54 protein-coding genes (1 of these 54 running past the window's edge) are annotated in these 56,368 nt (G+C 65.7%); 32 read left to right on the top strand and 22 right to left on the bottom strand.

Going from position 1 to position 56,368, the window contains the following annotated elements; translation table 11 throughout:
- The first annotated feature begins 101 nt into the window (after positions 1–101).
- The 3 genes from acnA (at position 102) to RPC_RS01030 (ending at position 4,671) form a co-directional block, all read left to right on the top strand.
- On the top strand, positions 102–2,822 hold the full coding sequence (acnA, locus tag RPC_RS01040; protein ID WP_011470687.1) for an aconitate hydratase AcnA: 2,721 nt from the start codon (positions 102–104) through the stop codon (positions 2,820–2,822).
- 146 nt (positions 2,823–2,968) lie between these two features.
- Entirely contained in the window at positions 2,969–3,724 is a 756-nt protein-coding gene (locus RPC_RS01035) for a DUF1223 domain-containing protein (RefSeq protein ID WP_011470686.1), read from the top strand.
- A 584-nt stretch (positions 3,725–4,308) separates the two neighbouring features.
- The gene (locus RPC_RS01030) at positions 4,309–4,671 is read left to right on the top strand and encodes a DUF2794 domain-containing protein (RefSeq protein WP_041801250.1); all 363 of its coding nucleotides are present in this window, start codon (positions 4,309–4,311) and stop codon (positions 4,669–4,671) included.
- 215 nt (positions 4,672–4,886) lie between these two features.
- Here the strand turns inward: RPC_RS01030 and RPC_RS01025 are convergent, their stop codons facing one another.
- From RPC_RS01025 to RPC_RS01010, 4 genes are all read right to left on the bottom strand, one after another.
- Positions 4,887–5,411, bottom strand: coding sequence for a GNAT family N-acetyltransferase (locus RPC_RS01025; protein ID WP_011470684.1), 525 nt, complete (start codon positions 5,409–5,411; stop codon positions 4,887–4,889).
- Between the two features lie 316 nt (positions 5,412–5,727).
- Complete coding sequence (locus RPC_RS01020; protein ID WP_011470683.1) at positions 5,728–6,543, bottom strand: Bax inhibitor-1/YccA family protein; 816 nt, start codon at positions 6,541–6,543, stop codon at positions 5,728–5,730.
- Positions 6,544–6,845: 302 nt separating this feature from the next.
- The gene (locus RPC_RS01015; protein WP_041802277.1) at positions 6,846–9,422 is read right to left on the bottom strand and encodes an ABC transporter permease; all 2,577 of its coding nucleotides are present in this window, start codon (positions 9,420–9,422) and stop codon (positions 6,846–6,848) included.
- A gap of 4 nt (positions 9,423–9,426) precedes the next feature.
- Positions 9,427–10,182, bottom strand: a complete 756-nt coding sequence (locus RPC_RS01010) for an ABC transporter ATP-binding protein (protein ID WP_011470681.1) — start codon at positions 10,180–10,182, stop codon at positions 9,427–9,429.
- Between RPC_RS01010 and RPC_RS01005 the strand changes: the two genes are divergently transcribed.
- The 16 genes from RPC_RS01005 (at position 10,181) to RPC_RS00930 (ending at position 25,441) form a co-directional block, all read left to right on the top strand.
- Positions 10,181–10,891, top strand: a complete 711-nt coding sequence (locus RPC_RS01005) for an arylesterase (protein WP_041801248.1) — start codon at positions 10,181–10,183, stop codon at positions 10,889–10,891. The genes RPC_RS01010 and RPC_RS01005 overlap by 2 nt on opposite strands.
- A gap of 140 nt (positions 10,892–11,031) precedes the next feature.
- Positions 11,032–11,568, top strand: coding sequence for an RNA 2',3'-cyclic phosphodiesterase (thpR, locus tag RPC_RS01000; protein ID WP_011470679.1), 537 nt, complete (start codon positions 11,032–11,034; stop codon positions 11,566–11,568).
- Between the two features lie 275 nt (positions 11,569–11,843).
- The gene (zapE, locus tag RPC_RS00995) at positions 11,844–13,037 is read left to right on the top strand and encodes a cell division protein ZapE (RefSeq protein WP_011470678.1); all 1,194 of its coding nucleotides are present in this window, start codon (positions 11,844–11,846) and stop codon (positions 13,035–13,037) included.
- Positions 13,038–13,176: 139 nt separating this feature from the next.
- Positions 13,177–14,145 carry a malate dehydrogenase gene (mdh, locus tag RPC_RS00990; protein ID WP_011470677.1) on the top strand — a complete coding sequence of 323 codons (969 nt, stop codon included), beginning with the start codon at positions 13,177–13,179 and terminating at the stop codon, positions 14,143–14,145.
- A 198-nt stretch (positions 14,146–14,343) separates the two neighbouring features.
- Positions 14,344–15,543: an ADP-forming succinate--CoA ligase subunit beta gene (gene sucC / locus RPC_RS00985; RefSeq protein WP_011470676.1), complete on the top strand. Its 1,200-nt coding sequence runs from the start codon at positions 14,344–14,346 to the stop codon at positions 15,541–15,543.
- Complete coding sequence (sucD, locus tag RPC_RS00980; RefSeq protein WP_011470675.1) at positions 15,544–16,428, top strand: succinate--CoA ligase subunit alpha; 885 nt, start codon at positions 15,544–15,546, stop codon at positions 16,426–16,428. It abuts the gene before it with no gap.
- 131 nt (positions 16,429–16,559) lie between these two features.
- On the top strand, positions 16,560–19,535 hold the full coding sequence (locus RPC_RS00975) for a 2-oxoglutarate dehydrogenase E1 component (protein ID WP_011470674.1): 2,976 nt from the start codon (positions 16,560–16,562) through the stop codon (positions 19,533–19,535).
- Between the two features lie 98 nt (positions 19,536–19,633).
- Positions 19,634–20,938 (top strand): 2-oxoglutarate dehydrogenase complex dihydrolipoyllysine-residue succinyltransferase, encoded by a 1,305-nt coding sequence (gene odhB / locus RPC_RS00970; protein WP_011470673.1) that lies wholly within the window; start codon positions 19,634–19,636, stop codon positions 20,936–20,938.
- Between the two features lie 19 nt (positions 20,939–20,957).
- Complete coding sequence (locus RPC_RS00965) at positions 20,958–21,359, top strand: hypothetical protein (protein WP_415914784.1); 402 nt, start codon at positions 20,958–20,960, stop codon at positions 21,357–21,359.
- The gene (locus RPC_RS00960) at positions 21,352–21,651 is read left to right on the top strand and encodes a pentapeptide repeat-containing protein (RefSeq protein ID WP_011470671.1); all 300 of its coding nucleotides are present in this window, start codon (positions 21,352–21,354) and stop codon (positions 21,649–21,651) included. Before RPC_RS00965 ends, RPC_RS00960 begins: the two co-directional genes overlap by 8 nt.
- 23 nt (positions 21,652–21,674) lie before the next feature.
- The gene (locus RPC_RS00955) at positions 21,675–22,079 is read left to right on the top strand and encodes an MAPEG family protein (protein ID WP_011470670.1); all 405 of its coding nucleotides are present in this window, start codon (positions 21,675–21,677) and stop codon (positions 22,077–22,079) included.
- A 60-nt stretch (positions 22,080–22,139) separates the two neighbouring features.
- Positions 22,140–22,886, top strand: coding sequence for an SDR family oxidoreductase (locus tag RPC_RS00950; protein ID WP_011470669.1), 747 nt, complete (start codon positions 22,140–22,142; stop codon positions 22,884–22,886).
- 21 nt (positions 22,887–22,907) lie between these two features.
- Positions 22,908–23,162, top strand: a complete 255-nt coding sequence (locus tag RPC_RS00945; protein WP_011470668.1) for a DUF4160 domain-containing protein — start codon at positions 22,908–22,910, stop codon at positions 23,160–23,162.
- Positions 23,155–23,445: a hypothetical protein gene (locus tag RPC_RS00940; RefSeq protein ID WP_011470667.1), complete on the top strand. Its 291-nt coding sequence runs from the start codon at positions 23,155–23,157 to the stop codon at positions 23,443–23,445. The genes RPC_RS00945 and RPC_RS00940 overlap by 8 nt, the downstream gene beginning before the upstream one ends.
- A gap of 14 nt (positions 23,446–23,459) precedes the next feature.
- On the top strand, positions 23,460–24,863 hold the full coding sequence (gene lpdA / locus RPC_RS00935) for a dihydrolipoyl dehydrogenase (RefSeq protein WP_011470666.1): 1,404 nt from the start codon (positions 23,460–23,462) through the stop codon (positions 24,861–24,863).
- Positions 24,864–24,898: 35 nt separating this feature from the next.
- Entirely contained in the window at positions 24,899–25,441 is a 543-nt protein-coding gene (locus RPC_RS00930) for a hypothetical protein (protein ID WP_011470665.1), read from the top strand.
- Between the two features lie 79 nt (positions 25,442–25,520).
- On the opposite strand, the gene RPC_RS00925 is transcribed toward RPC_RS00930, so the two are convergent.
- Both RPC_RS00925 and RPC_RS00920 read right to left on the bottom strand, forming a co-directional pair.
- The gene (locus tag RPC_RS00925) at positions 25,521–26,111 is read right to left on the bottom strand and encodes a DUF4337 domain-containing protein (RefSeq protein WP_011470664.1); all 591 of its coding nucleotides are present in this window, start codon (positions 26,109–26,111) and stop codon (positions 25,521–25,523) included.
- Between the two features lie 285 nt (positions 26,112–26,396).
- Positions 26,397–27,371: a tyrosine recombinase XerC gene (locus tag RPC_RS00920; RefSeq protein WP_011470663.1), complete on the bottom strand. Its 975-nt coding sequence runs from the start codon at positions 27,369–27,371 to the stop codon at positions 26,397–26,399.
- A 500-nt stretch (positions 27,372–27,871) separates the two neighbouring features.
- Between RPC_RS00920 and RPC_RS00915 the strand changes: the two genes are divergently transcribed.
- Positions 27,872–30,076, top strand: a complete 2,205-nt coding sequence (locus RPC_RS00915) for a primosomal protein N' (RefSeq protein ID WP_011470662.1) — start codon at positions 27,872–27,874, stop codon at positions 30,074–30,076.
- A gap of 309 nt (positions 30,077–30,385) precedes the next feature.
- Here RPC_RS00915 and RPC_RS00910 read toward each other — a convergent pair whose 3' ends face one another.
- Entirely contained in the window at positions 30,386–30,865 is a 480-nt protein-coding gene (locus tag RPC_RS00910; RefSeq protein ID WP_011470661.1) for a septal ring lytic transglycosylase RlpA family protein, read from the bottom strand.
- 630 nt (positions 30,866–31,495) lie between these two features.
- On the opposite strand from RPC_RS00910, the gene RPC_RS00905 reads away from it, so the two are divergent.
- The 7 genes from RPC_RS00905 to hemB all read left to right on the top strand — a co-directional run bounded on the left by RPC_RS00905 (position 31,496) and on the right by hemB (position 38,792).
- Complete coding sequence (locus tag RPC_RS00905) at positions 31,496–32,056, top strand: F0F1 ATP synthase subunit delta (RefSeq protein WP_011470660.1); 561 nt, start codon at positions 31,496–31,498, stop codon at positions 32,054–32,056.
- On the top strand, positions 32,056–33,588 hold the full coding sequence (atpA, locus tag RPC_RS00900) for a F0F1 ATP synthase subunit alpha (protein ID WP_011470659.1): 1,533 nt from the start codon (positions 32,056–32,058) through the stop codon (positions 33,586–33,588). The genes RPC_RS00905 and atpA overlap by 1 nt, the downstream gene beginning before the upstream one ends.
- A 142-nt stretch (positions 33,589–33,730) precedes the next feature.
- Positions 33,731–34,609, top strand: a complete 879-nt coding sequence (locus RPC_RS00895; protein ID WP_011470658.1) for a F0F1 ATP synthase subunit gamma — start codon at positions 33,731–33,733, stop codon at positions 34,607–34,609.
- 62 nt (positions 34,610–34,671) lie between these two features.
- Positions 34,672–36,102, top strand: coding sequence for a F0F1 ATP synthase subunit beta (gene atpD, locus RPC_RS00890; RefSeq protein WP_011470657.1), 1,431 nt, complete (start codon positions 34,672–34,674; stop codon positions 36,100–36,102).
- Between the two features lie 94 nt (positions 36,103–36,196).
- Positions 36,197–36,604, top strand: coding sequence for a F0F1 ATP synthase subunit epsilon (locus RPC_RS00885; protein ID WP_011470656.1), 408 nt, complete (start codon positions 36,197–36,199; stop codon positions 36,602–36,604).
- 108 nt (positions 36,605–36,712) lie between these two features.
- Positions 36,713–37,504, top strand: a complete 792-nt coding sequence (locus tag RPC_RS00880) for an AraC family transcriptional regulator (RefSeq protein WP_011470655.1) — start codon at positions 36,713–36,715, stop codon at positions 37,502–37,504.
- Positions 37,505–37,817: 313 nt separating this feature from the next.
- On the top strand, positions 37,818–38,792 hold the full coding sequence (gene hemB, locus RPC_RS00875; protein ID WP_011470654.1) for a porphobilinogen synthase: 975 nt from the start codon (positions 37,818–37,820) through the stop codon (positions 38,790–38,792).
- Between the two features lie 3 nt (positions 38,793–38,795).
- Here hemB and RPC_RS00870 read toward each other — a convergent pair whose 3' ends face one another.
- A complete protein-coding gene (locus tag RPC_RS00870; RefSeq protein WP_011470653.1) occupies positions 38,796–39,332 on the bottom strand; it encodes an RNA pyrophosphohydrolase in 537 nt (178 codons plus the stop codon).
- 324 nt (positions 39,333–39,656) lie between these two features.
- Between RPC_RS00870 and RPC_RS00865 the strand changes: the two genes are divergently transcribed.
- Positions 39,657–40,778 (top strand): hypothetical protein, encoded by a 1,122-nt coding sequence (locus RPC_RS00865; protein WP_011470652.1) that lies wholly within the window; start codon positions 39,657–39,659, stop codon positions 40,776–40,778.
- Positions 40,779–40,979: 201 nt separating this feature from the next.
- Here the strand turns inward: RPC_RS00865 and RPC_RS00860 are convergent, their stop codons facing one another.
- From RPC_RS00860 to RPC_RS00825, 8 genes are all read right to left on the bottom strand, one after another.
- On the bottom strand, positions 40,980–41,507 hold the full coding sequence (locus RPC_RS00860) for an RNA pyrophosphohydrolase (RefSeq protein ID WP_011470651.1): 528 nt from the start codon (positions 41,505–41,507) through the stop codon (positions 40,980–40,982).
- A 245-nt stretch (positions 41,508–41,752) separates the two neighbouring features.
- The gene (locus RPC_RS00855; RefSeq protein WP_011470650.1) at positions 41,753–42,991 is read right to left on the bottom strand and encodes a divergent polysaccharide deacetylase family protein; all 1,239 of its coding nucleotides are present in this window, start codon (positions 42,989–42,991) and stop codon (positions 41,753–41,755) included.
- Positions 42,992–43,176: 185 nt separating this feature from the next.
- Positions 43,177–44,535 (bottom strand): S41 family peptidase, encoded by a 1,359-nt coding sequence (locus RPC_RS00850; protein ID WP_011470649.1) that lies wholly within the window; start codon positions 44,533–44,535, stop codon positions 43,177–43,179.
- The gene (locus RPC_RS00845) at positions 44,532–45,878 is read right to left on the bottom strand and encodes a murein hydrolase activator EnvC family protein (RefSeq protein WP_011470648.1); all 1,347 of its coding nucleotides are present in this window, start codon (positions 45,876–45,878) and stop codon (positions 44,532–44,534) included. Before RPC_RS00845 ends, RPC_RS00850 begins: the two co-directional genes overlap by 4 nt.
- 19 nt (positions 45,879–45,897) lie before the next feature.
- Complete coding sequence (rlmH, locus tag RPC_RS00840) at positions 45,898–46,380, bottom strand: 23S rRNA (pseudouridine(1915)-N(3))-methyltransferase RlmH (protein WP_011470647.1); 483 nt, start codon at positions 46,378–46,380, stop codon at positions 45,898–45,900.
- Between the two features lie 68 nt (positions 46,381–46,448).
- Positions 46,449–46,844 carry a ribosome silencing factor gene (gene rsfS / locus RPC_RS00835; RefSeq protein WP_080507292.1) on the bottom strand — a complete coding sequence of 132 codons (396 nt, stop codon included), beginning with the start codon at positions 46,842–46,844 and terminating at the stop codon, positions 46,449–46,451.
- Positions 46,845–46,990: 146 nt separating this feature from the next.
- Complete coding sequence (locus RPC_RS00830) at positions 46,991–47,620, bottom strand: nicotinate-nucleotide adenylyltransferase (RefSeq protein ID WP_011470645.1); 630 nt, start codon at positions 47,618–47,620, stop codon at positions 46,991–46,993.
- 31 nt (positions 47,621–47,651) lie between these two features.
- Positions 47,652–48,953: a glutamate-5-semialdehyde dehydrogenase gene (locus tag RPC_RS00825; protein WP_011470644.1), complete on the bottom strand. Its 1,302-nt coding sequence runs from the start codon at positions 48,951–48,953 to the stop codon at positions 47,652–47,654.
- A gap of 158 nt (positions 48,954–49,111) precedes the next feature.
- Here RPC_RS00825 and RPC_RS00820 point away from each other — a divergent pair, with 158 nt between their 5' ends.
- Positions 49,112–49,408 carry a type II toxin-antitoxin system ParD family antitoxin gene (locus RPC_RS00820; RefSeq protein WP_011470643.1) on the top strand — a complete coding sequence of 99 codons (297 nt, stop codon included), beginning with the start codon at positions 49,112–49,114 and terminating at the stop codon, positions 49,406–49,408.
- Complete coding sequence (locus RPC_RS00815; RefSeq protein ID WP_011470642.1) at positions 49,398–49,694, top strand: type II toxin-antitoxin system RelE/ParE family toxin; 297 nt, start codon at positions 49,398–49,400, stop codon at positions 49,692–49,694. The genes RPC_RS00820 and RPC_RS00815 overlap by 11 nt, the downstream gene beginning before the upstream one ends.
- Here RPC_RS00815 and proB read toward each other — a convergent pair.
- Positions 49,691–50,821 carry a glutamate 5-kinase gene (gene proB, locus RPC_RS00810; RefSeq protein ID WP_011470641.1) on the bottom strand — a complete coding sequence of 377 codons (1,131 nt, stop codon included), beginning with the start codon at positions 50,819–50,821 and terminating at the stop codon, positions 49,691–49,693. The genes RPC_RS00815 and proB overlap by 4 nt on opposite strands.
- 251 nt (positions 50,822–51,072) lie before the next feature.
- The gene (gene obgE / locus RPC_RS00805) at positions 51,073–52,122 is read right to left on the bottom strand and encodes a GTPase ObgE (RefSeq protein WP_011470640.1); all 1,050 of its coding nucleotides are present in this window, start codon (positions 52,120–52,122) and stop codon (positions 51,073–51,075) included.
- A 173-nt stretch (positions 52,123–52,295) separates the two neighbouring features.
- Between obgE and RPC_RS00800 the strand changes: the two genes are divergently transcribed.
- Positions 52,296–53,219, top strand: a complete 924-nt coding sequence (locus tag RPC_RS00800; protein WP_011470639.1) for a DMT family transporter — start codon at positions 52,296–52,298, stop codon at positions 53,217–53,219.
- Between the two features lie 4 nt (positions 53,220–53,223).
- Here RPC_RS00800 and RPC_RS25875 read toward each other — a convergent pair whose 3' ends face one another.
- The 4 genes from RPC_RS25875 to rplU form a co-directional block, all read right to left on the bottom strand.
- Positions 53,224–53,394 (bottom strand): hypothetical protein, encoded by a 171-nt coding sequence (locus RPC_RS25875; RefSeq protein WP_157043109.1) that lies wholly within the window; start codon positions 53,392–53,394, stop codon positions 53,224–53,226.
- A gap of 222 nt (positions 53,395–53,616) precedes the next feature.
- Positions 53,617–54,216 carry a GNAT family N-acetyltransferase gene (locus RPC_RS00795; RefSeq protein WP_011470638.1) on the bottom strand — a complete coding sequence of 200 codons (600 nt, stop codon included), beginning with the start codon at positions 54,214–54,216 and terminating at the stop codon, positions 53,617–53,619.
- Positions 54,217–54,345: 129 nt separating this feature from the next.
- Positions 54,346–54,618: a 50S ribosomal protein L27 gene (gene rpmA, locus RPC_RS00790; protein ID WP_011470637.1), complete on the bottom strand. Its 273-nt coding sequence runs from the start codon at positions 54,616–54,618 to the stop codon at positions 54,346–54,348.
- A 62-nt stretch (positions 54,619–54,680) separates the two neighbouring features.
- On the bottom strand, positions 54,681–55,079 hold the full coding sequence (rplU, locus tag RPC_RS00785; protein ID WP_011470636.1) for a 50S ribosomal protein L21: 399 nt from the start codon (positions 55,077–55,079) through the stop codon (positions 54,681–54,683).
- Positions 55,080–55,461: 382 nt separating this feature from the next.
- Between rplU and RPC_RS00780 the strand changes: the two genes are divergently transcribed.
- Positions 55,462–56,368, top strand: partial view of an ROK family protein gene (locus RPC_RS00780; RefSeq protein ID WP_011470635.1) — the 5' portion only. 275 nt of this gene lie beyond the right edge of the window; the window shows 907 of its 1,182 coding nt (coding positions 1–907); it begins with the start codon at positions 55,462–55,464; its stop codon lies off the right edge, out of view.

Genomic DNA, 56,368 nt, shown 5'->3' with positions numbered 1-56,368 from the left:
GATGCAGCACACCATCGGCCCCCGCAAGCCATTCGGCCCGCGTTTCTGCGCGGTGCGTCGATCTTGCGCGCCGGTTGTAAACGATAAATTGGGACCGCCTCATGACCTCTCTCGACAGCTTCAAGTGCCGAAAGACCCTCAAAGTCGGCGCTAAGACCTACGTCTATTACAGCCTGCCCACCGCCGAGAAGAACGGTCTGAAAGGCATTTCCCGCCTGCCCTATTCGATGAAGGTGCTGCTGGAAAACCTATTGCGCAACGAAGACGACCGCACCGTCAAGAAGGCCGACATCGTCGCGGTGGCGAAATGGCTGAAGAAGCGCAAGCTCGAGCATGAAGTCGCGTTCCGCCCGGCCCGGGTGTTGATGCAGGACTTCACCGGCGTGCCGGCGGTGGTCGATCTGGCGGCGATGCGCAACGCCATGCAGGCGCTCGGCGGCTCGCCGGAAAAGATCAACCCGCTGGTGCCGGTCGATCTCGTCATCGATCACTCGGTGATCGTGAACTTCTTCGGTGACAACAAGGCGTTCGGCAAGAACGTGGTCGAGGAATACAAGCAGAACCAGGAGCGCTACGAGTTCCTGAAATGGGGCCAGAAGGCGTTTTCGAACTTTAGCGTGGTGCCGCCCGGCACCGGCATCTGCCACCAGGTCAATCTGGAATACCTCGCGCAGACGGTGTGGACCCGCAAGGAGAAGCTCACCATCGGCAAGAAGAAGGGCACCTTCGAGGTGGCTTATCCCGACACATTGGTCGGCACCGATTCGCACACCACCATGGTCAACGGCCTCGCCGTGCTCGGCTGGGGCGTCGGCGGCATCGAGGCGGAAGCCGCGATGCTCGGCCAGCCTTTGTCGATGCTGCTGCCCGAAGTGGTCGGCTTCAAATTGAAGGGCGCGCTGAAGGAAGGCGTCACCGCCACCGATCTGGTGCTGACCGTGACGCAGATGCTGCGCAAGCAGGGCGTGGTCGGCAAATTCGTCGAATTCTTCGGCCCCGGGCTCGACCATCTGTCGGTCGCCGACAAGGCCACCATCAGCAACATGGCGCCGGAATACGGCGCCACCTGCGGCTTCTTCCCGGTCGATGCCGAAACCATCGATTTCCTCAAGACCTCGGGCCGCAAGGCCGACCGGGTCGCGCTGGTGGCGAAATACGCCAAGGCGCAGGGCCTGTTCCGCACCAGCGTCTCGCCGGACCCGGTGTTCACCGAGAAGCTGATTCTGGATCTCGGCAAGGTCGAGCCGTCGATGGCCGGGCCGAAGCGTCCCGAAGGCCGCATCGCGCTACCGGCGGTGGCCGAGGGTTTTGCCGCGGCACTCGCCGGCGAATACAAGAAGGCCGCCGATCCCGCCGCGCGCTTCCCGGTGGAGGGTCGCAATTTCGACCTCGGCCATGGCGACGTGGTGATCGCCGCGATCACCTCCTGCACCAACACCTCCAATCCGAGCGTGCTGATCGGCGCCGGGCTGCTGGCCCGCAAGGCCGCAGCACTCGGCCTCAAGGCCAAGCCGTGGGTCAAAACCTCGCTGGCGCCGGGCTCGCAGGTCGTTGCCGAATATCTCGCCAATTCCGGGCTGCAGCTCGACCTCGACAAGGTCGGCTTCAATCTGGTCGGCTTCGGCTGCACCACCTGCATCGGCAATTCCGGGCCGCTGCCGGAGGAGATCTCGAAGTCGATCAACGACAACGGCATCATCGGCGCTGCGGTGTTGTCGGGCAACCGCAACTTCGAAGGCCGGGTGTCGCCGGACGTGCAGGCCAACTACTTGGCCTCGCCGCCTTTGGTCGTTGCCTATGCGCTGGCCGGCACCGTGACCAAGAACCTCAATGTCGAGCCGATCGGCGAAGGCAAGGACGGCAAGCCGGTGTACCTGAAGGACATCTGGCCGACCACCAAGGAGATCAACGCCTTCGTCAAGAAGTACGTCACCGCGGCGATCTTCAAGAAGAAATACGCCGACGTGTTCAAGGGCGACACCAACTGGCGCAAGATCAAGACCGTCGACTCTGAGACCTACAAGTGGAACATGAGCTCCACCTATGTGCAGAACCCGCCCTACTTCGAAGGCATGAAGATGCAGCCGGAGCCGATCGTCGACGTGGTCGACGCGCGGATTCTCGCGGTGTTCGGCGACAAGATCACCACCGACCACATCTCGCCCGCGGGCTCGATCAAGCTGACCTCGCCGGCCGGCAAGTATCTGTCCGATCACCAGGTGCGCCCGGCTGATTTCAATCAGTACGGCACAAGGCGCGGCAATCACGAAATCATGATGCGCGGCACCTTTGCCAACATCCGCATCAAGAACTTCATGCTGAAGGGCGCCGACGGCAATATCCCGGAAGGCGGATTGACCAAGCATTGGCCGGACGGCGAGCAGATGTCGATCTTCGACGCCGCGATGAAGTATCAGGCCGAGCAGGTGCCGCTGGTGGTGTTCGCCGGCGCCGAATACGGCAACGGCTCGTCGCGCGACTGGGCCGCCAAGGGAACGCGGCTGTTGGGCGTGCGCGCGGTGATCTGCCAGAGCTTCGAGCGCATCCATCGCTCCAACCTGGTCGGCATGGGCGTGTTGCCGTTGACGTTTGCGGAAGGCGATTCTTGGGCCTCGCTCGGCATCAAGGGCGACGAGAAAGTGTCGATCCGCGGACTGCAGGGCGATCTCAAGCCGCGGCAGCAATTGACCGCGGAAATCACCTCCAGCGACGGCAAGAAACGCGACGTCTCGTTGCTGTGCCGCATCGATACGCTCGACGAGCTGGAATACTACCGCAACGGCGGCATCCTGCATTACGTGCTGCGCAGGCTTGCTGCTTAAGTCGGATAAAGCCTCACTGCGAAGTGAGTGGCGAGTGATCGGAAGGCCGCCTATGACAAGGCGCCTTCCGGTTGCGAAGGCAGGAATTTGGAGGCGGCGCGCGCGGCGTGTCGTGGCTCCGTCTTGCATGATCCGGCGTGACACTGATGATGGCGTGGAGCGGACTTCTCAACGGACCGGGCGCGCTCGCCGCCTGCGCGTTGCTGGCAACGATCTGTCCCGCCGTGGCGCAGCCGCGCGCCGTGGTCGAATTGTTCACCTCGCAGGGCTGCTCGTCGTGCCCGGCCGCCGACAAGATCATCGGCGACCTCGCCAGTGACCCCTCGGTGATCGCGCTCAGCATGCCGATCGACTATTGGGACTATCTCGGCTGGAAGGACACGCTGGCGGACTCCCGCTTCAGCGCCCGGCAGAAGGCCTATTCGGCGCGGCGCGGCGATCGCGACGTCTACACCCCGCAGATGATCGTCAACGGCGCGATGCAGGTGGTCGGCAACGACCGCGCGCGGATCGACGGCGCGATCTCCGACACCGAGAAGACCGCGGGCGTGATGTCGGTGCCGGTCACCGTGACGCTCGACGGCAAGCAGCTCAAGGTCGCGGTCGCGGCGGGCGCCGCCGATGTGGCGCCGAGCCAGGCCGAGGTGTGGATCTGCTCGATCTCCAAGGCGGTGCCGATCGCCATCACCCGCGGGGAAAACCGCGGCCGCGAGGTGACCTATCACAACGTGGTGCGGACCTGGCTGAAGGTCGGCGATTGGACCGGCCAAGCCGATAGCTGGACGGTGCCGATCGAGAACGTCGCCGGCGCCGGCGTCGACGCCGCGGTGGTCTATGTCCAGAGCGGCAGCCGCGAGCAGCCCGGCCCGATGCTCGGCGCGGCGTTGACCGCGCTCGACTGAGCGGCGCTGCCTGAGCTTTCCGCAAATGCCGAATAGCTGATCGGGTACCTCGCCACCACGTCATGCCCGGGCTTGTCCCGGGCATCCACGCCCTCAGGCACGGCTGTCGTGTCTTTCGTGGATGGCCGGGACAAGCCCGGCCAAGACGGAGACAGGTTGCGCAATCCATCAACGTCAACGGCGTCGAGCCGCTTAGCGTCGGGACATGCGCGGCCTCTCCGCGGAGCAAGCGCCCAACTATCAGCTCAAGACACGAATCAATCCCCACAACAAAAAGGACCAACTCGCGTTGGCCCTCAGTGTGGGGATTGATTGTTGCGAACAGGCCCGATCCTGAAGACCCCGGGGGGCTGGGGGCTGAGGAATCCGACGCCGACAAGACCGGGCCAACGCAAGTATCATCTCTCGCAGCCCAGCAGGGCCGCGGCTTGGCGGAAATCGGGCGGCAATATGATTTCACTAACGATCGTGTGACTGATTGTAGCGGGCGCCCGGGCTCTGTTGCCACGCAGACGTGCAGCTCTCGGCCCTTGCGGCGGCGGGCCGTCGGCGCGATCATGTCGCCGCTGTGACAGGAGGTGCTGATGAGTTCGATGTCGGAGGAGGCCGACCCTAGCGGGATACGGCCGGGCGGCGCTGCGGTCGCGCCGCCGAGCTTGGTGACGTTCAATCGCCTCGAGCTCAATCGCATCCTCAACCTTTATGGCCGGATGGTCGCGGCCGGCGAATGGCGCGACTACGCCATCGACTTTCTCAAGGATCGCGCGGTGTTCTCGGTGTTTCGCCGCGCTTCCGAGGTGCCGATCTACCGGATCGAGAAGGACCCTCGGCTCGCCCGCAAGCAAGGCGCCTACAGCGTGATCTCCGCCACCGGATTGATTCTGCGCCGCGGCCACGAGCTCGACCGCGTGCTGTTGGCGATCGACCGCAAGCTCGCGGTGGTGTGAGGGGGCGCCAATAGGATTGCGAAGCATCTATGGGATCACGGTGTCATTCCGGGGCGCGAGGGCGCAAGCCCGAGCGAACCCGGAATCTTGCTCCGAATTTACAGCAGTGGGGGATCAGCGCCGGCATGTGTTGCGAGATTCCGGGTTCGCTCGCAGCAAAGCTGCTCGCGCCCCGGAATGACCTGCCTTGGAGCCGATGACGGAATGCGCCGTCGTTACGGCGTCGTGGCGTCGCCCTCGCCGAGCATCCGCTGCATCAGCACGCTGTCGAGCCAGCGGCCGAATTTGAAGCCGACGCTGGGGTGCACGCCGATCATCTGGAAGCCGGTGCGGCCGTGCAGCGCGATCGAGCCGAGATTATCGGAGCCGCCGATCACCGCGATCATCTGGCGGTAACCCCGCGCCTCGGACTCCGCGATCAGGCGGCCGAGCAAACGCGACCCTACGCCCTGGCGCTGCGCCGCCGGCGCCAAGTAGATCGAATTCTCCACGGTGAAGCGATAGGCCGGCCGCGGCCGATACGGGCCCGCATAGGCATAGCCGAGCAGCTCGCCGGCGCGACGGGCCACCAGATAGGGAAAGCCGCCGCCGGTCAGCGCCGCAAAGCGGCGGGTCATCTCCGCGAGATCCGGCGGGGTCAGTTCGAAAGTGGCGGTGCCGCAGCGCACCGCTTCGGCATAGATCGCGGTGATGGCGGGGAGGTCGGCCAATGAGGTCGGCCGGATTTCAAGCTCGGACATGGCGCGCACCATAGTTTCGCGCCGGCAAATGTGAAGCTGGATTTGGGGAGCAGGGGCGGCCTCATCTGGCATCACCCCGGCTCGTGTCCCGGGCAAGAAGCCGCGCTCTATGCGCGGCTTCGCAGAACCGGGACCGTTACGAAGGCTGCGGTCCGCAATGGCCCCGGCTCGCTGCGTACCGCTGACGCGGTCCGCCGCGTCCGGGGCACGGTGTCTTGGCGCTTGCGACATCCGGGTCCCGAAAAAACCCAACAAAAAAGCCCCGGCCGCAAGGCCGGGGCTCGATGGTTGTCCGATGGATGGACGATGGAAACCGTCAGTCGCGCTGTCCCAGGAGCTGCAGCAGCAGCGTGAACAGGTTGATGAAGTTCAAGTACAGCGACAGCGCTCCGGTGATCGCCGCGCGGTCGGCGACGTCGCCGCCCTGCGAGGCATAGCCGTAGATGTAGTCGTTCTTCAGCCGCTGGGTATCCCAGGCGGTGAGGCCCGCGAACACCAGCACGCCGACCACCGAGACGATGAACTGCAGCATGGTCGAGGCCACGAACAGGTTCACCAGGCTCGCCAGGATGACGCCGAACAGGCCCATCATCAGGAACGAACCCATCCCGGTGAGGTCACGCTTGGTGGTGTAGCCGTACAGGCTCAGCGCACCGAACGAGGCCGCGGTGATGAAGAACACCCGCACGATCGAGGTGTGGGTATAGACCAGGAAGATCGACGACAGCGAAATGCCCATCAGGGCGGCGAACGCCCAGAACAGCATTTGCGCGGTGGCCGGCTTCAGCCGGTTAATGCCGAACGAGATCGCGAACACCATCACCAAGGGGGCGAGGATGAACACCCACTTCAAGGGGCTTGCGAACATCATGTAACCGAACGAGGTCAGGAACTGACCTTCGGCGACCCGGATCGCCGCGCCGCTGGCGCTGCGAACCGCTTCAGCCATATCGCTGGTGACGGCGAACTTGTAGACGCCGAGCGCGGCCGCGCCGGTGATGGCGAGGCCGATCGTCATATAGTTGTAGATGCGCAGCATGTAGGCGCGCAGGCCGGCATCGACGGCAGCGGCGTCGACGCGCCCGGCGGCCCGGCCGAAAGGAGAAGCATAGTTACGGTCGAAGTCCGACATGGTCGAAATCCCGTTGTTGTCTGGCCGCATAAGGGCTGCGGCACGAGTGCGAAACTTTATCTCAGGCGCCGCGGACTGGCTGACATCAATTTGCAGAGGTGATGCAACTTTACGTCATCAGAGTCGGCGTCTGACCCAATCTGATATGTGGGAAACTAACACATTCCACGCAAGCTTCGATGCGCGGCCGAATGTCGCTACGGCATTGAGGTTAAGGAAAGTCTGCTGCTGCGAGGGCGAAAACCCGTCGTTTTCGCAGATTCGCCGCGCCGACCGGGCGGTTGCGTCGGAGTGCCGCAATTTCACAGATTGCGCAACACCGATGCCGGCTTCTGATTCAGCGCCAGCCAGGTGCCGGCGAGGCCGAGCCCGACGGTGACCAGCAGCGCCGCAACCACCACCGCCGCGGCGCTGCCGAGCTGCCAGACGAAGCCGAGCGTCATCAACTTGGAGACGATCAGCCAGGCCGCGACCGAGCCGGCCAGCACCGCGAACACCGCGGTTGCAAGTCCGAGCATCAGATACTCCAGCGCGTAGGCGCCGAGCAGCCGGGCCCGTGTGGCGCCGAGCGTCTTCAGGATCACCGCGTCGTAGACCCGGTGGCGATGGCCGGCGGCCAGCGCGCCGCCGAGCACCAGGATCGCCGAGATCAGCGTCACCGAGCTCGCGCCGCGCACCGCCAGCGCCAGATTGGTCACCACGGTGCCGACGGTTTCCAGCGCCTCGCGGACCCGCACGCTGGTGACCATCGGGAACGCGTCCGCCACCGCCTTGATGATGGCGCCGTCGCCGGCCGCGGTGCCGTTCGGCTCGGTCAGGGTGGCGATATGGGTGTGCGGCGCGCCGGCGAAGGCGTTCGGCGAATACACCACGACGAAATTGATGCCGAGGCTCTGCCAGTCGACGTTGCGCAGATTGGCGATCTTGGCGGAGATGTCGCGGCCGAGCACGTTGACCACCACCTCGTCGCCGATCTTGAGACCCAGCCCGTCGGCGAGTTTCTTTTCGAACGACACCAGCGGCGGGCCGCTATAGCCCGGCTGCCACCATTGGCCTTCGACCACCTTGGAGCCGTGCGGCACCTCGGCGGCGTAGGTCAGGCCGCGGTCGCTCTGCAGCACCCATTCGGCGTCGGTCGATGGTTTGAGATCCTCGGTCTTGATGCCTCGCGCCGAAACGATGCGGCCGCGCAGCATCGGCACGTCCTCGACGCTGGCGCCCGGCGCCTGGTCCTTCAGGAACGCGGCGAAGCGGTCGGTCTCGGTGGAGGGAATGTCGATGAAGAAGAAGGAGGGCGCCTTGTCCGGCAGCGCCGCGGTGAACTGCCGGCGCAGATTGCCGTCGATCTGGGTGACGGTGACCAGCACCGCGAGGCCTAAGCCCAGCGACATCACCACCGAGGGGGTGAGCGCGCCGGGGCGGTGGATATTGCCGATCGCCAGCCGCAGCATGGTCGAGTTGGCGCGCGGCAGTCGGCGCGCCAGTGCCATCAGCGCGCTGGCGATGCCGCGCAGCAGCGCGAACACCACCACGGAGGTTGCGACAAAGGCGGCGGCGACACGCTTGTCGTAGGACAGCCCGATCACCACCGCGACCAGCACGGCGACCACCAGCGCCATCCAAACGAGGTGCTTTGGTCGCGGCCGATGCCGCTCGCTGATCACCGCCTCGCGGAACAGCGCCGCCACCGGCACGTCATGCACCCGCGCCAGCGGCCACATCCCGAACGCCAGTGCGGTTAACAGCCCGTAAACCAAGGACAACGCCAATTCGCCCGGATGCAGCGTCGGCACCACCGGCAGCGGCAACAATTGGCCGAACAGCCCGACGATCGCGTAGGGCAGCGCGGCGCCAAGCGCGAGGCCGATCAAGGAGCCGATCCCGGCCAGCACCATCACCTGGGTGAGATAGATCGCAAACACGTCGCGGCCGGTGGCGCCGAGCGCCTTGAACGCGGCGATGACGTCCTGGCGGCGGTCGATATGGCTCTTCACCGCATTGGCGACGCCGACGCCGCCGACCAACAGCGCTGCGAGCCCGACCAGCGTGAGAAATTGGGTGAAGCGGGTAATGGTGCGCTCGAGCTGCGGCGAGGCGTTGCCGCGGCTGCGGATTTCCCAGCCGGCCTGCGGCAGCGCGGCGCGGGCCTGATCGGCCAGCGCGTTGGCGACGCGGTCGTCGGCCTGATTGTCAGGCAGCAGCAGCCGATAGGTCCAGCGCACCAGGCTGCCGGGCTGCAGCAGTTGGGTGGCGCGCAACGCCTGTTCGCTGACCAGGAAGCGCGGTCCGAAGCCGACGCCGCCGGAGAGCTTGTCCGGCTCGGCGCCGACCACGCTGCGGATTTCGAACGGCGCGTTGCCAACATGGACGCGGTCGCCGACTTTCAGATCGAGCCGCGCTAGCAACGCTGCGTCGGCGGCGGCGCCGAACACGCCGTCGCGCTCGGCCAACAGATCCGGCACCGCGATTTTCGGCTCCAGCGTCAGGGTGCCCAGCATCGGGTAAGTGTCGTCGACCGCCTTCAATTCGACCAGCGCGAGCCGGTCGTCGGCGGTGCGCGCCATGCCGCGCAAGGTCGCCACCACCGAGACCCGGCCGTGGGCGCGCAGAAACGCCAGTTCGTCCGGCGAGGCCTCACGCTGCATCAGCGAAAACGCCACGTCGCCGCCGAGCAGCGCGCGGCCCTCGCGAGCCAGGCCTTCGCTCAGCGAACCGGCCACCGAACCGACGCCTGCGATCGCCAAGACGCCGAGCGCGATGCAGGCGATGAACACGTAGAAGCCGCGCAGCCCGCTGCGCAATTCGCGCACCGCGTAACGCAGCGGCAACGGCAGCGTCGCCGGCCGGCGCTGCGGCATGGGTTCGGAGATCACCGCCATCGCGTTACGCCGTCTGCACGCGGACGCGGTCGGGCGCCGCGACATCGATGCGGCCGGAGCGCAGCCGCACCACGCGGTCGCAGCGCTGCGCCAGCGAGGTGTCGTGGGTGACTAGAACCAGCGTCATGCCGCGTTCGGCGTGGTTGGCGAACAACAGATCGACGATCTGCCGGCCGGTGGCCTCGTCGAGATTGCCGGTCGGCTCGTCGGCGACCAGGATGGTGGGGTCGGGCGCGAGCGCCCGGGCCAAGGCGACGCGTTGCTGCTCGCCGCCGGAGAGCTGCGTCGGATAGTGGTGCAGCCGTTCGCTCAAGCCGACCGCGGCGAGTTCGCGCGCGGCGCGCTCCATGGCGTCGGCGCGGCCGGCCAATTCCAGCGGCACCGCGACGTTTTCCAGCGCCGTCATGGTCGGGATCAGATGGAACGACTGGAACACGATGCCGACATGGCGGCCGCGAAACCGCGCCAGCGCGTCCTCGTCCAAGGCATTGAATGCGGTGCCGTCGACCACCACCTCACCGCTGTCGGGGCGCTCCAGCCCCGCCATCACCATCAGGAGCGTGGATTTCCCCGATCCTGAGGGGCCGATCAGGCCGATTGCCTCGCCGGAGCCGACGCGCAGGCTGATATCCTTCAGGATATGCACGCGCGCCGCGCCCGAGCCGAGCGACAGGTCGACGTTGGAGATGACAATGCTGTCGGGCGCTCGGGTGTCGGGTGCTTGGCCCTGCGGCGAAGAGGCTTTGATGAAACTGTCCATGGCTGCCTCATATGGCGATTGGTTCGGCGCGGTCGAGAGGCCGGCGCGGATGTTTTGCCGCGGCATGATGGCCGCGCTTGTGCTGGGAGGCGTGATGGTCGGACAAAGCAGCGCACAGACCGCGACGGCGGCGCTCACCAAGCCGATCAAGCTCGTGGTGCTGGGCGATTCCTTGAGCGCCGGCTACGGCCTGCCGGCCGCCGCGGCGTTTCCGGCGCGCCTGCAAAAGGCCTTGCAGGACAAGGGCGTGGCCACCGAGATGGTGAATGCCGGCGTGTCCGGCGACACCGCCTCCGGCGGGCTTGCGCGGCTCGACTGGTCGATCCCGAAAGACACCGAGGCGGTGATCGTCGAACTCGGCGCCAACGACGCCTTGCGCGGCACCGATCCCAAGGTCACCCGCGACGCGCTTGACCAGATCGTGAAGAAGCTGAAGGCGCGCAACATCGCGGTATTTTTGTGCGGGATGTACGCGCCGCCGAACTACGGCCCGCAATACGCGGCGCAATTCAACGCGATCTATCCGGAGCTGGCGAAGACCTACCAGGTGCCGCTGTATCCGTTCTTTCTCGAGGGCGTCGCCACCATCGCCAAACTGAACCAGGCCGACGGGCTGCACCCCACCGCGGAAGGGATCGACACCGTGGTTAAGAATATCCTGCCCAGCGTGCAGGCATTTCTCGGCACCGTTGCTGAGCAACGCAGTTGAAAAAACGGCAATCTGCTATCAACATGAGGTATTCACAGGGCTTTCGACCTACCATACTTCGCAGTGTCGCAGTTCTGCGTTACGACTAATTGTCGTTGATTCGTTGTCCTCCTGCCGTGCTCCTGCATCGAGGGTTTGCGATGCCGCGTTTATTCACTGGACTGGAAATTCCGGCCGAGATCGGCCAGACGCTCTCCAATCTGCGCGGCGGGCTGCCCGGCGCACGCTGGATCAACCCGGAAAATTACCACGTCACCCTGCGCTTCATCGGCGACATCGACGGCGTCTCGGCCAACGAGATCGCCTCGATGCTGGTGCGGATCAACCGCAAGCCGTTCGACGTCGCGGTTCAGGGGCTGCAAAGCTTCGGCGGCAAGAAGCCGCGCGCGGTGGTGGCTTCGGTGGTGCCGTCGCGGCCGCTGATCGAGCTCCAGGCCGAATTGGAGCGGCTGATGCAGCGGCTCGGGCTCAACCCTGAGGGGCGCAAATTCACCCCGCACGTCACGCTGGCGCGGCTGCGCGACGCCTCCAACCAGGACGTCGCGGATTATCTGTCGGTGCGCGGCTATTTCCCGACCAGGGTGTTCACCGCCTCGCGCTTCGTGCTGTTCTCGTCGCGGGCCTCCACCGGCGGCGGGCCTTACGTGGTGGAGGATTCTTACGCGCTGAGCGCATAAGTTTGCGCGCTGAGCGCGTGAGGCGCGCTCGTGTCCCGGACGCAGTGCGGCGCGCCGCGTCAGCGGCGTGATGCGCTGCAGATCCGGGACCGTTACGGAGACTGCCTTTGAAACGGTCCCGGCTCACGGCGCAGCGCAGAGCGCTGCACCGCGTCCGGGACACGCGTTGAATCGCAAGAGAAAATAAGGGCTTTAGTGGCCAAACCCGCTCCGCATAGCCGCCGGTACGAATCCCGACTTGCATTTTTCCGCGCGGTAATGACGTAAGTATCGCCATGCTGTCTCCCGATCCCGTCTCGTTCTCCGAGCAATATCAGGCGCTGGTGTCCTCCGGCGCGATCGAGCCCGATCCGGCGCAGGCCGATGCCGTCACGGCGTTCAGCGCGCTGGAAGCCAATCTCGCCGGCTACAAGCCGCCGAAGAAGCAAACCCTGTTCGGCCGGCTGTTCGGCGCCGACAAGGATCAGCCGCCGCCGCGCGGGCTGTACGTCCACGGCGAAGTCGGCCGCGGCAAGACCATGCTGATGGACCTGTTCTTCGACAGCTGCCCGGTGACCTTGAAGCGCCGGGCGCATTTCCATGAATTCATGGCCGAGGTGCACGAGCGGATCTACGCGTTCCGGCAGAACATCAAGCGCGGCGAACTCGGCGACAGCGCCGACGTGGTGGCGCTGACCGCGAATTCGATCTTCGAGGAAGCCTGGCTGTTGTGCTTCGACGAATTCCACGTCACCGACATCGCCGACGCGATGATCCTGAGCCGGCTGTTCTCAAAGCTGTTCGAGCTCGGCACCGTGGTGGTGGCGACCTCCAACGTGGCGCCCGACGATCTGTATAAAGGCGGCCTCAATCGCGCGCTGTTCCTGCCGTTCATCGGGCTGTTGAAGACCCGGATGGAGCTGTTGCGGCTCGACGCGCGCACCGACTACCGGATGGAAAAGCTGACCGGGGTGAAGACCTGGCTGGTGCCGGCCGACGCCGCCGCTACCGCCGCGCTGGACAAGGCCTGGGCCCGGCTGACCCACGGCGCGCCCGGCCATCCGCGCGATATCTCGATCAAGGGCCGCGTCCTGCGCGTGCCGCGCGCCGACCACCATGTCGCCCGTTTCGGATTCGCCGACCTGTGCGAGCAGCCGCTGGCGGCGTCGGATTATCTTCGCCTCGCCCATGATTATCACACCATCATGATCGACCAGATTCCGTTGATGGATCTCGCCGACCGCAACGCCGCCAAGCGTTTCATTACGTTGATCGACACTTTGTACGACAACGCCGTGAAGCTGATGGCCTCGGCGGCGGCCGATCCGACGGCTTTGTACCGCGCCAGCGAAGGCGTCGAGGCGATGGAATTCCAGCGCACCGCGTCGCGGCTGATCGAAATGGGCTCGGAATCCTATCTGGCGCTGCCGCACGGCCGCAGCAGCGACTCCACCGCCAGCGGTTCGTCAACCGGCCTGGTCGAAACCTAAGTCGAACGCCGTTTCGCCGTTATCGAGCCGGCGCGGCGCTATATTGACCGAACCGCGACTTGAACGGTTGCTGCGAACGGGATAACCCACGCCCAGCTTTTCCTCCCCCTTCCCACCCTGCTCAAAGGACAGCTTTCCCATGGCGCGCGACAAGATTGCTTTGATTGGCTCCGGTCAGATCGGCGGAACGTTGGCTCACTTGGTCGGCCTGAAGGAGCTCGGCGACGTGGTGATGTTCGACATCGCCGAAGGCATTCCGCAGGGCAAGTCGCTGGATATCGCCCAGTCCTCCCCGGTCGACGGCTTCGACGCCAAGTTCACCGGCGCCAATTCCTACGAGGCGATCGAAGGCGCCCGGGTGGTGATCGTCACCGCCGGCGTGCCGCGCAAGCCCGGCATGAGCCGCGACGATCTCTTGAGCATCAACCTCAAGGTGATGGAGCAGGTCGGCGCCGGCATCAAGAAATACGCCCCCGACGCCTTCGTGATCTGCATCACCAACCCGCTCGACGCCATGGTCTGGGCGCTGCAGAAGGCCTCCGGGCTGCCGCACCGCAAGGTGGTCGGCATGGCCGGCGTGCTCGACTCCGCCCGGTTCCGCTATTTCCTGGCCGACGAATTCAACGTCTCGGTGGAAGACGTCACCGCCTTCGTGCTGGGCGGCCATGGCGACACCATGGTGCCGCTGGTGAAGTACTCCACCGTGGCCGGCATTCCGCTGCCCGACCTGGTGAAGATGGGCTGGACCTCGCAGGCCCGGCTCGACGAGATCGTCGACCGCACCCGCAACGGCGGCGCCGAGATCGTCAACCTGCTGAAGACCGGCTCGGCGTTCTACGCGCCGGCGGCGTCGGCGATCGCGATGGCCGAGAGCTACCTCAAGGACAAGAAGCGGGTGGTGCCGGTGGCGGCCTATCTGAACGGCGAATACGGCGTCAAGGACATGTATGTCGGCGTGCCGGTGGTGATCGGCGACAAGGGCGTCGAGCGCATCGTCGAGATCGAACTGGCCGGCAAGGACCGTGAGGCGTTCGACAAGTCGGTCGCCGCGGTGCAGGGTTTGGTCGAGGCCTGCAAGAAGATCGCGCCCGAGCTGCTCGGCCACTGAGGCTGAATTTCTGGATAACGGCGGCGCCCGCACCTCTTCGTCGAAGAGTGCGGCGCGCCGCCAGCCGGTCGGGGAAGGTGGCGGACCAACGGTCCGTCCCCCTCGCCCAACTCTCTGCCGAGAACAGAGGGAGCAGGTGGCCGGTGGTGAGACGAGTTGGGTTCATTCGGCTGGACGAATTCTGGCGAGGGGCAATCAATGAATATTCATGAATACCAGGCCAAAGCGGTGCTGCAGCCGTTCGGCGTATCGCTGTCGAAGGGCGTCGCGATCCTCAAGGCCACCGACGCCGAGGCTGCGGCCAAGCAGCTTGGCGGGCCGATCTGGGTGGTGAAGAGCCAGATCCATGCCGGCGGCCGTGGCAAGGGCAAGTTCAAGGAAGCCTCCGCCGGCGACAAGGGCGGCGTGCGGCTCGCCAAGTCGATCGAAGAGGTCAAGCAATACGCCGCCGAGATGCTCGGCGCGACGCTGGTGACGATCCAGACCGGCCCGGCCGGCAAGCAGGTCAACCGGCTCTACATCGAAGACGGCTCCGACATCGAGAAGGAATTCTACCTGTCGCTGCTGGTCGACCGCGTCACCTCGCGGATCTCCTTCGTGGTCTCCACCGAAGGCGGCATGAACATCGAGGACGTCGCCCACGACACGCCTGAGAAGATCATCTCGTTCTCGGTCGACCCGGCCACCGGCATCATGGGCCATCACGGCCGCACCGTCGCCAAGGCGCTCGGGCTCACCGGCGACCTCGCCAAGCAGGCCGAACGGCTGGTGGCGCAGCTCTATGCGGCGTTCATTTCCAAGGACATGGAAATGCTCGAGATCAACCCGTTGGTGGTGACCAAGCAGGGCGAGCTGAAGTGCCTCGACGCCAAGATGTCGTTCGACGGCAATGCGCTGTATCGCCACCCGGATATTTCGGCGCTGCGCGACGAGACCGAAGAAGACGCCAAGGAGATCGAGGCGTCGAAATACGACCTGAATTACGTCACGCTCGACGGCACCATCGGCTGCATGGTCAACGGTGCCGGCCTCGCCATGGCGACCATGGACATCATCAAGCTGTACGGCATGACGCCGGCGAACTTCCTCGATGTCGGCGGCGGCGCCAACAAGGAGAAGGTCACCGCGGCGTTCAAGATCATCACCGCCGATCCCAACGTGAAGGGCATCCTGATCAACATCTTCGGCGGCATCATGAAGTGCGACATCATCGCCGAAGGCGTGGTGGCCGCGGTCAAGGACGTCGGCCTCAAGGTGCCGCTGGTGGTGCGCCTCGAAGGCACCAATGTCGAAGCCGGCAAAAAGATCATCCAGGAATCCGGCCTCAACGTGCTGTCGGCGGACGATCTCGACGACGCCGCGCAAAAGATCGTCAAGGCCGTCAAGGAGGCTGCATAAATGTCGGTTCTGATCGATAGCAACACCAAGGTGATCTGCCAGGGCTTCACCGGCAAGAACGGCACCTTCCATTCCGAGGCCGCGATGGCCTATGGCACCAAGATGGTCGGCGGCACCTCGCCCGGTAAGGGCGGCTCCACCCACCTCGGTCTGCCGGTGTTCGACACCGTGCGCGAGGCGGTCGACAAGACCGGCGCCGACGCCTCGGTGATCTACGTGCCGCCGCCGGGCGCAGCCGACGCGATCTGCGAGGCGATCGACGCCGAGATCCCGCTGATCGTCTGCATCACCGAGGGCATTCCGGTGCTCGACATGGTGCGGGTGCGGCGCTCGCTGATCGGCTCGAAGTCGCGGCTGATCGGGCCGAACTGCCCGGGCGTGATGACCGCCGGCGAATGCAAGATCGGCATCATGCCGGCCAATATCTTCAAGCCCGGCTCGGTCGGCATCGTGTCGCGCTCCGGCACCCTGACCTATGAGGCGGTGTTCCAGACCACCCGCGAGGGGCTCGGCCAGACCACCGCGGTGGGCATCGGCGGCGATCCGGTGAAGGGCACCGAATTCATCGACGTGCTGGAGATGTTCTTGGCCGACCCGAAGACCACCTCGATCATCATGATCGGCGAAATCGGCGGCTCGGCCGAGGAAGACGCCGCCCAGTTCCTGATCGACGAGGCCAAGCGCGGCCGCAGCAAGCCGACGGTGGGCTTCATCGCCGGCGTCACCGCGCCTCCCGGCCGCCGCATGGGTCATGCCGGCGCGATCATCTCCGGCGGCAAGGGCGACGCCGCCTCGAAGACCGCGGCGATGGAAGCGGCAGGCATCGCGGTCTCGCCGTCACCGGCCCGGCTCGGCAAGACGCTTGCCGAAAAATTGAAGTCGTAATTCAGTCCTAGGTTCTTTCGTCGCTTACATTTCCCTTTTTTGGGGGTAAAGGTGCACTATGTTGCTGATCCGGGCCCCCGGGTCAGCGGTCGCACTTGATGGTGCGACGAGAAAATCATCAGGACGGAATCATGTCTCGCCAGGACGCGAATGCCGCTTTTGCCCTTTCGTCATTTCTGGACGGCGCCAATGCCGGTTACATCGACGAGCTATACGCCCGCTACCAATCTGATCCGTCCTCGGTCGACGCCGAGTGGCAGGAGTTCTTCAAGAGCCTGAAAGACCGCCCGGCGGACATTCAGAGCAATGCCGAAGGCCCGTCCTGGGCCAGGACCGACTGGCCGCTCCCCCCGCGCGACGACCTGACCTCCGCGCTCGACGGCAACTGGGCTGAGGTCGAGAAGGCGATCGGCACCAAGATCCAGGCCAAGGAGCAGGCCAAGGCGAAGGCGCAGCCCAAGGGCGCCGAGGCCGTTCCGGCCGACGTCCACCAGGCCACGCGGGATTCCGTCCGCGCCTTGATGCTGATCCGCGCCTACCGGATGCGCGGCCATTTCCACGCCAAGCTCGACCCGCTCGGTCTGGAGCCGGCCAGGGACCACGAAGAACTCGACATCCGCACCTACGGCTTCACCGAGGCCGATCTCGACCGCAAGATCTTCCTCGATCACGTCCTCGGCTTGGAATACGGCTCGTTGCGCGAGATCGTGGCGATCTGCGAACGTACCTATTGCCAGACGCTCGGCGTCGAATTCCTGCATATCTCGAACGGCGCGCAGAAAGCCTGGATCCAGGAACGCATCGAAGGCCCGGACAAGGAAATCTCCTTCACCCGGGAAGGCCGCCGCGCCATCCTGATGAAGCTCGTCGAGTCCGAAGGCTTCGAGAAGTTCTGCGACCTGAAATTCACCGGCACCAAGCGGTTCGGGCTCGACGGCGGCGAATCGCTGATCCCGGCGCTGGAGCAGATCATCAAGCGCGGCGGCAATCTCGGCGTCCGCGAGATCGTGCTCGGCATGCCGCATCGCGGCCGGCTGAATGTGCTGACCCAGGTGATGGGCAAGCCGCATCGCGCGCTGTTCCATGAATTCAAGGGCGGCTCCGCCAACCCCGACGAAGTCGAGGGCTCCGGCGACGTCAAATATCACCTCGGTGCCTCGTCGGACCGCGAGTTCGACCACAACAAGGTGCATCTGTCGCTGACCGCCAACCCGTCGCATCTGGAAATCGTCGATCCGGTGGTGCTCGGCAAGGTCCGCGCCAAGCAGGACCAGCACGGCGACCTGCCGGAAGAACGCGTCTCGGTGCTGCCGCTGCTGATGCACGGCGACGCGGCGTTTGCCGGCCAGGGCGTGGTCGCGGAATGTTTCGGATTGAGCGACCTGAAGGGCTACCGCACCGGCGGTTCGATCCACTTCATCGTCAACAACCAGATCGGCTTCACCACCTATCCGCGCTATTCGCGCTCCTCGCCGTATCCGTCCGACGTCGCCAAGATGATCGACGCGCCGATCTTCCACGTCAACGGCGACGATCCGGAAGCGGTGGTGTTCGCCGCCAAGATCGCGGTCGAGTTCCGGCAGAAATTCCACAAGCCGGTGGTCATCGACATGTTCTGCTATCGCAGGCATGGCCACAACGAAGGCGACGAGCCGGCATTCACCCAGCCGGCGATGTACCGCAAGATCGCGGCGCATCCCTCGACGCTGGAGATCTATTCGAAGCGGCTGGTCGCCGACGGGGTGATCACCGAAGGCGAGATCGAAAAGGCCAAGGCCGATTGGCGCGCCCGGCTCGACGCCGAGCTCGAGGCCGGTACCGGCTATCGGCCCAACAAGGCCGACTGGCTCGACGGCAAATGGGCCGGGTTCAAGACCGCCGACCAGGAAGAAGACCCGCGTCGCGGCATCACCGGCGTCGACGTCGCGGTGCTGAAGGACATCGGCCGCAAGATCACCAAGGTGCCGGACGGCTTCCGGCTGCACCGCACCGTGCAGCGCTACCTGGAAAACCGGGCGCGGGCGATCGACACCGGCGTCGGCATCGATTGGGCGACCGGCGAAGCGTTGGCGTTCTGCACCCTGTTGCAGGAAGGCCACCGGGTCCGGCTGTCCGGCCAGGACTCCGAGCGCGGCACCTTCTCGCAGCGCCATTCGGTGCTGTTCGATCAGGAAGACGAAAACCGCTACACCCCGTTCAATCATCTCGGGCCGGACCAGGGTCATTACGAGGTGATCAATTCGCTATTGTCGGAAGAAGCGGTGCTCGGCTTCGAGTACGGCTACTCGCTGACCGAGCCGAACGCGCTCACCGTCTGGGAAGCCCAGTTCGGCGATTTCGCCAACGGCGCGCAGGTCTTGTTCGACCAGTTCATCTCGTCGGGCGAACGCAAATGGCTGCGGATGTCAGGCCTCGTCTGCATGCTGCCGCACGGCTATGAGGGCCAGGGGCCGGAGCATTCTTCGGCGCGGCTGGAGCGCTTCCTGCAGATGTGCGCGGAAGACAACATGCAGGTGGTGCACGCCACCACGCCGGCGAACTTCTTCCACGTGCTGCGCCGGCAATTGAAGCGCGAGATCAGGAAGCCGTTGATCCTGATGACGCCGAAATCGCTGCTGCGCCACAAGCGCGCGGTGTCGTCGCTCGACGAGCTCGGCGCCGATACCACGTTCCACCGCATCCTCTACGACAGCGCCGAAGTGCTGCCCGACGAGAAGATCAAGCTGACGCCGGACGACAAGATCCGCCGCGTCGTGCTGTGCTCCGGCAAGGTGTATTACGATCTCTACGAGGAGCGCGAGAAGCGCGGCGTCGACGACGTCTATCTGATGCGCGTCGAGCAGCTCTACCCGGTGCCGCTGAAGGCGCTGGTGCAGGAGCTGACCCGGTTCAAGGGCGCGGAATTCGTCTGGTGCCAGGAAGAGCCGCGCAACATGGGCGCCTGGCACTTCATCGAGCCCTATATCGAATGGGTGCTGAACCAGATCGGCGCGACACACCGCCGGCCGCGCTACGCCGGCCGCGCCGCCTCGGCGGCCACCGCCACCGGGCTGATGTCGAAACATCTGGCCCAGCTCAAGGCCCTGCTCGACGAGGCGCTGCATTAGCAGCGCCTTCGCGCCTGCGTTCGAGCATTCCGGATATTTCGAAGACACGAGGCCGATGGCCGGCTTGAAGCCAGCCGCGAGCCGAAAGGGAAGCACCAATGACTGAAATTCGCGTTCCAACGCTCGGCGAATCGGTGACCGAGGCGACCATCGGCCGCTGGTTCAAGAAGGCCGGCGACGCCGTCGCGGTCGACGAGCCGTTGGTCGAACTGGAAACCGACAAGGTCACCATCGAGGTGCCGGCGCCCTCCGCCGGAACGCTCGGCGAGATCGTCGCCAAGGACGGCGAGACCGTCGCGGTCGGCGCCTTGCTCGGCCAGATCACCGACGGCGCCGCGAAGGCCGCGCCGAAGGACGCCGCCAAGGCTTCCGGCGTCGCGCCGGAGACCACCACCGGCCGCCCCGACCTGAAGACCGATGGCACCAAGCCGATCAACGCCGGCCCGGAAGAGCCGCGGCTGCGGCCCGAGGCCAAGGCTGAGGCCAAATCGCTGCCGGCTGACACGCCGCAGGCGCCGTCGGTGCGCAGGCTTTCGGCCGAGAACGGCGTCGACGCCGCTACCGTGCCGGGCTCCGGCAAGGACGGCCGCGTCACCAAGGGCGACATGCTGGCGGCGATCGAGAAGGCGGCCTCCGCGCCGACCCCGGTCGATCAGCCGGCCGCCGCGGTGCAGGTCCGCAGCCCGTCGCCGGCCGACGACGCCGCGCGCGAGGAGCGCGTGAAGATGACGCGGCTGCGCCAGACCATCGCGCGCAGGCTCAAGGAAGTTCAGAACACCGCGGCGATGCTGACGACCTTCAACGAGGTCGACATGAGCCACATCATGGCGCTGCGCGCGCAATACAAGGAGGTGTTCGAGAAGCGCCACCACTCCAAGCTGGGCTTCATGGGCTTCTTCGTCCGCGCCTGCGTGCAGGCGCTGAAGGACATTCCGGCGGCCAACGCCGAGATCGACGGCACCGACCTGATCTACAAGAACTACTACCACATCGGCGTCGCGGTCGGCACCGACAAGGGCCTGGTGGTGCCGGTGGTGCGCGACTGCGACCACAAGTCGATCGCGCAGATCGAAAAGAGCATCGCCGATTTCGGCAAGCGCGCCCGCGACGGCCAGCTCAAGATCGACGAGATGCAGGGCGGCACCTTCACCATCACCAATGGCGGCATCTACGGCTCCTTGATGTCGACCCCGATCCTGAACGCGCCGCAGTCCGGCATCCTCGGCATGCACAAGATCCAGGAACGCCCGGTGGCGATCGCCGGCAAGGTCGAGATCCGGCCGATGATGTACTTGGCGCTCAGCTACGACCACCGCGTGATCGACGGCAAGGACGCCGTGACCTTCCTGGTGCGGGTCAAGGAAAGCCTGGAGGATCCGACGCGGCTGGTGCTGGATCTGTAACTGACAGCACGGATCGCCGGTGGCCGGATGGGTTGCGCTCTCCGAAATTCTGAGAAACGCAGCCCTGACGGTCGCGGCGATTGTCGGGGCCATCCTGGCCTGGCGGCAGCTGTCGCCGGCGGCGATGCAGGCGAGGTCAGCCAGCACCCAAGCCGAACTGGCGAGGCGCACCCACGTCACCGAATTGTTCATCCGGGCCGTGGGCCAGCTGCGCGATCCCAACCTGGAAGTTCGCCTCGCGGCGATCTATGTTCTGCGTGAGGTGGCGAAGGATTTTCCGGACCTCTCAAACCCGGTTTTCGAGCTGCTTCAGGCTTACCTGAGAGAGGCCGATATCGACTACGGCGACGCCGAGCCGCCGATCGATATCCAGGAAATCATGAGCGTGCTGCGAAGCAGACTGGAGCAATCCGATGCCTAGGCCAGCCCATCAGCAACAAGCGCGGACCCTCGACATCAGCGGCGCGTTTGTCAGGCGGACCGATCTCAGCGGCGCATCGCTGCGCGGAGCCAATCTGGCCGGCGCAGACGCGAGCAACGCCAGCTTCCGCAACGCCGATTTCCAAGGGGCCGTTCTCGACGGCACCATCCTCAAGGGCGCGGATCTGAGCGGCGCAAAGAATCTCACCGTTCAACAGCTGTCGCGCGCGATCGTCGATCGCCAGACGATCCTGCCGGCCTACATCGACCATGACTTGCTTCGCAGCAACTAGTCGACAAGATTGAAAGCAAGCTGATGCCGCCGATGCCGACGGAAATCGTAGTGCTCGGATGGAGCGTGGTGCTGCTGATCGTGCAGCTGTTCCTGGCCTCGGTGCCGGTCACGCTGGAGCTCGGCGGCGCCTACCAGGCCGGTCCGCGCGACCAACCGCGCGCCGCCAAAGGGGTATTCGCCGGCCGCGCCGCGCGCGCCTTCCGCAATCTCTTGGAGACCTACCCGGCGTTCGTGGCGCTGGCGCTCGCACTCTCCGTCACCGGCCGCAGCGGCGGCTGGGGCGCACTCGGCGCCGAGATCTGGCTGGCGATGCGCATTCTCTACGTCCCCGCCTATCTGATCCATTTCCCGTTCGCCCGCAGCCTGCTGTGGTTTGCCTCCCTCCTGGCGCTGCTGGCGATGCTGGCGCGGCTGTTGTTGTCTTGAGGTTTGCCGCGCCCACGGCCTGATCGTCGATCAGGCCGCAACCGTCGATCGGAGCCCGCCGTGCAGCATCGCGTCGTCATCGTCACCGGAGGCAGCCGCGGCATCGGCCGCGCCACCGCGCTCGCGGCCGCCGCGCGCGGCTACCGAGTGTGCATCGGCTACGCCAGCAACCGGGCCGCGGCCGAAGAGGTGGTGGCGAAGATCGCGGACAGCGGCGGCCAGGCGATCGCGGTGCAATGCGACGTCGGCTTCGAGGCCGACATCGTCGGGCTGTTCGAGGCCGCCGACGGCTTCGGCAAGCTCGGCGCACTGGTCAACAATGCCGGCATCGTCGGGCCGACCGCGCGGGTCGACGAGATGTCGGCGGAACGGATCCAGCGGATGATGGCGGTCAACGTCACCGGCAGCATGCTGTGCGCCCGCGAGGCGGTGAAGCGGATGTCGACCCGCCATGGCGGCGAGGGCGGGGTGATCGTCAACCTGTCGTCGGTGGCGGCGAAGCTCGGCTCGCCCAATACTTATGTGGACTATGCCGCCTCGAAAGGCGCGATCGATTCCTTCACCATCGGGCTCGGCCACGAGGTCGCCGGCGAAGGCATCCGGGTCGCGGCGATCCGGCCTGGGCTGATCGATACCGAGATCCACGCCTCCGGCGGCGAGCCCGACCGCGCGCACCGGCTCGCGAATCACGTGCCGATGAAGCGGGTCGGCACCGCGGAGGAGATCGCCAACGCGGTGGTCTGGCTGATCTCCGAGGAGGCGTCCTACGTCACCTCGGCGATTCTCGACGTGTCAGGCGGGCGGTAGCGTTGCTGGGCGGAGCAAGCCATGCCGGTGGTCGCGATCGTCGATGCAGTCAAGATCGAGTTCTATCCCGATGAGCACCCGCCGCCGCATTTCCATGCCCGTTACGCCGAATTCATCGCGCAGATCGAAATCCGGACCGGACGGGTGCTGCGCGGCTCGCTGCCTCCCGCGAAACTTCGCCGTGTGTTATTCTGGGCCGATAAGCACTATATCGGCCTCATGAATGCTTGGACCGCGGTCGAAGAATTGCGCAAGCCGGAGAAAATCGATGACTGAGATCATCGCGATGCAGAGCGCCGAACCGGTGATTTTCGGGGTTCTCAAGATCGTCTGGCGCGATGGCTTTGCCGGCGTCGTCGACCTGCGGCCGCTGCTGACCAAGGGTGACATGTTCGCCTTCCTTCGCGCCGACCCCGCGCGCTTCGACACGCTCAAGCTCGAGCTGCACGGTCACAAGATCTTCTGGCTGGACGATCAGGGAGACGAAATCGACTTCGGGTCGGACTCCTTGCGGCAACGCGCCGAGCGACAGGCAGGTCTCCTTCATCTCGCAAGCTGAATAGAAAGCACTCCATGGCCTCTTACGATCTCGTTGTTATCGGCACCGGTCCCGGCGGATATGTCTGCGCGATTCGCGCCGCCCAACTCGGCCTCAAGGTCGCCGTGGTGGAAAAGCGCGACACCTTCGGCGGCACCTGCCTGAACATCGGCTGCATGCCGTCGAAGGCGCTGCTCTACGCCTCGGAGATGTTCGAGGAGGCCGGGCATTCCTTCGCCAAGATGGGCGTCGTCGTGCCGAAGCCATCGCTCGATCTGCCGGCGATGATGACCTTCAAGCAGCAGGGCATCGACGGCAACGTCAAGGGCGTCGAGTTCCTGCTGAAGAAGAACAAGATCGACGCGCTGCGCGGCTCCGGCCGCGTGCTCGGCACCGGCAAGGTCGAAGTGACAAGTGCGGACGGCAAGACGCAGACCGTCGACGCCAAATCGATCGTGATCGCCTCGGGCTCGACCTACACGCCGCTGAAAGGCGTCACCGTCGATGAGAAGCGCATCGTGTCGTCGACCGGCGCGCTGTCGCTCGACAAGGTGCCGGGCAAACTCTTGGTGATCGGCGCCGGGGTGATCGGGCTCGAGCTCGGCTCGGTGTGGCGCCGGCTCGGCGCCGAAGTCACCGTGGTGGAATTCCTCGATCGCATCCTGCCCGGCATGGATGGCGAGGTGGTCAAGCAATTCCAGCGCATCCTGGAAAAGCAGGGCTTCAACTTCAAGCTCGGCAGCAAGGTGACGGCGGTGGATTCGTCGGGCGCGACGCTGAAGGCGACCATCGAGCCGGCCGCCGGCGGCAAGCCGGAAACGCTGGAAGCCGACGTGGTGCTGGTGGCGATCGGACGGATTCCCTACACCAAGGGGCTCGGCCTCGCCGAAGCCGGCATCACGCTCGACGAGCGCGGCCGGATCGCGATCGACGCGCACTTCGCCACGAGCTTAAAGGGCGTTTATGCGATCGGCGACGTCGTCGCCGGTCCGATGCTGGCGCACAAGGCCGAGGACGAGGGCGTCGCGGTCGCCGAAATCATCGCCGGCAAGGCCGGCCATGTGAACTACGACGTGATCCCGGGCGTGGTCTACACCACGCCGGAAGTGTCCTCGGTCGGCAAGACCGAAGAGGAATTGAAGCAGGCCGGCGTGGCCTACACGGCGGGCAAGTTTCCGTTCACCGCCAACGGCCGCTCCAAGGTCAATCAGACCACCGACGGTTTCGTGAAAATTCTCGCCGACGCCAAGACCGACCGCGTGCTCGGCGTGCATATCGTCGGCCGCGAGGCCGGCGAGCTGATCCACGAGGCCGCGGTGCTGATGGAGTTCGGCGGCTCGGCGGAAGACCTGGCGCGCACCTGCCACGCCCATCCGACGCGCTCGGAGGCGGTCAAGGAAGCCGCGCTTGCGGTCGGCAAACGCGCCATCCATATGTGAACCAAGCCGGCGCGGTCCGGGGCACGGATACGCGGATGATGCGCCGGATTTCTCAGTCGCTGTGGTTTCTGCTCGCGGTCGCGTTCCTGATCGAGGCGTGGTGCTGGGATCACCTCGAACCGATCGTGGCGCGCATCGTCGCGCTGATTCCGCTGCGCGAATTCAAGGCGTGGCTGGCGCAGCGCATCGAAGGCCTGTCGCCGGCGATGACGTTGCCGGTGTTTCTGGTGCCGGTGGCGCCCTTGTATCCGCTGAAGCTGTTCGCGCTGGCGCTGATCGCGCAGGGCCATCTGCTGGCGGGGCTCGCGATCTTCCTGTTCCTGCAGGTGGTCGGGCTCGGCGTGGTCGCCTTCATTTTCGACGTCACCAAGCCGAAGCTGTTGCAGATGCGCTGGTTCGCCGCGGCCTATCATTGGCTGATCGCGCTGCGCGCCAAGGCGCACGCGCTGGTGGCACCGAGCATCGCGGCGATCAAGGCGAAGATCGCCGCCGCACTTCGCGGCGACGGCCATGGCTGGGGGGCGCGAACGCTGCGGATGATCGGGCGGCTGCGCCGCCGCGTCCGCGCGGCGCGATAGAGCACTGTCATTCCGGGTTCGCGCAAGCTTTGCTCTCGCGCCCCGGAATGACCGCAGCCTGTGTCGGTGAGCGACCGCGCTACATCAAATGCACGGCGTGCGGGGCGAACAGCCCGATCGCGGTAAAGGCCAATCCAGTCACCGCCAGCGCGCCGGACAGCCAGGCCAGCACGATCATCCCGGTGATGATGGTCGCCGACGCCAGCACGATGCCGATCTGGAACGCGGCGGAGGCGACTTCGTAGTGATGATAGCGCGCCATCGCCAAATCGCGGTCGTGCTCGGCGTGCTTGGCGCGTTCGGCGAGCTGCTCGCTGCCCTCGCCGGTTTCCGGCTCGGAGCGATAGCGCTGCGCGGTCTTCTGCCATTCGTCGATCTGCTTTTGCAGCGCCGCCTTGGCGGTCTCGTCGGCGATCGGGCCGAGCCCGAGCTTGGCGTTTTCCGACACCGCCTGCACCACGGTGCGGCGAATGCTCTTGGCCTGGAAGAACGCCCACAGGTTGGAGGCTTCGACGTTTTTGGAAATCGATTCGGTCTGCGCGCCCTTGCCGAGCGTTTCCGACAGCGCCAGAAACAGCGCGATCACCGAAATCAGCAAGGCGATTTTCTTGTTCGAGCCCGACGCATGCTCGGCATGCTCGGCGTGCTCCATGCTCTCATGCGCGCCCATTGATTCGTCTCCATGCTAACGGGCGTCGACGATTGACCGAACCACCCAAAGCGCGCAAGGGCGCAGATCGTTGTGACGAGGATGTGTCGTTGGGTGATTTTTCGAATCGTCCTTTCGTCATTCCGGGGCGCGAGCAGCGCGAGCTGCGAGTGAGCCCGGAATTCATACGCCGTAGCTACTCATTTGAGGCGTTGCGGTCGATGCATCGCCCAGCATCGAGGCCAGGGGCTATGGATTCCGGGCTCGCTCACGCTTCGCGCTCGCGCCCCGGAATGACAAAAACAGTTACGCCCTCGGATGCGCGGTCTTGTAGACCTCGAACAAGCGCTCGGAATCGATCCCGGTATAGATCTGCGTGGTGGAGAGCGAGGTGTGGCCGAGCAATTCCTGGATCGCGCGCAATTCGCCGCCGCGGCTGAGCAAGTGCGTCGCGAAGGAATGCCGCAACGCGTGCGGCGTGGCGCTGTCGGGCAGGCCCAGCGCGCCGCGCAGCCGCTCCATGGTGAGCTGGATGATTCGCGGGCTGAGCGGGCCGCCGCGGGCGCCGACGAAGATCGGGCCCTGCTGCGGCAAGGGATGCGGGCAGACCGCGACGTAATCCTGAATGAGACTAAGAACATTTTGCAGCACCGGCACCATCCGGGTCTTGTTGCCCTTGCCGGTGACGATCAGGGTGTCGCCCTTGCCCGGTAGCGGCACGTCGCGGCGCTTCAGGCCGAGCGCTTCGGAGATCCGCAGGCCCGAGCCATAGAGAAGAGCCATCACCGCGGCGTCGCGCGCCCAGATCCACGGCTCGCGATTTTCCCCGGCGCGCTCGGTGGCGTCGGCGAGCCGCTTGGCGCCGGCGATCTGGATCGGCTTCGGCAGGCTCTTGCCGACCTTCGGGGCGCGGATCGCCGACAACGCGCCGACCTTGCCCTTGCCCTCGCGTTCCAGAAACCGGCCGAACGAGCGCAGCCCGGCCAGCGCCCGCATCAGCGAGCGGCCGCCGATCTCGTCGGCGCGGCGGCTGGCCATGAAGGCGCGGATGTCGCCGGCCTCGAGCGCTGCGAAGCGCTTGATCGAGACTTGGGCGTCCCAATGCTCGTTGAGAAACGTCAGGCATTGCCGCAGGTCGCGCGTATAGGCCTCCAGCGTCTTCGGCGACAGCCGCCGCTCGCTGCGCAGATAGGCCAGCCAGCGCGTTGCTTCCGCCACCAGATCGGCGGCGGCGCCGGGCAATTCCAGCGGCGCGGGGGCGGAGATGAGGGGCTTTGTCATCGGGAATCTCAATGTCTGCCTGAAAGGCGCTTGAGGACACCAAACGCTTTGGGTTCGTCTGTGCAAGACGGTGCCCCGGACGCGGCGCAACACGCCGCAGGCGTGGTGCGCCGTGAGCCGGGGCCATTACGCGGCAGGGCGCTTAACCCGTAACGGTCCCGGCTCACGGAGCTGCGCCAAGGCGCAGCACCGTGTCCGGGACACGGATGACGCGCCGTTGTGCAAGATTATCACATCCGCAAGGTTACCCGGACGTGAAGCGCGTGCCCCGGACACGGTGCAGCGCGCCGCAGGCGTGGTGCAGCGTGAGCCGGGGCCATTACGCGGCAGGGCGCTTAACCCGTAACGGTCCCGGCTCACGGAGCTGCGCCAAGGCGCAGCCCCGCGTCCGGGACACGATTTGCGCTGCTCTGTGTCCGGGACACGGGTCGCGTTGCCGCTGGTGAGACCCCCGGCAAGTCCTTAAGTTGGAAGCCACATTGCTCCGGCTCGAGTCTCCGATGGACCATTCCACGCGCTCCTCCAGTTCCTCGGCGACCCGCGTGGTCGACGTGCTGCTGCCGGTTGCGCTCGATCAGGCTTATTCCTACCGGGTGCCGCGCGGGGTGGAGCTTGCGCCGGGCGACGTGGTCTGCGTGCCGCTCGGCGCCCGCGAGGTGATCGGCGTGGTCTGGGCCGACAACCCCAACCCCGATCCCCGGCTGCATAACCGGCTGAAGGACGTCGACTCCAAGCTGGATGTGCCGCGGTTTCGCGAGGAATTGCGCCGGCTGGTCGACTGGGTGGCGAATTACACGCTGTCGCCGCGCGGCCAGGTGCTACGGATGACGCTGCGGATGGGCGAGCATCTCGGCCCGGAGCGGGTGCGGCTCGGCGTGCGGCTGGTCGGACCAAAGCCGCAGCGGATGACGCCGGCGCGGGCGCGGCTGATCGAGATTCTGTCCGACGGGCTGTTGCACGGCAAATCCGACGCGATCAAAGAGGCCGGCTGCTCGCCTGGCGTGGTCGACGGGCTGGTCGACGAGGGCACGCTCAAGGTCGAGCCGATGGCCCGCGCGCTGGCGCCGCCCGCGCCGGACCCGGATTTCGCGCAGCCGGATTTTTCGCCTGAGCAAACCACGGCGGCCGACAGCCTGCGGGCGTTGGCGGCCGGCGGCGCGTTCAAGGTGGCGCTGCTCGATGGCGTCACCGGCTCCGGCAAGACAGAAGTGTATTTCGAGGCGGTCGCCGAGATCATCCGCCGCGGCGAGCAGACCTTGATCCTGATGCCCGAAATCGCGCTGACCGGGCAGTTTCTCGACCGCTTCGCGCAACGCTTCGGGGTGCGTCCGCTGGAATGGCACTCCGAATTGACCCCGCGCACCCGCGCCCGCAACTGGGCGGCGATCGCCGCCGGCGAGGCGCAGGTGGTGGTCGGCGCCCGCTCGGCGCTGTTCCTGCCTTATGCCAAGCTCGGGCTGATCATCGTCGATGAGGAGCACGACCAGGCCTACAAGCAGGACGAGGGCGCGCATTACCACGCCCGCGACATGGCGGTGGTGCGCGCGAGCATCGCCAAAATCCCGATCATTCTCGCCTCGGCGACGCCGTCGGTGGAGAGCGAGGTCAACGCCCGCAAAGGCCGCTACCAGCGTGTCGCGCTGCCGTCGCGGTTCGGCGGCCAGCACATGCCGCAGATCGAGGCCATCGATCTGCGCCGCGAAGGGCCGATGCGCGGCCGCTATATCGCCCCAAGGCTGGCCGAGCAGATCGGCATCGCTATCGAGCGCCGCGAACAGGCGCTATTATTCCTCAACCGCCGCGGCTATGCGCCGCTGACGCTGTGCCGGGCCTGCGGCCACCGCTTCGCCTGCACGATCTGCGACGCCTGGCTGGTCGACCACCGTTTTCGCCAACGCCTGGTTTGCCACCATTGCGGCTTCTCGATGCCGCGGCCAAAACTCTGCCCACACTGCAACGCCGAAGAATCTTTAGTCGCAGTCGGCCCCGGCGTGGAGCGGCTGCAGGAGGAGGCGCAGAAGCTGTTTCCCGACGCCCGCACCATGGTGCTGTCGAGCGATCTCGTCACCTCGATCGAATCGATGCGCTCGGAATTGACCGAGATCGCCGAGGGCCGCGTCGACATCATCATCGGCACCCAATTGGTCGCCAAGGGGCACAATTTCCCGAGACTTAATCTGGTGGGCGTGATCGACGCCGATCTCGGGCTCGGCAACGGCGATCCGCGCGCCGCCGAGCGCACCTATCAATTGCTCAATCAGGTGATCGGCCGCGCCGGCCGCGACCAGGGCTATGGCATAGGCTATCTGCAGACCCACCAGCCGGAGCATCCGGTGATGAAGGCGCTGGTCGCCTGCGACCGCGAGGCGTTTTACGAAAGCGAAATCGACGCCCGCGAGCGCACCGGCTACCCGCCGTTCGGGCGGCTCGCCAGCCTGATCGTCTCGGCCGGCGATCGGCCGACCGCCGAGGGGTTTGCGCGCAAATTGGTGGCGATGTCGCCGCTAGATGAGCGGATCAAGGTGCTGGGACCGGCGGAGGCGCCGTTGGCGGTGATCAAGGGCCGCTATCGATTCCGCATCCTGGTGAAGTCGGCGCGAGGCGTCGACCTGTCGAGCTATCTGCGGCAGTGGCTGGCGCTGGGGCCGAAGACCACCGGCAATCTCAATCTCGAAGTCGACGTCGATCCGCAGAGCTTTTTGTAGGCGATTGGTGTCCCGGACGCCGAGCAGCGCGCTTGCGCTGCGAGGCGAGCCGGGACCGTAACGAATGCGGCGTTCCGTAACGGCCCCTGCTCTGCAGTGCACCACGCCGCAAGTGCGGCGCGCTGCACTGCGTCCGGGGCACGCTCTCAAACGAGACCGCTGCAAGAGACGAAAACGCCTGCCGTCATTGGCGACGGCAGGCGTGTTTTCGGCGACGAAGCCGTCGTCGTCCTACGCAACGCTTACGCGAACTGTTGATGTCGGCATGGCCGCCGCTCGATCGAGCGAACGCTTCCGCGCCTTGGGAAGTTACATGACTTCCGCGACCACCCGGCCGACGCCGCGGCTGGTCAGTCCGATCGCCCGGGCGGCGCCCGTCGACAGATCGAGCACCCGGCCGCGGATGAACGGGCCGCGGTCGTTGATGGTGACGATGACGCTGCGCTCGCCGTGGGTGACGCGCAGTTTGGTGCCGAATGGCAGCGAGCGATGCGCCGCGGTCATCGCGCTGGCGTTCATGCGCTGGCCCGACGCGGTGCGGCTGCCGGATTCATTGCCGTAATACGACGCCATGCCGGCGAAGCTGCGGCCGCCCGCCCCCTCGGCAACCGAGGCGTTGGCGGCGCGCCAGGAACTGTGGCCGGCGTGATGGCTGTGGTGACGATGGTGCCGGGCCTTCGCCGAGGCTTCGGTGATCGCCCCTCCAAGAAAGACAGAGGCGACGATCATGGCCATGGCCGTTTTCGGCCCAGTCGTGATGCGCAGCGCCGGTGTTTTCAATGCAACCATATTATTTCCTCAAAGTGAGTATTGCCACATTTGTGGCAAGTGGAACCCCCGTCCCAGTTTCGTTGGCGAACGGGTGGCGTTGTAATGAGGCTGAAGATTGGCGGTCAATCCCCCCTTCGATTCGGGTGAACCTCCGGTTGATCTCGATCAAATAACACCAAGTCTATTTGTTCACAGATAATTTACTTCGCAATTACTTAGAGAAGCCATCGAATACTGTAGTTCGAAGTTTTCGGTCCGCCGCCCCGAATGCCAGGCAAGTAATCGGCCAATTCAGCGGATTCGGTGCCCGAAGGCCGTCAAGCCAGGGTCATTGCAGATCTGCCATGCAAAAATCGATGGAACGAGGGGGCCTCGGCCGCCTGCGGCTTCGCCGCGCGGCACCGCGCGGATGCGGCTGCGCCCAGAATGAACGGCGCCAGACAGGTGCGGGCAGGACGTCGCAGCGACGGGCGTCGTGTTGCACCTGCGCGCGCGCTATGTTAGCAAAGCCGCGATTTTTACGCAGCCGGTTCACTCGTATCGGCTTGAAATCGAAGTCCCGCTTGAATTTCAAGGGCTTGAATCGCTCGGCGCCGCATGTGGCGACGGTTTTTCCCTTGCGAATTTGACAGCAAAAAAGAGCGTCCCGTGGCAGCCGAAAATCCATCCGTTTCAGGAGTCTCAGGTCGTTATGCAACGGCTCTGTTCGAGCTCGCGCGCGACGAAAAAGCCGTCGATGCGGTGAAGGCCGATCTCGATCGGTTCAAGGCCATGCTGGCGGACAGCCCCGAGCTGACCCGGCTGGTGCGCAGCCCGGTGTTCTCGGCCGAGACCCAGTCGAAGGCGCTGGCTGCGGTGCTCGACAAGGCCGGCTTCGCCGGCACCACCGCCAAGTTCCTTAAAGTGCTCACCGCCAACCGAAGGCTGTTCACCGTCACCGACGTGATTCGGGCCTACGGCGCGCTGGTGGCCAAGTTCAAGGGCGAGGCCACGGCCGACGTCACCGTCGCCGAGCCGCTCAGTGAGAAGAATCTCGACGCCCTCAAGACCGCGCTGAAATCAGTGACGGGCAAGGATGTCGCGCTCAACGTGAATGTCGATCCGGCGATTATCGGCGGGCTTGTGGTCAAGCTCGGCAGCCGCATGGTGGACAGTTCGCTCCGCACCAAACTCAACTCGATCAAGCACGCGATGAAAGAGGCAGGCTGATGGACATCCGCGCCGCGGAAATTTCCGCGATCCTCAAGGACCAGATCAAGAATTTCGGCCAGGAAGCTGAAGTCACCGAAGTCGGACAGGTGCTGTCCGTCGGCGACGGCATCGCCCGCGTCTACGGCCTCGACAACGTCCAGGCTGGCGAAATGGTCGAGTTCGAGAACGGCACCCGCGGCATGGCGCTGAACCTCGAAACCGACAACGTCGGCATCGTGATCTTCGGCGCCGACCGCGAGATCAAGGAAGGCCAGACCGTCAAGCGCACCCGCGCCATCGTCGACACCCCGGTCGGCAAGGGCCTGCTCGGCCGCGTCGTCGACGCGCTCGGCAACCCGATCGACGGCAAGGGTCCGATCCAGTCGACCGAGCGCAAGCGGGTCGACGTCAAGGCGCCCGGCATCATTCCGCGCAAGTCGGTCAACGAGCCGATGGCCACTGGCCTGAAGGCGATCGATGCGCTGATCCCGGTCGGCCGCGGCCAGCGCGAATTGATCATCGGCGACCGTCAGACCGGCAAGACCGCGATCGCGCTCGACACCATCCTGAACCAGAAGCCGCTCAACGTCGAAGGCGCTCCGGAAGGCCAGAAGCTGTATTGCGTCTATGTCGCGATCGGCCAGAAGCGCTCCACCGTGGCGCAGTTCGTCAAGGTGCTCGAAGAGCAGGGCGCGCTGGAATATTCCATCGTCGTCGCCGCCACCGCCTCCGACCCGGCGCCGATGCAGTACATCGCGCCGTTCACCGGCTGCACCATGGGCGAGTACTTCCGCGACAACGGCATGCACGCCGTCATCATCTATGACGATTTGTCCAAGCAGGCCGTCGCTTACCGCCAGATGTCGCTCTTGCTGCGCCGCCCGCCGGGCCGCGAAGCCTATCCGGGCGACGTGTTCTATCTGCATTCCCGCCTGCTCGAGCGCGCCGCCAAGCTCAACGAGGATCACGGTTCGGGCTCGCTGACGGCGCTGCCGATCATCGAAACCCAGGCCAACGACGTCTCGGCCTACATCCCGACCAACGTGATCTCGATCACCGACGGCCAGATCTTCCTGGAAACCGACCTGTTCTTCCAGGGCATCCGTCCGGCCGTGAACGTCGGTCTGTCGGTGTCGCGGGTCGGCTCCTCGGCGCAGACCAAGGCGATGAAGAAGGTCGCCGGCAAGATCAAGGGCGAGCTCGCGCAGTACCGCGAAATGGCGGCGTTCGCGCAGTTCGGCTCCGATCTCGACGCCTCGACTCAGCGTTTGTTGAACCGCGGTTCGCGGCTGACCGAACTCCTGAAGCAGCCGCAGTTCTCGCCGTTGAAGATGGAAGAGCAGGTCGTGGTGATCTATGCCGGCGTCAACGGCTATCTCGATCCGCTGCCGGTCTCCAAGGTTCGCGCCTTCGAAGACGGCTTGCTGTCGCTGCTGCGCGGCAAGAACGTCGAGATCCTCAACACCATCCGCGATAGCCGCGACCTCTCCAACGAGACCGCCGCCCAGCTGAAGTCGGTGGTCGAGGGCTACGCCAAGACATTCGCCTAAATGCCGCGATGGCCGGGTCCGCCCGGCCATCCGCATTTTGCGCTTGTAAGCAATGCGAGACGGATGCCCGGCGCAAGGTCGGGCATGACCAACGAGGGATTTGCGGTCGGGCCAAGGGTCGGATCGTCGGGGTGAACTGAGAATGGCGTCACTGAAAGACATGCGCGTCCGCATCGCCTCGACCAAGGCGACGCAGAAGATCACCAAGGCCATGCAGATGGTGGCGGCTTCCAAGCTGCGCCGCGCGCAATTGGCCGCCGAAGCCGCCAGGCCCTATGCCGAGCGGATGGATGCGGTGATTTCCAACATCGCAAGCGCCGCGGCCGGCTCGCCCGGCGCCCCGGTGCTGCTCGCCGGCACCGGCAAGGACCAGGTCCACCTGCTGCTGGTGTGCACCGGCGAACGCGGCCTGTCCGGCGCGTTCAACTCCTCGATCGTCCGGTTGGCGCGCGAGCGCGCGCTCAGCCTGATGAACCAGGGCAAGGAAGTGAAGCTGTTCTGCGTCGGCCGCAAAGGCTACGAGCAGCTGCGCCGCACTTTCGACCGCCAGATCGTCGAGAACATCGAGCTGCGCTCGGTGCGCCAGCTCGGCTTCGTCAACGCCGAAGACATCGCCCACAAGGTGGTGGCGCGCTTCAACAACGGCGAATTCGACGTCTGCACGCTGTTCTATTCGCGCTTCAAGTCGGTGATCTCGCAGATCCCGACCGCGCAGCAGATCATTCCGCTGGTGGTGGAGGCGCCCGCCGCCAACGCCGGTCCGGCGACGTCCTACGAATACGAGCCCGAAGAGGACGAGATCCTCGCCGGCCTGTTGCCGCGCAATCTCGCGGTGCAGATTTTCCGCGCGCTGCTCGAGAATAATGCCTCGTTCTACGGCGCGCAGATGAGCGCGATGGACAACGCCACGCGCAACGCCGGCGACATGATCCGCAAGCAGACACTGATCTACAACCGCACCCGCCAGGCCATGATCACCAAGGAATTGATCGAGATCATTTCCGGCGCCGAGGCGATCTGACCCCACACATTTCGGTCATGCTGACCGTCGTTTAAGTTTCGGACTTCAGGGAGATAGTTTTCATGGCCACACCCGCCAACCAGACCGGACGGATCACGCAGGTCATCGGCGCCGTCGTCGACGTGCAGTTCGAGGGCCATCTGCCCGCGATTCTCAACGCGGTCGAGACCAAGAACGGCAACAACCGTCTGGTGCTCGAAGTCGCCCAGCATCTCGGCGAGTCGACCGTCCGCACCATCGCGATGGACACCACCGAGGGTCTGGTGCGCGGCCAGGAAGTCACCGACACCGGCAACCCGATCATGGTGCCGGTCGGCGTCGGCACGCTCGGCCGCATCATGAACGTGATCGGCGAGCCGGTCGACGAGCAGGGCCCGGTCGCCAACGAAGGGCTTCGCCCGATCCACGCCGAAGCGCCGACCTACACCGACCAGTCCACCGAGGCTGAAATTCTCGTCACCGGCATCAAGGTCGTCGACCTCTTGGCACCCTACGCCAAGGGCGGCAAGATCGGCCTGTTCGGCGGCGCCGGCGTCGGCAAGACCGTGCTGATCCAGGAACTGATCAACAACGTCGCCAAGGCGCACGGCGGTTACTCGGTGTTCGCCGGCGTCGGCGAGCGCACCCGCGAAGGCAACGACCTCTATCACGAGTTCATCGAATCCGGCGTCAACAAGAAGGGCGGCGGCGAAGGCTCGAAGTGCGCCCTCGTTTACGGCCAGATGAACGAGCCTCCGGGCGCCCGCGCCCGCGTCGCGCTCTCCGGCCTCACCGTCGCCGAGCATTTCCGCGACCAGGGCCAGGACGTGCTGTTCTTCGTCGACAACATCTTCCGCTTCACCCAGGCCGGCTCGGAAGTCTCGGCGCTGCTCGGCCGCATCCCGTCGGCGGTGGGTTATCAGCCGACGCTCGCCACCGACATGGGCGCGCTGCAGGAGCGCATCACCACCACCCATAAGGGCTCGATCACTTCGGTGCAGGCGATCTACGTGCCGGCCGACGACTTGACCGACCCGGCGCCCGCCACCTCCTTCGCGCATTTGGATGCTACGACCGTGCTGAACCGCGCGATCTCCGAAAAGGGCATCTATCCGGCTGTCGACCCGCTCGATAGCACCTCGCGCATGCTGTCGCCCTTGATCGTCGGCGACGAGCACTACCAGACCGCGCGCATGGTCCAGCAGGTGCTGCAGAAGTACAAGTCGCTGCAGGACATCATCGCCATTCTGGGCATGGATGAACTCTCCGAAGAAGATAAGATCGCGGTGGCGCGCGCGCGAAAAATCGAGCGCTTCCTGTCGCAGCCGTTCTTCGTCGCCGAAATCTTCACCGGCTCGCCGGGCAAGTTCGTCGAGCTCGCCGACACCATCAAGGGCTTCCGCGCGATCTGCGAAGGCAAGTACGACCACCTGCCGGAAGCCGCCTTCTACATGGTCGGCACCATCGAAGAGGCGGTCGAAAAGGGCAAGAAGCTCGCCGCCGAAGCGGCCTAAGAGAGCGAATAGGGAGTAGCGAATAGCGAATAGTTTCGCCGCCGCTGCTCCCTTGCTATTCGCTATTCGCTATTCGCTATTCGCAGGTACCCAAATGGCCACCTTCCAATTCGACCTCGTCTCGCCCGAAAAGCTGGCCTTCTCCGGCCAGGTCGACCAGGTCGATATTCCCGGCGTCGAGGGTGATTTCGGCGTGCTCGCCGGCCATGCGCCGGTGGTGGCGGTGATCCGCCCCGGCCTGCTCACGATTACCGCGGGCGGCAATCAGCAGAAGATCGTGGTGCTCGGTGGGCTCGCCGAAGTCTCCGACAAGGGCCTCACCGTGCTCGCCGACGTCGCCACCTCGGTCGCCGAGCTCGACACCGCGCAATTCGCCCAGACCATCTCCTCGATGGAATCCTCGCTGGCCGGCAAGCAGGGCTCCGAACTCGACCGCGCCATCGAGCGGCTCGACCACTACAAGAGCATCCAGCATCAGCTCAACGCGACCGCGATGCACTAACGCGACTGGCGCCCCGGCGCCGTCACGACCGATGGCCGCCGGTGATGCGGCCGAAACGCGCACTTGAGGCCGCCCCTCGTCCCCGACGGCGCTTTCGTGAGTGGCACGATGCAGCGCCCGGCTGTCGCGCTCGCCAAGAGCACCAACCCGATCGATTACCAGACCGCGGCGCGCCCGATCGTGGCGATGCCGAAGGAATTTGCCGCGGGCAGCCTGATCGCGTCGCATCATCATGCCCGCGCGCAGCTGATCTATGCGGTCAGCGGCGTGATGGAGATCCGCACCAAAGCCGGGCTGTGGCTGGTGCCGCCGCAGCGCGCGCTGTGGATGCCGGCCGAACTCGACCACGCCATGCGCTGTCGCGGCGCGGTGTCGCTGCGCACACTGTATCTGCGCGCCGACGGCTGCCCGGCGGATGCTCCCGCCGCGCCGCGCGTGGTGCAGGTTTCGATCCTGCTGCGCGAACTGATCCTGCGGATCGCCGGGATGCCGCTCGACGGCGACGCCTCCGAGCACGACGGGCGCATCCTGGCGCTGTTGTTCGACGAGATCGGCTGGGCGCCCGATCAGGAGCTGTTTCTGCCGATGCCGCGCGACGCCCGGCTGGCGCGGCTGTGCGAGGAGATCGTCGCCGATCCCGGCGACACGCGCTCGCTGGCGCAATGGGCGGGGGTGGCCGGCGCCTCGAGCCGGACTATCAGCCGGCTGTTTCGGCAGCAATTCGGCTGCAGCTTTCAGCTGTGGCGGCAGCAGGCGAAATTGCTGGCGGCGCTGCCGCGGCTCGCCGCCAACGAGGCGGTCATCACGATCGCCGGCGATCTCGGCTATGAGACGCCGGCGGCATTTGCGGCGATGTTTCGCCGGCTCACCGGCACGACGCCGAGCCGCTATTTCGGCTGACGGCTTCGTCGTTCGGTATCCGGTCGGTTAGCCGCGTTTCGACACACCCACGTCATTCCGGGGCACGAGCCGCGTGAGCGGCGCGTGAACCCGGAATCTCGCGGCAGGCTTATGAGCCGGCGCACGTTGCGAGATTCCGGGTTCGCTCGAGCTGGCGCTCTCGCGCCCCGGAATGACGGTGTTGCGCGTTGCGGTTTGCGCTGTCCGATTCGGCGTAGCGATTGACCGAACTGCGCGCGCGGCAGAACGCGCCCGCTCCTAGACTCGCTGTCCGGCAGCTCACGCGCTGCCGCGCGAGCCTGGAGTGTCGATCATGGTTGCAGCCTTCCCGATTGTCCGTCCGCGGCGACTGCGCCGCAGCGAAGCGCTGCGCCAATTGGTGCGCGAAACCCGGGTCTGCGCCCACGACCTGATCTATCCGATCTTCGTCGAGGAACAGATCGACGACGCGGTGCCGATCGCCACGATGCCCGGCGTGCTTCGCATTCCCGAGCGAAAACTCGCCGCCGAGATCGAGCGGATCGCGCGGGACGGCGTCAAGGCGGTGTTGCTGTTCGGCATTTCGCATCATAAGGACGCGATCGGCAGCGATAGCTGGAATCCGGACGGGCTGATGGCGCGGATGGTGCGGATCGCCAAGGCTGCGGCGCCCGAGCTGGTGGTGATCACCGACAACTGCTTCTGCGAATACACCCTGCACGGCCATTGCGGCTCACTGCGGGGCGACAGCGTCGATAACGACGCCACGCTACTCAATCTCGGTCGCCAGGCGGTGGTGGCGATCGAGGCCGGCGCCGACATGGTGGCGCCGTCGGCGATGATGGACGGTCAGATCCAGGCGATGCGCACGGCGCTCGACGAAGCCGGGCATTGCGAGGCGCCGATCCTGGCCTATTCGTCGAAATTCGCCTCGGCGCTGTATGGGCCGTTCCGGGTGGCCGCCGGCTCGGAGCTCGAGGGCGATCGGCGAAGTTATCAGATGGACCCGATGAACGGCCGCGAAGCGCTGCGGGAATCCGCGCTCGACGAGGCGGAGGGCGCCGATCTGTTGATGGTGAAGCCGGCGCTGGCCTATCTCGACGTGCTGGCGGCGCTGCGCGCGCGCACCGAGCTGCCGCTGGTCGCCTATCAGGTCGGCGGCGAATACGCGATGATCAAATTCGCAGCAATGGCCGGCGCGCTCGACGAAGCCGCGACCGTGCGCGAGACGCTCGGCGCGATCAAACGCGCCGGCGCCGATCTGATCATCAGCTATTTCGCCCGCGACATCGCGCGCGACGGCTGGTGAGCGTCACACCCGATCGGTGAACCGGGCAAAGCTCCGCGCCACTGCCAGATAGACCTCGCGGCGGAACGGCACCACCAGATCGGCGACGCGATCGAGCCGCTCCCAGCGCCAGGCGTCGAATTCCGGCGGCTGGCCGTTGCGGGTGGCGAGCGGATCGATCTCGGCGTCGCTGCCGGTGAAGCGCAGCGCGAACCATTTCTGCCGCTGGCCGCGGAAATGCCCGAGCCGATGCTTGGGGCCGTGATAGGGCGGGAAGTCGTAGCTCAGCCAATCGGTCTCGCCGAGGAAATCGGCGTGGCTGACGCCGGTCTCCTCCCACAATTCGCGCTTGACCGCGACGCGCGGCTCCTCGTCGGCGTCGATCCCCCCCTGCGGCATCTGCCAATCCAGGCCAGGCAGCACGATTTCCGGACCGTCGTCCCGGTAGCGATGGCCGATCAGCACCCGGCCTTGCGGGTCGAACAGCGCAATGCCGACGTTGCGGCGATACAGCGCCGTCTCGCTCAACACCGCCGAACCGACGTCAATCGTTGTGCTCATGAGCAGTTGGTTCTCCCGCCGGATGACACGTCTGCGCCCGATCGCGGCGCGCTGCATCCGAAGCTGTCGCAAACGACTACCACGATCAAGTGCGCAGTGTGATCGCATCGACCGCGCCGGGCATTGCGCTATCGCAAGATTGCGCCGTCGCGCCGGCAGCTTGCACGGTCGGCCGGTCGAAACGATGGCCGCCGCCGCTCCGGCCGCCGCAGCCGGCGCTTCATTGAACGCGGACCGCCTGCATGCTACCCAAGCCGCGTTCTGCCGGCGCCCTTCGTCGACCCATGTCGAGACGGCTCGACGCCGGCGCAGTGTTGGGATGTGATGGTGGTTTCAGGCAATCCAGAGCGCGCGGTCCCGCAGTTCGACATCTCGGGACTTCGGATCCTGGAAATCGGCAGCGGCTATTTCAAGAAACAATATCCCGATCAGACCACGCTGCTGTGGAGCGCGACCAAGTTCTCCGACGACTTTCCGCTGATCGACGGCTTCTCGACGCCGGACCGGGTGCTGCGCGAACTCGCCGCCGCGGCCGAGGGCCGCTACGACGTGGTGATCGCCAACACGGTGCGTTACTCGCCATGGCATCCGCGCTATTGGGCGCGGGCGCCGTTCAACACGCCGCGGCATCCGTGGGCTTCGCTGACCAGGCAATTCGGCGTCGAGATGCTGCGCTGGGCCAAGGTTCCGGTGCCGCTGGTCGCCATCGACATGGATGATTCGTTCGGCATCGGCACCGATTCGGTGTTCCTGCTCGACAAGGCCAAGGTGTTCTTCAAGCGCGAATTGCCGGTCGACAAGTGGCAGGTGCTGTACGGCACCATCCATCCGCATCTGCCGACGCTGCGCTATCGCAACAGCGACAAATGGCGCCGCCGGATGGACAAGCTGCAGCCGATCTCGCTGCCGCAGTTCAAATATGACGAGCGCTGGCGCGATGCTGCGTTTCCGGAAAAGACCCACGACATCTTCTTCTCAGGCTCGGTCAACGGCAATTCGACGGTGCGCAGCGCCGGCGTGCCGGAGCTGGAGCGGCTGAAGGCGTTGGGCTACCGGATCGATCAGCCGACCGAACGGCTGCCCTACGCGGCGTTCCTGGAGCGGATGTCGCATTCCTGGCTGGCGTGGTCGCCGGAGGGCATGGGCTGGGACTGCTATCGGCACTACGAGGCGGCGATCGTGCAGTCGGTGCCGGTGATCAATCATCCGACCATCCTGCGCCACGCCCCGATGCTGGGCGGCGTGCATGCGGTGTACTACGACGTCGAGCCGGGCGGCCTGGAGCGCGCCGTGGTGGCGGCGCTGGCCGACAAGGACCGGCTTTGCAGCATGGCCAAGGCCGCGCGCGACAACGCGTTCAGCCATCACGTGCTGAAAGCCTATTGCGATCACATTCTCCGCGCGGCACTGGCGCCGGAGGGAGATGCGGGTGCGGCGACGGTTTAGACCGGAGCGCGGCGGTGCCGTGGCTGTTTGATCGAACGCGCGCGCCCCACAACGAGGCTTTCATTCCGGGGCGCGAGTTCGTCAGAACGAGCGAACCCGGAATCTCGCTGCGCAGGCAAGCGTCGGGCGTGTCGCGAGATTCCGGGTTCACTCGCGGCTCGCGCCGCTCGCGCCCCGGAATGACAGCTTCCTCTTCTGCGCTCAGCCGCCGCCGGAGACCTTGGCGGCGTCCTTGGCCAGCGCGGCGAATTCCTTGACCACGCGCTCATAGACCGGCCGCTTGAACGGCACGATCAGGTCGGGGAGATTCTGCATCGGCTCCCAGCGCCAGCTGATGAATTCCGCCTTATGGCCGCCGCCCGGCGAGACCACGTCGATCTCGGAATCGTCGCCGGTGAAGCGCACCGCGTACCACTTCTGCCGCTGCCCGCGATAACGGCCCTTCCAGCTGCGGCCGGCGACGGTGCGCGGGATGTCGTAGATCAACCAGTCGGCGATTTCGCCGAGTTTCTCGACCGATCTGACGCTGGTTTCCTCGTAGAGTTCGCGCTTGGCCGCAGTCCACGGGTCTTCGCCGGGATCGACGCCGCCTTGCGGCATTTGCCAGACGTGCGTCTCGTCGACGTGCTCGATTCCGCCCAGACGGCGTCCGATAAACACCAGCCCCTCCGCGTTGAGCAGCATCATGCCGACGCAGGTCCGGTAGGGCAGGTCATCGTAACGGGTCATTCGATCAGAGCCTTTGCAGTGAGAGCGTTAGAGTGAGGCTTCGTCGGCAGGGCGGCCGCATCTCAAGGCCAGCCGTGACGTCGCTCCGGCCGATGGATCGCGCCGCAGTGACCGGTTCATCGCCGACCGCCTAGCCTCAGCACATCTTACGCGCAAAACCGATCGAAACGGACAGCAAACAATCGCCCTCGAACCTAATGAGATTGGCGCGCAGGCCCGGCCGGTTCGGCGGCCGTCGCGGGAACCTACGGAGCACCAGCTTGGCCTGATTTTGATTTCAGCATCGCGGTTGTCAATGGCACCAGCAGCAGGCCGCGGCCCTCCAACGATCGGCTCCAGGTTGCAATCCGCTCGATCGAGATCGGCAGCGCGGAGGCCATGCCGATGGCGTTGCCGTTGTCCCGCGCCAGACTCTCCAGCCGATACAGCGCGCGGTCGATCTCCAGCGCGGTCGGCACCACGTCGATGCTGAGATCGGCCTTGCCGAACGGCAGCGTCTGCGTCGTGGCCAGCAATGCGGCGACGCCGCGCGGCGATTGGCCGTCGTCGAGATAGCCGAGCCCGCGCTTGGCGGCCTCGCGTACGATCGGCTGCAGCGCCGGCTCGGTGGTGACGAAGCGGCCGCCCATGAAATTGGTGATGCCGATATAGCCCTGGAACCGGCTGAGATGCCAATACAGCCGATCGATGTTCTGCTCGGAGGGCAGCGTGGTCAGCAGCGTCTGCGGCCCTGGATCGTTGTCCGGATAGTCGAACGGCTCCATCGGAATTTGCAGCAGCACCTCGTGGCGCTGGGCGCGGGCCCGCTCCACCAGCTTGGCCGGATCGGAGCCGTAGGGCGTGAACGCCAGCGTTACCGCGGCGGGCAATTTCATGATCGCGTCGTTGGTCTTCGCCGCGCCGACGCCGAGGCCGCCGACCACGATGGCGATGCTCGGCATCCGTGCCGCCTTGGCGCGGTCGGCCTCGCCGGCGGTGGCGTAGGCGTTGAACGGCTTGACCCCGTCGGCGACCATCGGGATCATGCCGTAGCGGCTCTTTTCCAACAGCTTTTGATCGATGCCGACGGTGATCGCCGGCGCCACGTCGCTCGCCGCGGTGTCGCCGCCGCCGCCCGGCACCACCACCTGCTGGCGCGCGCCGCTGGAGCCGTCGATGATGGTGACGGTCTTCTGGCCCGGCACCTCGACATGCGCCGCCTTGTCGTGGCTGCCGCCGGCGGCGCCATCGTGCGACTCCGCCTTGGCGGCTTTGTCGGTCTCCGGCGCTGCCGGCTTGTCGGCTGCCGGCTGCGGACGGATCGCCATCCGCACCATCGGTTCGCCGCCCTGCGGATTGTCGTTGAAAAGGGCAAAGCCGGCAAACGCCAGCAGCACCAGACCGAGCAGCGTCGCGATCGCCTGAGTTCCGGAAAACGGCAGCCGAAACTTCCGCTTGCGCGGCCGCTTCTGCCCCAGCGGCGCGCTCAGTTCGTCCGTTGTCACGGCAAGGGACCTCCCGAATCAGCCGTGGCGACAATACCATGGGTCGGCCGAATCGGCGCAGCGCGGGGCCCGCGGCCGGCCGATGGCGGCCACTGCCAGGCCGGTGCGCCGGCAGCAAAAAGGGCGGCCCGAAGCCGCCCTTTGCCAAATTCTCGTTCAGCGACCCGACGAGGGCGCGTGCCGGCTCAGTTCTCGACCTTGCCGGCCGGCTTGTCGATCGCCGCCTTGTCGCCGGTGGCCGGCGCGGTGGCGTTGACCTTGACGCCGTGCAGCAGGTCGGCCGCCATCTTCAACGCCTTGTCGTCCTTGGCTTCCGGCGGCACGTAGGATTGCGACCCGGTCTTCTCGTCGCCTTCGGCCTTCAGATGGCCGCGCAGCGAGGCTTCGCCCTTGGTGTCGGTGCGCGACTTGATCTCGTCGGGCACGTCCTGCAGCACCTCGATGTCCGGGGTGATGCCCTTGGCCTGGATCGACTTGCCGGACGGCGTGAAGTAGCGCGCCGTGGTCAGCCGCAGCGCGCCGTTGCCGCTTCCGAGCGGAATGATGGTCTGCACCGAGCCCTTGCCGAACGAGCGGGTGCCGACCAGCGTGGCGCGCTTGTGATCCTGCAGCGCGCCGGCGACGATTTCCGACGCCGAAGCCGAGCCGCCATTGATCAGCACGATGACCTGCTTGCCCTTGGCGAGGTCGCCCCCATGGGCGGCGCGGCGCTGGGTTTCTTCGGCGTTGCGGCCGCGGGTGGAGACGATTTCGCCGCGATCAAGGAACGCATCCGACACCGTCACGGCTTCTTCCAAGAGGCCGCCCGGGTTGTTGCGCAGGTCGAGAATCCAGCCCTTCAGCTTGTCGTTGCCGATCTGGGTGGTGAGGGCGGCGAGTTCGCGCTTCAAGCCTTCGGTGGTCTGCTCGTTGAAGGTGGTGATGCGGATGTAGCCGATGTCGTCGCCTTCGACGCGGGCGCGCACCGAGCGGACGCGGATGTTGTCACGCACCAAAGTGACGTCGATCGGATTGTCCTGGCCCTTGCGGACGATCTTCAGCCGGATCTTGGTGTTGACCGGGCCGCGCATCTTCTCGACCGCCTGATTGAGCGTCAGGCCCTGCACCGCCTCGTCGTCGAGATTGGTGATGATGTCGTTGGCCATAATGCCGGCCTTCGAGGCCGGGGTATCGTCGATCGGCGACACCACCTTGATCAGACCGTCTTCCATGGTGACCTCGATGCCGAGGCCGCCGAACTCGCCGCGGGTCTGCACCTGCATGTCGCGGAAGCTCTTGGCATCCATGTAGCTGGAATGCGGATCGAGCCCGGTCAGCATGCCGCTGATCGCGGATTCCACCAGCTTGGAGTCGTCGGGCTTTTCGACATAGTCGCTGCGCACCCGTTCGAACACGTCGCCGAACAGATTGAGCTGGCGATAGGTGTCGGAGGTCGCGGCCCGCGCGGTGGATCCCATCAGGATCGATCGCGGTTGGGTCACGAACAATGTGAGCGCCGCGCCGGTGGCAACGCTCAGCAGAATTACCGAAGTCTTGCGCATCATCCGCGAACCTTTTCGCCTTCACTTGCGGCCCACCATGGGCCTGAATCGATGGGAGTGCCGTCCTTACGGAACTCGATATAGAGCACGGGCTGACTCGCATTGGCCGCGAGGATGGAAGCGACCCGGGAGCTCGATCCCATGGTCGCGACAGGCTCTCCCGTGAGCACGAATTGTCCGATGTTAACCGAAATGCGCTCCATCCCGGCGATCAACACATGATACCCGCCACCGGCATTCAGGATCAAGAGTTGTCCGTAGCTGCGAAACGGTCCTGAATACACAACCCAGCCATCGCACGGAGTTGTGACCTGGGCGCCGGGCCGCGTTGCCACCGAAATACCCTTCTCGGTGCCGCCGACGCCGTCGGAACGCCCGAATTCGCGGATCTTGCTGCCGTTCACCGGAAGCGCAAAAAGTCCCTTGGCGGAGGCGAACGAAATCGCCGGGCTGAGCCGGCCGGGATCGCGCAGCGCCGCCATATTCGGCTTGCCGTTCGCTGCGGTCGGCGCGCCCTGCAGATTGGCGGTGGCGGCGGCCTTCGCCGCGCTCTTCAGGTCCTGCTCCATCTTGGCGATCAGGTCCTGCAGACTGTCGACCTGCCGCGACAGCGTCGCGGCGCGGGCGCGTTCCGCCTCCATGTCCTTTTCGGCGGCGCTCTGTTTCTTCTGCCGCTCTTCGACCAATGAGGCCAGCCGCAACTGATCCTCGGTCAGCTTGGCGCGATCGGCCGCCAGCTGATCGCGTTCGGCGGCGATGGTCTTGCGCAAGTTGATCAGTTCGCCGAGGTCGCTGGCCAGTCGATCGGCGCGCACCCGCATCTCCGGCACCACGGCGCCGAGCAGCATCGCCGAGCGCAGCGATTGCAGCGCGTCTTCCGGCCGCACCAACAACGCCGGCGGCGCGCGGCGCCCGGCGCGCTGCAACGCCGCCAGCACTTCGCCGATCTCGGCGCGGCGCTCTTCCAGCGAAGAGCGGATCTGCTGCTCGCGGACGTCGAGCGGCCGCAGCCGCGCCTCGGCGTCGCCGATGCTGGTCTCGATGCCGCGCACCCTTGCGGCGATGTCGATCAGTCGTTCGTTGAGCTTGGTACGATCCTCGCCGATCGCGGCGATATCGGCCTTGAGCTTCTCGCGCAATTCCGCGGCGCTCTTTTGCTGGGCGCGCGCCGCCTCGAGTTCCTGCTCGCGCTGCTTGATGAGATCGACCGGCGGCGGCGCGCTTTGCGCCTGCACTTGCGATAACATCGCGGCCGCCGCGATCACGCCCGCCAACAGCACAGCCGCCCCCGGACGGGCCAAAGCCGCCGTGTGACCCAGTGTCGGGTGGGGCCGCGGTGTCTGCATCAAGGGGTCGGCGCTCTCGTTAGGCTCGATGATAGGGGTGCCCCGACAGAATTGTCGCGGCCCGATACAATTGCTCCAGGAGCATGACGCGAACCATCTGATGCGGCCAGGTCGCGGCTCCGAACGAAACGCTCAGCTTTGCCTTGCGCCGCAATTCGGGCGAAAGTCCGTCCGCGCCGCCGATCACGAAAATCGCCTGCGCGGTGGATTGGTCGCGCCAACCGCCGAGTTTCCTGGCGAATCCCGCGCTGTCGAGACTGTCGCCGCGCTCGTCCAGCGTGACCAGCACGGCTTTATCCGGAATCAGTGCGGCGATCGCCGCAGCCTCCTCGGCGATCCTCGTCGGCGCGTCGCGGGCGCGGCTTTCGCCGATTTCGTGAATCTCCGGGCCGCGAAAGCCGAGCTTGCGGCCGAGATCGTCGAACCGCTCGCGGTAACGCTCGGCCAACTCCCGTTCCGGGCCCTGCTTGAGCCGGCCGATCGCAATCACAACAACGCGCATCGGTGCAAACTAGCACCGCAAGCCGCGCTTGGCACCAAGGTCGCGGGCGCGCGACAGGCCTGATCCAGCTACAGCGTCTTCGCGGCCGCCGGGATCTGGGTCCACAACCTCTCCAGATTGTAGAACGCGCGGACTTCCGGGCGGAACACGTGCACGATGACGTCGCCGGAATCGATCAGCACCCAGTCGCAATTGGTCAGGCCTTCGACATGCGGACTGCTGACGCCGGCCTCCTTGAGGCCCTTGACGACATTCTCCGCGACCGCACCGACGTGGCGGTTGGAGCGCCCGCTGGTGACGACCATGTAATCGGAAAAGGCGGATTTGCCGCGAAGGTCGATGGTGACCGTTTCTTCCGCCTTCATGTCGTCGAGGCGGGAGAGGATGAGCTTCAGAGTCTCGTCGGCGTCTGGCCGCGCCGTCAGGACCGCGACAGGAGTCGATGCTTTACGCGTCTTCGGCAAGACCGAGTTCGACGCTAAAGACTTGGACAATACAGATGTGGTCAGGGACCATTCCTTTCACTGTATCGCGAACGCCGAATCCCGGCGCCCGAGAGCTATCCTACGCAAATGGGGTGAAGGGTTCAATATTCCAATCGGGGGTGCGGTCATTTCTTCCAGCTGCCGTCCGGGTTCCGCAGGCCGGTCGAAGCCAGCGGCGACTTCATGCCGGTGAGAAACACCCAGGCCGGCGGCTTGCGATCGGCCAATCGCGCGGCCGCGGTGGCGGCGATGCGTGACGTCCCCAGCGCCCGGGCCGCCGGGGCGGCGAGCGCGCGCAGGCTCTGCGGCGGCCGGTCGATCACCGCAATCGGCACCTGCGCGGCGATCCGCCGCCAGCCCTGCCAACGGTGGAACTGCCCGAGATTGTCGGCCCCCATGATCCAGACGAAGCGCACCTTGGCGCAGCGGCGGCGCAGATAATCGATGGTGTCGACCGTATAGCGGGTGCCGATGAAGCTCTCGAGGCAGCTGACGACGATGCGCGGGTCGTTGGCCATCGCCTGCGCGGCGGCGGCCCGCACCGTGAGGTCCTGCAGCGCGCTGACGTCCTTCAACGGATTGCCCGGCGTCACCAGCCACCACACCCGGTCGAGCTCGAGCCGCTTCAGCGCCAACAGGCTGATGTCGCGATGCGCCTGATGCGGCGGATTGAACGAGCCGCCGAGCAGGCCGATGCGCATGCCGTCGCTGTGCGGCGGAATCCGCGATGAGGGCGCGACCGAGCGTGGCGTCACCTTCAGGCTCCGCGCGCGCGAAAAATGCGGTTCACGGGCGGATCTGACCGGTGCCGTGCACCCGGTATTTGAAGCTGGTGAGTTGCTCGGCGCCGACCGGGCCGCGGGCGTGGAACTTGCCGGTGGCGATGCCGATCTCGGCGCCGAAGCCGAATTCGCCGCCGTCGGCGAATTGCGTCGAGGCGTTGTGCAGCACGATCGCGGCATCGACCTCGTTGAGGAATTTGCTCGCGACGGATTGGTCCGCGGTGACGATCGCCTCGGTGTGGTGCGAACCGTGCTGGGCGATATGGGCCAGCGCCGCGTCGACGCCGTCGACCAGCTTCACCGACATGATCGCGGCTTCGTATTCGGTGTCCCAATCCTCCTCGGCCACCGGCTTGACCCGCGGATCGACGCGCTGCACGGCGTCGTCGCCGCGCACCTCGCAACCGGCCTCGAGCAGCGTGGTCACCAGCGGCGCCAGATTGGAGGCCGCGGCGCGGTCGATCAACAAGGTCTCGGCGGCGCCGCACACCCCGGGGCGGCGCATCTTGGCGTTCAGCACGATCGATTTGGCCATGTCGAGATCGGCGGCGCGATCGACATAGACATGGTTGATGCCTTCGAGATGCGCGAACACCGGCACCCGGGCTTCGGCTTCGACGCGCGCGACCAGACTTTTGCCGCCGCGCGGCACGATGACGTCGACGTTGCCGTCGAGCCCGCCGAGCAGCAGCCCGACCGCGGCGCGGTCGCGCACCGGCACCCGGGTGATCGCGGCCTCCGGCAGCCCGGCCTCGCGCAGCCCCTCGACCAGACAGTCGTGGATCGCGCGGCAGGAGCGGAAACTGTCGGAGCCGCCGCGCAGGATCACCGCATTGCCGGATTTCAAAGCCAGCACGCCGGCGTCGGCGGCGACGTTGGGCCGGCTCTCGAAGATCACCGCGATGACGCCGAGCGGCACCCGGACCCGCTCGATGGTCATGCCGTTCGGCCGCTGCCAGCGCTCGGTCACCTGGCCTACCGGATCGGCGATGTCGTGGATCACGCCGATGCCGTCGGCCATCACCGCGACCCGGGCCTCCGTCAGCGTCAGCCGATCGATGAAGGCATCGGTGGCGCCGCCCGCCCTGGCCTCGGCGACGTCCTCGGCATTGGCCTGCAGAATCGCCGGCGTATGAGCCCGGATCGCGCGTTCCATCGCCGCCAGCGCCTCGTTCTTCTGCGCGGTCGGCGCAATCGCCAGCACCCGCGCCGCGGCGCGGGCCTGCGCGCCCAGCGCGGTCATCATGGCGGCGAGTTCGGCGCCAGGATCGGCGGCGCCGTCGATGGCTTTCAGGGAGGCAGTCATTTCGGGCCCAAAATCGGCAAGTATTGTGTGGCCTGCTAAAATAGGTGGTCCGGGGCCGCAGGTCAAAGCGGCTTGCCGAAAGCCGCCGGCCTGCCCGGGTGGCGGCCTTCCCATCGGCGGGATTCGAACCTATTTTTGCGGTGACAGCGGAGGCGCGGATGGCGAGCTATCACATCGGCAAGCATTTCGAAGACCTGATCGACGAGTTGATCAAGAGCGGCCGTTACGCCAGCGCCAACGAGGTGATCTGCGACGGCCTCGGTTTGCTCGAAGACCGCGAGTTGCTCCGCGCCGCCAAGATCGAGGCGCTGCGCGTCGAGATCCAGAAGGGGATCGATAGCGGGCCGGGCCGCGAGATTGACGGCAAGACGCTGGCCGAAGAGATTAAAGCGCGCGGGCGGCAGGAGTTGGCGGCTGCGGAGCAAGAATTGGCGGCAGCCAAGCATGGCTCGTAAGTTCCGGCTCAGCGAACAGGCCGAGGCCGATCTCAACTCCATCTGGCGATACATCGCGTCTGCTGATGTGAGGGCCGCCAACGGCCAAATCGACCGCCTGACCGAAGCGATGGACTTGCTCGCAGAGGCGCCGCTCGCTGGCCGGGCGCGGCCGGAATTCGGCGCGCAACTGCGGTCTTTTTTCCTCCGAGGGTATACGATCTTCTATGTCGTCACACCGGGAGGCATTGAGATCGCTCGTGTATTGCACGAACGGATGGATATCGATCCTGCGGATTTTAGTTAGCCCGGCACCGCCCCCATCACCAGGTCGTCGCGGTGGATCATCTCGGCGCGGCCGGTGATGCCGAGGATGCTCATCACGTCGGGCGAGGAGTGGCCCTTGATGCGGTCGGCGTCGTCGGCATCGTAGGCGACCAGACCGCGACCGATCTCGTCGGTGTCGGGCCCGCGCACCACCACGGCGTCGCCGCGGGCGAAATGGCCGTCGACCCGGATCACGCCGGCCGGCAGCAGGCTCTTGCCGGCGCGCAGCGCGGTGACCGCGCCGGCGTCGATGGTCAGCGTGCCCTTCGGCTCCAACGAGCCCGCGATCCAGCGTTTTCGCGCGGTGACGGGATTGGCTGGGGTGAGAAACCAGGTGCAGGCGCCACCATTGGCGATGGCGCGCAGCGGGTGGTCGATCTTGCCCGACGCGATCAGCATATGGGTGCCGGCGGTGGTGGCGATCTTGGCGGCTTCGATCTTGGTGCGCATGCCGCCGCGCGACAATTCGGATTCGGCACCGCCGGCCATCGCCTCGATCTCGGCGGTGACCTGCTCCACCACCGGGATCAGCTTGGCGTCGGGATTGGCGCCGGGCGGCGCGTCATACAGCCCGTCGATGTCGGACAACAGGATCAACAGATCGGCGCTGCTCATGGTGGCGACGCGGGCGGCGAGCCGGTCATTGTCGCCGTAGCGGATTTCCGCAGTGGCGACGGTGTCGTTCTCGTTGATCACCGGCACCGCGCGCCATTCCAACAGCTTGCCGATGGTGGAGCGGGCGTTGAGATAGCGGCGGCGCTCCTCGGTGTCCTGCAGCGTCACCAGAATCTGTCCGGCGCCGATGCCGTGATCGCCCAGCACCTCGGACCAGATCCGCGCCAGCGCGATCTGCCCGACGGCGGCGGCGGCCTGGCTTTCCTCCAGCTTCAACGGGCCGCGCGCCAGCTTCAGCCGGCTGCGGCCGAGCGCGATCGAGCCAGAGGAGACGATCAGCACGTCGCGGCCGTGCAGATGCAATTCGGCGATATCGGCGGCAAGGGCGGCGAGCCAGGCCGCCTTAACCTCGCCGGCCTCGGAATCGATCAGCAGCGAGGAGCCGACCTTGACGACGATGCGGCGGAAATTCTTCAGTTCGGGACGGTGCATGGGAGTTTCTGGATCAGCTAACGACAAGCAATTCAACGTCGCCAAGGCGGCAGCAGGCTCCCTCGCCCCGCTGTTGCGGGGAGAGGGGTGGGGTGAGGGGCTCCTGCCGACCTGCGGAAGCCGAGCTCGATCGCGCGTGGTGCCTCGCCCCTCACCCCGATCGCAAGAGCGATCCGACCTCTCCCCGCGAAGAGCGGGGCGAGGTGAGGCCGTGCGTGCGGCGCGTTCGACTGTAGATCCATCGATCGATGCTACACGTTCTGCGGCGCCCAGGGTTCGGCCTGCGCCGCGCCCTTGGCCTTCTCCGACACCGGGGCCTCGCCGATCACTTCGACCAGCGCGCGCAACGCCTCCTTGACGCCGGTGCCGGCGACGCCGGAGATCAACAGCGGCGTCTTCTTGGCGGCGCGCTTCAGCCGGTCCTTCTGTTTCTTCAGTTCGTCGGCTTCGACCGCGTCGATCTTGTTCAGCGCCACGATCTCGACCTTGTCGGTGAGCTCGCCGGCGTAGGCCATCAGTTCGTTGCGCACGGTCTTGTAGGCCTTGCCGGCGTGTTCGCAGGTGGCGTCGACCAGATGCAGCAACACCTGGCAGCGCTCGACATGGCCGAGAAAACGATCGCCGAGTCCGGCGCCCTCATGGGCGCCTTCGATCAGACCCGGAATATCCGCCAGCACGAATTCGCGGCCATCGACGTCGACCACGCCGAGCTGCGGATGCAGCGTGGTGAACGGATAGTCGGCGATCTTCGGCTTCGCAGCGCTGACCACCGACAGCAGCGTGGACTTGCCGGCATTGGGCAGCCCGACCAGCCCGGCGTCGGCGATCAGTTTCAGCCGCAGCCAGATCCAGCGCTCCTCGCCTTCCTGGCCGGGATTGGCATTGCGCGGCGCGCGGTTGGTCGAGGATTTGAAATGCGCGTTGCCGAAGCCGCCATTGCCGCCCTCGGCCAGCACGAAACGTTCACCAAGCTTGGTGAAATCGTGGATCAGGGTCTCGCGGTCCTCGTCGAGGATCTGGGTTCCGACCGGAACCTTCAGCACGATATCCTTGCCATTGGCGCCATGGCGGTCCTTGCCCATGCCATTGGTGCCCTTTTGGGCCTTGAAATGCTGCTGATAGCGGTAATCGATCAGGGTGTTGAGGCCGTCGGCGACCTCGATGATGACGTCGCCGCCGCGGCCGCCATTGCCGCCGCTCGGGCCGCCGAACTCGATATACTTCTCGCGGCGAAACGCCACGCAGCCGTTACCGCCGTCGCCGGAGCGAATATAAACCTTGGCTTCGTCAAGAAATTTCATGTCTATCCCTATCGCAGGGGGGCTGAACCGGCAACCGATTCAATGCCGAAAGGCCTGTAAATGCCGCGCTTTCCGCGCTTGCAGGCGGCCCGGATATTGAAAAAGATGGGGCGGGCCGTCGAACCAGCTGCGATGCGCACGGCCTCACCTCGTTGAGTAAGGTTTCCCGACATATGGGGTTGTTTGCCAGAATTTCGAGCGGTGCTGCGCCGGACAACGCGCGCCTGGCCGGCATCGGGCTGATGTTGGCGGCGATGGCGCTGTTTTCATTCGGCGATGCGCTCGGTAAGTTGGTGGTGGCGAGCTATTCGATCGGGCAATTGCTGCTGCTGCGCGCCTGCGCCGGGCTGATCGTGCTGTCGCCGCTGATCTGGCGGCAGCGCGCCGAGTTCTTCCGGCTGCAGCGGCCCTGGCTGCAATTGGCGCGCACGATCATCGCCACGCTGGAAGTCGCGACGTTCTTTCTCGCCACCGCCTATCTGCCGCTCGCCGACGTCATCACCTTTTACCTGGCGTCCTCGCTGTTCGTCACCGTCGGCTCGGCGCTGTTCCTGCGCGAAAAGGTCGATGCGCCGCGCTGGATCGCGATCGTGGTCGGCTTTGTCGGCGTGCTGATCGCGCTGCAGCCCTCGGCGCAGACCATGACCTGGCCGGCGCTGATTGCGCTTTGCGCCAGCGTGTTCTTTGCAGCGCTGTTGCTGATCACAAGGTCGCTGCGCGGCACGCCGGATATGGTGCTGGCATCGCAGCAATTTCTCGGCACCCTGGCGCTCGGCGCGGTGCTGATCCCGGCGGCGCCGTCCGGCTGGATCACGCCGGGGCTATTTGATTCTGCGCTGTTCGCGATCGCCGGCGCGGTGTCGGCGCTGGGGTTGTTATGCGTCAACCGCTCGCTGCGGCTGGCGCCGGCCAGCGTCGTGGTGCCGTATCAATATACGATGATCGTATGGGGCGTGGTGTTCGGCTATCTGGTGTTCGGCGACTGGCCGTCGATGGCGACGCTGAGCGGCGCCGCCATCATCATCGGCGCCGGATTTTATATCTTGCTACGCGAGCGTCTGGGCGCGGCGCCGGGCGCGATATCGCCCGGCGCCTGAATCGCTACTTGCCGGCCGAAGCTTCCAATCCCGGCAGCACCAGCTGCAGCGGCGGGATGCCCGAGGTGCGTTCGTTGGCGACGAACTGCGCGTGGCGGCGATCGGCGGCTTCCACTTCATGCTGGAATTCGTCGAGCATGTCGCGCTTGAGCAGGGCGTTCAGATATCGATCCATGTGCATCTCCTATTGCACGATCTTGCTAGCCCGCGCCGAGCGGGCTGCGTACTCGGAGCGCTACGGGCGCGGTTGCATGTGATTAAGCGTCCGCTAAGCGCGCGCCGGAAATGCCGCGCAAAGCCGCGTCGGCTGGGCAATGGATCGGCGGATGCAAAAACACAAATGCCCGGCACAACGCCGGGCATCGATCCTGTCGCTCTGTAGCAAACCGGCGCGGAGCTACACCAGACGCTTCTTCGAGTTGCTCCAGCTCTTCAGCGACGACCACACCCCGCGGCTCAGCCGGAAACAGTCCACCGGGGTCGAACCGCCAAGCGCCTCGAAGCGGTGCAGTTCGACGCCGCTCCACTGGAAGCCGCACTTTTCCAGCACATTGCGCGAGGCCGGGTTGGCGACCCGGGCGCCGGAGATCAACTGATCGACGTCCTCGAACTCATCGAAGGTGAAGTCGATCACCGCGCGCGCGGCCTCGGTGGCAAAGCCCTGGCCCCAATAATCCACGCCGAGCCAGTAGCCGAGTTCCGGCGCGTCCTGGTCGCGCCAGTCGATGCCGACCACGCCGATCGGACGGAAATCCAGCTCGATCAGGAACACGGTCTCGTTGCCGGTCTCGGCCAGCGCCTTGATGAAGCGCGTCGCGTCGTCCAGCCGATAGGGATGCGGCAGCCTGCGGGTGTTTTCCGCGACCCGGCGATCCTTGGCGAGGTTGGCGATAGATTTTACGTCCGCGAGCGTCGGCTTGCGCAAGGCGAGCCGTTCGGTCTCGAGGACGCAGCTACTGGTCTCGCGCAACGTGGATGTCGGGAGGTCCTGCAACATGTCGGGCTCCTGTGCGTGGAAGCATAACGCAACAAACGAAAAGGGGAGGCCGGTTTCCCGCCTCCCCCTTGGAGCCTGATCTGCTCCGCCGGTTCAACAGGACCCGGCGGACGATTTTATGTCCACCGTTTATTCGGCCGCGGCTACTGCGATCGGAAGGACCGATACGAAGGTGCGGCCGTTGGCTTTGGCGCGGAATTCGACGTGACCTTCGACCTTGGCGAACAACGTATGATCGGTGCCCATGCCGACATTGAGGCCGGGATGCCAAGTGGTGCCGCGCTGACGCGCAATGATGTTGCCGGGAATCACGCGCTCGCCGCCATAGGCCTTGATTCCGAGCCGCTTGCCCGCTGAATCACGCCCGTTGCGCGATGAACCGCCTGCTTTTTTGTGAGCCATGGCTCGTCTCCAAACTGCAAAGGGAAGTGTAAATCAATTCCTTGACGGAATCATTGCAAATCTTACGCCGCGGCGTCGTCGGCTTCCGCTGACGTTTCGACCACCGGCTTCTTCTCGCGCGGCGGACGCGGCCCAATGCTGGGCGCCTTGCCGTCGGCGAGGATCTCGGTGATGCGCAACACCGTGATTTCGTCGCGATAGCCCCGCTTGCGCTTGGAATTCTTGCGCCGGCGCTTCTTGAACGAAATCACCTTGGGGCCGCGCTTGTGCTGCAGCACTTCGGCGGCCACGGTGGCACCGGCCACGGTCGGCAGGCCGAGCACCGGGGTGTCGCCGCCCAGCATCAGCACTTCACCCAATTGGATGATGGTGCCGACATCGCCGGCGATCTTGCCAATTTCTAAGACATCATCCGGAACGACGCGGTACTGCCGCCCGCCGGTTTTGATGACTGCGAACATCGTTGAATTCCTTCGTGTTCGATTCCAGCCTCGGATCGAGCCGGGCTGGCTTCTTGTTCAGTCGTTAAAGTGCAGCGTCCTGGGTGGCAAACTGATGTCGCCTGGCCAAAGATGCCCGATGGAAATGCCGGCGGTCAAAAACCGTCCGATCTTGGCGCCGCGGATTGCTCCGGCCACGCAAAAACGACGGCGCGAGAGATACCCGCGCCGGACGCTGGCTTTATAGCCCGCGTCAGCCGCGAGTCAAGGCAAGCCGGCCCCGAGCCGGCTTCCGCCGATCACAAACGCCGCAATTCCAGGCCGGCGTCGCCCGAGCGCGAAACAAACCGGTTCCCCGGATGTTGTCTGCGCTCCACACCGGATCCAGAAGAGGCGACACAGGATGGCTGACGACACACTGACGGCAACCGGCATCGGCAACCACGGCGCGACGCGCCTGCCATCGGTGGAGGTCGACAGTTACAATATCGAGCTCAAGGACGATGAAGGCTTTCTCGGCGACCGCGCCAGCAGGGGGGCGTTCCAGAAGATCCTCGACGGCTGGCGCAAGCCGCTGCGCAAGAACGGCGACGACCCGTTCGGCAAGAAATCCACCGAGGACATCAACAAGCATGAGCTCGACGCCATTCTGACCGGCGACGACGTCGGCGCGGTGGCGGTGGTGCACAGCGCGATCGAGGAATTCGCCCAGGAACTGGCCTATGTGACCCGCCGCTTCATGAAGACCAAGGCCTGGGCCGGCACCGAATGCATCGTGGTCGGCGGCGGTTTCCGGCAGAGCCGGCTCGGCGAATTGGCGATCGCCCGCACCGACATCATCCTGAAATCCGAGGGCATCGCGGTCGATCTGGTGCCGATCCGCTATCATCCCGACGAGGCCGGGCTGATCGGCTGCCTGCATCTGGCGCCATCGTGGATCTTCGAGGCCCACGACAGCATCCTGGCGGTGGACATCGGCGGCTCCAACATCCGCTGCGGGGTGGTCGAGACCCGCTGGAAGAAGGCCCCCGACCTGTCGAAAGCGGTGGTCTGGAAATCAGAGCTGTGGCGGCACGCCGAGGAAGAGCCGACCCGCGAGGGCGCGGTGAAGCGGCTCGTCAAGATGCTCAAAGACCTGATCGGCGCCGCCGAGGCCGAGGGCTTCAGGCTGGCGCCGTTCATCGGGATCTCTTGTCCCGGTGTGATCAACGCCGACGGCTCGATCGAAAAGGGCGCGCAGAACCTGCCAGGCAATTGGGAAAGCAGCCGTTTTCATCTGCCGACCAGCCTGATCGAGGGCATTCCGGTGA

It is taken from the genome of Rhodopseudomonas palustris BisB18 (assembly GCF_000013745.1).
In the GTDB taxonomy this organism is placed as follows: domain Bacteria; phylum Pseudomonadota; class Alphaproteobacteria; order Rhizobiales; family Xanthobacteraceae; genus Rhodopseudomonas_A; species Rhodopseudomonas_A palustris_F.
Note: the sequence above shows the minus strand (reverse complement) of the source record. Positions and strands in the feature narration are given on the sequence as shown.

Excerpts from the sequence above, each read along its gene's own strand:
- RPC_RS00820 (WP_011470643.1), top strand. The coding sequence starts at position 49,112 with ATGGCGAGCTATCACATCGGCAAGCATTTCGAAGACCTGATCGACGAG.
- RPC_RS00955 (WP_011470670.1), top strand. The coding sequence starts at position 21,675 with ATGCCGCCGATGCCGACGGAAATCGTAGTGCTCGGATGGAGCGTGGTG.
- hemB (WP_011470654.1), top strand. The coding sequence starts at position 37,818 with ATGGTTGCAGCCTTCCCGATTGTCCGTCCGCGGCGACTGCGCCGCAGC.
- RPC_RS01030 (WP_041801250.1), top strand. The coding sequence starts at position 4,309 with ATGAGTTCGATGTCGGAGGAGGCCGACCCTAGCGGGATACGGCCGGGC.
- RPC_RS00880 (WP_011470655.1), top strand. The coding sequence starts at position 36,713 with ATGCAGCGCCCGGCTGTCGCGCTCGCCAAGAGCACCAACCCGATCGAT.
- sucC (WP_011470676.1), top strand. The coding sequence starts at position 14,344 with ATGAATATTCATGAATACCAGGCCAAAGCGGTGCTGCAGCCGTTCGGC.
- RPC_RS00850 (WP_011470649.1), bottom strand. The coding sequence starts at position 44,535 with ATGATGCGCAAGACTTCGGTAATTCTGCTGAGCGTTGCCACCGGCGCG.
- RPC_RS00800 (WP_011470639.1), top strand. The coding sequence starts at position 52,296 with ATGGGGTTGTTTGCCAGAATTTCGAGCGGTGCTGCGCCGGACAACGCG.
- RPC_RS01020 (WP_011470683.1), bottom strand. The coding sequence starts at position 6,543 with ATGTCGGACTTCGACCGTAACTATGCTTCTCCTTTCGGCCGGGCCGCC.
- RPC_RS00915 (WP_011470662.1), top strand. The coding sequence starts at position 27,872 with ATGGACCATTCCACGCGCTCCTCCAGTTCCTCGGCGACCCGCGTGGTC.
- RPC_RS00910 (WP_011470661.1), bottom strand. The coding sequence starts at position 30,865 with ATGGTTGCATTGAAAACACCGGCGCTGCGCATCACGACTGGGCCGAAA.
- RPC_RS00860 (WP_011470651.1), bottom strand. The coding sequence starts at position 41,507 with ATGACCCGTTACGATGACCTGCCCTACCGGACCTGCGTCGGCATGATG.
- zapE (WP_011470678.1), top strand. The coding sequence starts at position 11,844 with ATGCTGTCTCCCGATCCCGTCTCGTTCTCCGAGCAATATCAGGCGCTG.
- RPC_RS00825 (WP_011470644.1), bottom strand. The coding sequence starts at position 48,953 with ATGACTGCCTCCCTGAAAGCCATCGACGGCGCCGCCGATCCTGGCGCC.
- mdh (WP_011470677.1), top strand. The coding sequence starts at position 13,177 with ATGGCGCGCGACAAGATTGCTTTGATTGGCTCCGGTCAGATCGGCGGA.
- RPC_RS01015 (WP_041802277.1), bottom strand. The coding sequence starts at position 9,422 with ATGGCGGTGATCTCCGAACCCATGCCGCAGCGCCGGCCGGCGACGCTG.
- RPC_RS00960 (WP_011470671.1), top strand. The coding sequence starts at position 21,352 with ATGCCTAGGCCAGCCCATCAGCAACAAGCGCGGACCCTCGACATCAGC.
- RPC_RS00920 (WP_011470663.1), bottom strand. The coding sequence starts at position 27,371 with ATGACAAAGCCCCTCATCTCCGCCCCCGCGCCGCTGGAATTGCCCGGC.
- RPC_RS00945 (WP_011470668.1), top strand. The coding sequence starts at position 22,908 with ATGCCGGTGGTCGCGATCGTCGATGCAGTCAAGATCGAGTTCTATCCC.
- RPC_RS00940 (WP_011470667.1), top strand. The coding sequence starts at position 23,155 with ATGACTGAGATCATCGCGATGCAGAGCGCCGAACCGGTGATTTTCGGG.
- acnA (WP_011470687.1), top strand. The coding sequence starts at position 102 with ATGACCTCTCTCGACAGCTTCAAGTGCCGAAAGACCCTCAAAGTCGGC.
- RPC_RS01035 (WP_011470686.1), top strand. The coding sequence starts at position 2,969 with ATGATGGCGTGGAGCGGACTTCTCAACGGACCGGGCGCGCTCGCCGCC.
- sucD (WP_011470675.1), top strand. The coding sequence starts at position 15,544 with ATGTCGGTTCTGATCGATAGCAACACCAAGGTGATCTGCCAGGGCTTC.
- RPC_RS00895 (WP_011470658.1), top strand. The coding sequence starts at position 33,731 with ATGGCGTCACTGAAAGACATGCGCGTCCGCATCGCCTCGACCAAGGCG.
- atpA (WP_011470659.1), top strand. The coding sequence starts at position 32,056 with ATGGACATCCGCGCCGCGGAAATTTCCGCGATCCTCAAGGACCAGATC.
- RPC_RS00865 (WP_011470652.1), top strand. The coding sequence starts at position 39,657 with ATGGTGGTTTCAGGCAATCCAGAGCGCGCGGTCCCGCAGTTCGACATC.
- lpdA (WP_011470666.1), top strand. The coding sequence starts at position 23,460 with ATGGCCTCTTACGATCTCGTTGTTATCGGCACCGGTCCCGGCGGATAT.
- RPC_RS01010 (WP_011470681.1), bottom strand. The coding sequence starts at position 10,182 with ATGGACAGTTTCATCAAAGCCTCTTCGCCGCAGGGCCAAGCACCCGAC.
- RPC_RS00975 (WP_011470674.1), top strand. The coding sequence starts at position 16,560 with ATGTCTCGCCAGGACGCGAATGCCGCTTTTGCCCTTTCGTCATTTCTG.
- RPC_RS00885 (WP_011470656.1), top strand. The coding sequence starts at position 36,197 with ATGGCCACCTTCCAATTCGACCTCGTCTCGCCCGAAAAGCTGGCCTTC.
- RPC_RS00930 (WP_011470665.1), top strand. The coding sequence starts at position 24,899 with ATGATGCGCCGGATTTCTCAGTCGCTGTGGTTTCTGCTCGCGGTCGCG.
- RPC_RS01025 (WP_011470684.1), bottom strand. The coding sequence starts at position 5,411 with ATGTCCGAGCTTGAAATCCGGCCGACCTCATTGGCCGACCTCCCCGCC.
- RPC_RS00795 (WP_011470638.1), bottom strand. The coding sequence starts at position 54,216 with ATGTTGCAGGACCTCCCGACATCCACGTTGCGCGAGACCAGTAGCTGC.
- rplU (WP_011470636.1), bottom strand. The coding sequence starts at position 55,079 with ATGTTCGCAGTCATCAAAACCGGCGGGCGGCAGTACCGCGTCGTTCCG.
- odhB (WP_011470673.1), top strand. The coding sequence starts at position 19,634 with ATGACTGAAATTCGCGTTCCAACGCTCGGCGAATCGGTGACCGAGGCG.
- rpmA (WP_011470637.1), bottom strand. The coding sequence starts at position 54,618 with ATGGCTCACAAAAAAGCAGGCGGTTCATCGCGCAACGGGCGTGATTCA.
- atpD (WP_011470657.1), top strand. The coding sequence starts at position 34,672 with ATGGCCACACCCGCCAACCAGACCGGACGGATCACGCAGGTCATCGGC.
- obgE (WP_011470640.1), bottom strand. The coding sequence starts at position 52,122 with ATGAAATTTCTTGACGAAGCCAAGGTTTATATTCGCTCCGGCGACGGC.
- RPC_RS01005 (WP_041801248.1), top strand. The coding sequence starts at position 10,181 with ATGGCTGCCTCATATGGCGATTGGTTCGGCGCGGTCGAGAGGCCGGCG.
- RPC_RS25875 (WP_157043109.1), bottom strand. The coding sequence starts at position 53,394 with ATGGATCGATATCTGAACGCCCTGCTCAAGCGCGACATGCTCGACGAA.
- RPC_RS00845 (WP_011470648.1), bottom strand. The coding sequence starts at position 45,878 with ATGCAGACACCGCGGCCCCACCCGACACTGGGTCACACGGCGGCTTTG.
- RPC_RS00815 (WP_011470642.1), top strand. The coding sequence starts at position 49,398 with ATGGCTCGTAAGTTCCGGCTCAGCGAACAGGCCGAGGCCGATCTCAAC.
- RPC_RS00870 (WP_011470653.1), bottom strand. The coding sequence starts at position 39,332 with ATGAGCACAACGATTGACGTCGGTTCGGCGGTGTTGAGCGAGACGGCG.
- rlmH (WP_011470647.1), bottom strand. The coding sequence starts at position 46,380 with ATGCGCGTTGTTGTGATTGCGATCGGCCGGCTCAAGCAGGGCCCGGAA.
- thpR (WP_011470679.1), top strand. The coding sequence starts at position 11,032 with ATGCCGCGTTTATTCACTGGACTGGAAATTCCGGCCGAGATCGGCCAG.
- RPC_RS00925 (WP_011470664.1), bottom strand. The coding sequence starts at position 26,111 with ATGGGCGCGCATGAGAGCATGGAGCACGCCGAGCATGCCGAGCATGCG.
- proB (WP_011470641.1), bottom strand. The coding sequence starts at position 50,821 with ATGCACCGTCCCGAACTGAAGAATTTCCGCCGCATCGTCGTCAAGGTC.